51 protein-coding genes (2 of these 51 running past the window's edge) are annotated in these 56711 nt (G+C 68.2%); 25 read left to right on the top strand and 26 right to left on the bottom strand.

The window, feature by feature from the left end:
* A protein-coding gene (locus QRN63_RS22810) for a multifunctional oxoglutarate decarboxylase/oxoglutarate dehydrogenase thiamine pyrophosphate-binding subunit/dihydrolipoyllysine-residue succinyltransferase subunit (RefSeq protein WP_285032822.1) crosses the window boundary here: on the bottom strand, nt 1-2130 show its 5' portion. 1599 nt of this gene lie to the left of the window's left edge; 2130 of the gene's 3729 nt are visible here — the first part of the coding sequence; it begins with the start codon at nt 2128-2130; its stop codon lies off the left edge, out of view.
* Nucleotides 2131-2286: 156 nt separating this feature from the next.
* Complete coding sequence (locus tag QRN63_RS22805; RefSeq protein WP_267315246.1) at nt 2287-3057, bottom strand: hypothetical protein; 771 nt, start codon at nt 3055-3057, stop codon at nt 2287-2289.
* Nucleotides 3058-3253: 196 nt separating this feature from the next.
* Here QRN63_RS22805 and QRN63_RS22800 point away from each other — a divergent pair, with 196 nt between their 5' ends.
* On the top strand, nt 3254-4540 hold the full coding sequence (locus QRN63_RS22800) for a Bcr/CflA family efflux MFS transporter (RefSeq protein ID WP_502888178.1): 1287 nt from the start codon (nt 3254-3256) through the stop codon (nt 4538-4540).
* 185 nt (nt 4541-4725) lie between these two features.
* A complete protein-coding gene (locus QRN63_RS22795) occupies nt 4726-6468 on the top strand; it encodes an MFS transporter (RefSeq protein WP_285033396.1) in 1743 nt (580 codons plus the stop codon).
* Between the two features lie 115 nt (nt 6469-6583).
* On the opposite strand, the gene QRN63_RS22790 is transcribed toward QRN63_RS22795, so the two are convergent.
* From QRN63_RS22790 to QRN63_RS22780, 3 genes are read right to left on the bottom strand one after another with little or no spacing between them, the layout of a single operon-like run.
* A complete protein-coding gene (locus QRN63_RS22790; RefSeq protein WP_285032821.1) occupies nt 6584-7192 on the bottom strand; it encodes a hypothetical protein in 609 nt (202 codons plus the stop codon).
* A gap of 33 nt (nt 7193-7225) precedes the next feature.
* Nucleotides 7226-8578, bottom strand: coding sequence for an FAD-binding oxidoreductase (locus QRN63_RS22785; protein WP_285032820.1), 1353 nt, complete (start codon nt 8576-8578; stop codon nt 7226-7228).
* Nucleotides 8575-12000, bottom strand: a complete 3426-nt coding sequence (locus QRN63_RS22780; RefSeq protein WP_285032819.1) for a TM0106 family RecB-like putative nuclease — start codon at nt 11998-12000, stop codon at nt 8575-8577. Before QRN63_RS22780 ends, QRN63_RS22785 begins: the two co-directional genes overlap by 4 nt.
* 50 nt (nt 12001-12050) lie before the next feature.
* On the opposite strand from QRN63_RS22780, the gene QRN63_RS22775 reads away from it, so the two are divergent.
* Entirely contained in the window at nt 12051-12392 is a 342-nt protein-coding gene (locus QRN63_RS22775) for a DUF2200 domain-containing protein (protein ID WP_502888177.1), read from the top strand.
* Here the strand turns inward: QRN63_RS22775 and QRN63_RS22770 are convergent.
* Complete coding sequence (locus QRN63_RS22770) at nt 12389-12928, bottom strand: LppP/LprE family lipoprotein (RefSeq protein ID WP_267316593.1); 540 nt, start codon at nt 12926-12928, stop codon at nt 12389-12391. The genes QRN63_RS22775 and QRN63_RS22770 overlap by 4 nt on opposite strands.
* 111 nt (nt 12929-13039) lie before the next feature.
* Here QRN63_RS22770 and QRN63_RS22765 point away from each other — a divergent pair, with 111 nt between their 5' ends.
* Nucleotides 13040-14962 carry a DEAD/DEAH box helicase gene (locus QRN63_RS22765; RefSeq protein WP_285032817.1) on the top strand — a complete coding sequence of 641 codons (1923 nt, stop codon included), beginning with the start codon at nt 13040-13042 and terminating at the stop codon, nt 14960-14962.
* Nucleotides 14959-16059, top strand: a complete 1101-nt coding sequence (locus QRN63_RS22760) for an acyltransferase family protein (protein WP_285032816.1) — start codon at nt 14959-14961, stop codon at nt 16057-16059. The genes QRN63_RS22765 and QRN63_RS22760 overlap by 4 nt, the downstream gene beginning before the upstream one ends.
* Here QRN63_RS22760 and QRN63_RS22755 read toward each other — a convergent pair.
* A complete protein-coding gene (locus QRN63_RS22755; protein ID WP_285032815.1) occupies nt 16056-17132 on the bottom strand; it encodes a DUF5685 family protein in 1077 nt (358 codons plus the stop codon). The two genes, QRN63_RS22760 and QRN63_RS22755, sit on opposite strands and share 4 nt — an antisense overlap.
* A 97-nt stretch (nt 17133-17229) precedes the next feature.
* Between QRN63_RS22755 and QRN63_RS22750 the strand changes: the two genes are divergently transcribed.
* Complete coding sequence (locus tag QRN63_RS22750) at nt 17230-17955, top strand: siderophore-interacting protein (protein ID WP_285032814.1); 726 nt, start codon at nt 17230-17232, stop codon at nt 17953-17955.
* Here QRN63_RS22750 and QRN63_RS22745 read toward each other — a convergent pair.
* The 3 genes from QRN63_RS22745 to QRN63_RS22735 are packed head-to-tail and all read right to left on the bottom strand — an operon-like array spanning nt 17952 to nt 21180.
* Complete coding sequence (locus QRN63_RS22745) at nt 17952-18524, bottom strand: TetR/AcrR family transcriptional regulator (protein ID WP_267315237.1); 573 nt, start codon at nt 18522-18524, stop codon at nt 17952-17954. The two genes, QRN63_RS22750 and QRN63_RS22745, sit on opposite strands and share 4 nt — an antisense overlap.
* Nucleotides 18524-19771 (bottom strand): cytochrome P450, encoded by a 1248-nt coding sequence (locus tag QRN63_RS22740; RefSeq protein ID WP_285032813.1) that lies wholly within the window; start codon nt 19769-19771, stop codon nt 18524-18526. The genes QRN63_RS22745 and QRN63_RS22740 overlap by 1 nt, the downstream gene beginning before the upstream one ends.
* Before the next feature lie 44 nt (nt 19772-19815).
* A complete protein-coding gene (locus tag QRN63_RS22735) occupies nt 19816-21180 on the bottom strand; it encodes an FAD-binding oxidoreductase (RefSeq protein ID WP_285032812.1) in 1365 nt (454 codons plus the stop codon).
* A 101-nt stretch (nt 21181-21281) separates the two neighbouring features.
* Here QRN63_RS22735 and QRN63_RS22730 point away from each other — a divergent pair, with 101 nt between their 5' ends.
* Complete coding sequence (locus QRN63_RS22730) at nt 21282-21629, top strand: hypothetical protein (protein ID WP_267315234.1); 348 nt, start codon at nt 21282-21284, stop codon at nt 21627-21629.
* On the opposite strand, the gene QRN63_RS22725 is transcribed toward QRN63_RS22730, so the two are convergent.
* A complete protein-coding gene (locus QRN63_RS22725; RefSeq protein ID WP_267315233.1) occupies nt 21616-22254 on the bottom strand; it encodes a TetR/AcrR family transcriptional regulator in 639 nt (212 codons plus the stop codon). The two genes, QRN63_RS22730 and QRN63_RS22725, sit on opposite strands and share 14 nt — an antisense overlap.
* Nucleotides 22255-22333: 79 nt before the next feature.
* On the opposite strand from QRN63_RS22725, the gene QRN63_RS22720 reads away from it, so the two are divergent.
* The 3 genes from QRN63_RS22720 to QRN63_RS22710 are packed head-to-tail and all read left to right on the top strand — an operon-like array spanning nt 22334 to nt 25197.
* A complete protein-coding gene (locus QRN63_RS22720; RefSeq protein WP_285032811.1) occupies nt 22334-23281 on the top strand; it encodes an oxygenase MpaB family protein in 948 nt (315 codons plus the stop codon).
* 53 nt (nt 23282-23334) lie between these two features.
* The gene (locus QRN63_RS22715) at nt 23335-24141 is read left to right on the top strand and encodes a uracil-DNA glycosylase (protein WP_285033395.1); all 807 of its coding nucleotides are present in this window, start codon (nt 23335-23337) and stop codon (nt 24139-24141) included.
* Between the two features lie 3 nt (nt 24142-24144).
* Nucleotides 24145-25197, top strand: coding sequence for an LLM class flavin-dependent oxidoreductase (locus QRN63_RS22710; protein WP_285032810.1), 1053 nt, complete (start codon nt 24145-24147; stop codon nt 25195-25197).
* Here the strand turns inward: QRN63_RS22710 and QRN63_RS22705 are convergent.
* The 3 genes from QRN63_RS22705 to QRN63_RS22695 form a co-directional block, all read right to left on the bottom strand.
* Nucleotides 25194-25640: a nitroreductase family deazaflavin-dependent oxidoreductase gene (locus QRN63_RS22705; protein ID WP_285032809.1), complete on the bottom strand. Its 447-nt coding sequence runs from the start codon at nt 25638-25640 to the stop codon at nt 25194-25196. The genes QRN63_RS22710 and QRN63_RS22705 overlap by 4 nt on opposite strands.
* Entirely contained in the window at nt 25637-26083 is a 447-nt protein-coding gene (locus QRN63_RS22700; RefSeq protein ID WP_285032808.1) for an HIT family protein, read from the bottom strand. The genes QRN63_RS22705 and QRN63_RS22700 overlap by 4 nt, the downstream gene beginning before the upstream one ends.
* A gap of 107 nt (nt 26084-26190) precedes the next feature.
* The gene (locus QRN63_RS22695) at nt 26191-26658 is read right to left on the bottom strand and encodes a VOC family protein (protein WP_267315227.1); all 468 of its coding nucleotides are present in this window, start codon (nt 26656-26658) and stop codon (nt 26191-26193) included.
* Between the two features lie 26 nt (nt 26659-26684).
* On the opposite strand from QRN63_RS22695, the gene QRN63_RS22690 reads away from it, so the two are divergent.
* The gene (locus tag QRN63_RS22690; protein WP_285032807.1) at nt 26685-27512 is read left to right on the top strand and encodes an AraC family transcriptional regulator; all 828 of its coding nucleotides are present in this window, start codon (nt 26685-26687) and stop codon (nt 27510-27512) included.
* 17 nt (nt 27513-27529) lie between these two features.
* Nucleotides 27530-28906 carry an amidase gene (locus QRN63_RS22685; protein ID WP_285032806.1) on the top strand — a complete coding sequence of 459 codons (1377 nt, stop codon included), beginning with the start codon at nt 27530-27532 and terminating at the stop codon, nt 28904-28906.
* Here QRN63_RS22685 and QRN63_RS22680 read toward each other — a convergent pair.
* Complete coding sequence (locus QRN63_RS22680) at nt 28903-29865, bottom strand: alpha/beta hydrolase (protein ID WP_267315224.1); 963 nt, start codon at nt 29863-29865, stop codon at nt 28903-28905. The two genes, QRN63_RS22685 and QRN63_RS22680, sit on opposite strands and share 4 nt — an antisense overlap.
* Before the next feature lie 76 nt (nt 29866-29941).
* Nucleotides 29942-30430, bottom strand: a complete 489-nt coding sequence (locus QRN63_RS22675; RefSeq protein WP_285032805.1) for a DNA-deoxyinosine glycosylase — start codon at nt 30428-30430, stop codon at nt 29942-29944.
* Nucleotides 30431-30472: 42 nt separating this feature from the next.
* Between QRN63_RS22675 and QRN63_RS22670 the strand changes: the two genes are divergently transcribed.
* Both QRN63_RS22670 and QRN63_RS22665 read left to right on the top strand, forming a co-directional pair.
* Nucleotides 30473-31552: an adenylate/guanylate cyclase domain-containing protein gene (locus QRN63_RS22670; protein ID WP_285032804.1), complete on the top strand. Its 1080-nt coding sequence runs from the start codon at nt 30473-30475 to the stop codon at nt 31550-31552.
* Between the two features lie 67 nt (nt 31553-31619).
* Nucleotides 31620-32420 (top strand): glycoside hydrolase family 16 protein, encoded by an 801-nt coding sequence (locus tag QRN63_RS22665; protein ID WP_267315221.1) that lies wholly within the window; start codon nt 31620-31622, stop codon nt 32418-32420.
* Here the strand turns inward: QRN63_RS22665 and QRN63_RS22660 are convergent, their stop codons facing one another.
* Together QRN63_RS22660 and QRN63_RS22655 are read right to left on the bottom strand one after the other, a co-directional pair.
* The gene (locus QRN63_RS22660; RefSeq protein ID WP_285032803.1) at nt 32421-34562 is read right to left on the bottom strand and encodes a heavy metal translocating P-type ATPase; all 2142 of its coding nucleotides are present in this window, start codon (nt 34560-34562) and stop codon (nt 32421-32423) included. It lies immediately after the preceding gene.
* 31 nt (nt 34563-34593) lie between these two features.
* Complete coding sequence (locus tag QRN63_RS22655) at nt 34594-34797, bottom strand: cation transporter (RefSeq protein WP_061002753.1); 204 nt, start codon at nt 34795-34797, stop codon at nt 34594-34596.
* Between the two features lie 96 nt (nt 34798-34893).
* Between QRN63_RS22655 and QRN63_RS22650 the strand changes: the two genes are divergently transcribed.
* The 5 genes from QRN63_RS22650 (at nt 34894) to QRN63_RS22630 (ending at nt 38297) form a co-directional block, all read left to right on the top strand.
* Entirely contained in the window at nt 34894-35106 is a 213-nt protein-coding gene (locus tag QRN63_RS22650) for a hypothetical protein (protein ID WP_073696157.1), read from the top strand.
* A 79-nt stretch (nt 35107-35185) separates the two neighbouring features.
* Nucleotides 35186-35737, top strand: a complete 552-nt coding sequence (gene abmR / locus QRN63_RS22645) for an ATP-binding transcription factor AbmR (protein ID WP_064858939.1) — start codon at nt 35186-35188, stop codon at nt 35735-35737.
* 65 nt (nt 35738-35802) lie between these two features.
* On the top strand, nt 35803-36276 hold the full coding sequence (locus tag QRN63_RS22640; protein WP_285032802.1) for a hypothetical protein: 474 nt from the start codon (nt 35803-35805) through the stop codon (nt 36274-36276).
* Between the two features lie 3 nt (nt 36277-36279).
* Nucleotides 36280-36798, top strand: coding sequence for a methyltransferase family protein (locus tag QRN63_RS22635; protein WP_285032801.1), 519 nt, complete (start codon nt 36280-36282; stop codon nt 36796-36798).
* A 260-nt stretch (nt 36799-37058) separates the two neighbouring features.
* Complete coding sequence (locus QRN63_RS22630; protein WP_285032800.1) at nt 37059-38297, top strand: HNH endonuclease; 1239 nt, start codon at nt 37059-37061, stop codon at nt 38295-38297.
* A 160-nt stretch (nt 38298-38457) separates the two neighbouring features.
* Here the strand turns inward: QRN63_RS22630 and QRN63_RS22625 are convergent, their stop codons facing one another.
* Together QRN63_RS22625 and QRN63_RS22620 are read right to left on the bottom strand one after the other, a co-directional pair.
* Nucleotides 38458-40413: an ABC transporter ATP-binding protein gene (locus tag QRN63_RS22625; protein ID WP_285033394.1), complete on the bottom strand. Its 1956-nt coding sequence runs from the start codon at nt 40411-40413 to the stop codon at nt 38458-38460.
* A 20-nt stretch (nt 40414-40433) separates the two neighbouring features.
* A complete protein-coding gene (locus QRN63_RS22620) occupies nt 40434-42167 on the bottom strand; it encodes an ABC transporter ATP-binding protein (RefSeq protein WP_285032799.1) in 1734 nt (577 codons plus the stop codon).
* A 147-nt stretch (nt 42168-42314) separates the two neighbouring features.
* Between QRN63_RS22620 and QRN63_RS22615 the strand changes: the two genes are divergently transcribed.
* Complete coding sequence (locus QRN63_RS22615) at nt 42315-42827, top strand: DUF3558 domain-containing protein (protein WP_267316591.1); 513 nt, start codon at nt 42315-42317, stop codon at nt 42825-42827.
* The gene (locus QRN63_RS22610; protein WP_285032798.1) at nt 42824-43363 is read left to right on the top strand and encodes a DUF3558 domain-containing protein; all 540 of its coding nucleotides are present in this window, start codon (nt 42824-42826) and stop codon (nt 43361-43363) included. The genes QRN63_RS22615 and QRN63_RS22610 overlap by 4 nt, the downstream gene beginning before the upstream one ends.
* On the opposite strand, the gene QRN63_RS22605 is transcribed toward QRN63_RS22610, so the two are convergent.
* Complete coding sequence (locus tag QRN63_RS22605) at nt 43360-43863, bottom strand: SixA phosphatase family protein (protein ID WP_285032797.1); 504 nt, start codon at nt 43861-43863, stop codon at nt 43360-43362. The genes QRN63_RS22610 and QRN63_RS22605 overlap by 4 nt on opposite strands.
* 52 nt (nt 43864-43915) lie before the next feature.
* Between QRN63_RS22605 and QRN63_RS22600 the strand changes: the two genes are divergently transcribed.
* From QRN63_RS22600 to QRN63_RS22590, 3 genes are read left to right on the top strand one after another with little or no spacing between them, the layout of a single operon-like run.
* Entirely contained in the window at nt 43916-45055 is a 1140-nt protein-coding gene (locus QRN63_RS22600) for a metallophosphoesterase family protein (protein ID WP_285032796.1), read from the top strand.
* Nucleotides 45052-47676: an AAA family ATPase gene (locus QRN63_RS22595; protein WP_285032795.1), complete on the top strand. Its 2625-nt coding sequence runs from the start codon at nt 45052-45054 to the stop codon at nt 47674-47676. Before QRN63_RS22600 ends, QRN63_RS22595 begins: the two co-directional genes overlap by 4 nt.
* 37 nt (nt 47677-47713) lie before the next feature.
* Nucleotides 47714-49219, top strand: coding sequence for a GMC family oxidoreductase (locus tag QRN63_RS22590; protein WP_285032794.1), 1506 nt, complete (start codon nt 47714-47716; stop codon nt 49217-49219).
* Between the two features lie 2 nt (nt 49220-49221).
* Here QRN63_RS22590 and QRN63_RS22585 read toward each other — a convergent pair whose 3' ends face one another.
* Entirely contained in the window at nt 49222-50424 is a 1203-nt protein-coding gene (locus QRN63_RS22585) for an acyl-CoA dehydrogenase family protein (protein ID WP_267315209.1), read from the bottom strand.
* A 78-nt stretch (nt 50425-50502) separates the two neighbouring features.
* Between QRN63_RS22585 and QRN63_RS22580 the strand changes: the two genes are divergently transcribed.
* Nucleotides 50503-51759 carry an alpha/beta fold hydrolase gene (locus QRN63_RS22580; protein WP_285032793.1) on the top strand — a complete coding sequence of 419 codons (1257 nt, stop codon included), beginning with the start codon at nt 50503-50505 and terminating at the stop codon, nt 51757-51759.
* On the opposite strand, the gene QRN63_RS22575 is transcribed toward QRN63_RS22580, so the two are convergent.
* The 4 genes in view from QRN63_RS22575 to QRN63_RS22560 are tightly spaced (each overlapping or abutting the next) and all read right to left on the bottom strand, a layout consistent with a single transcriptional unit that may run on beyond the window.
* Nucleotides 51746-53422 carry an oligopeptide ABC transporter substrate-binding protein OppA gene (locus QRN63_RS22575; protein ID WP_285032792.1) on the bottom strand — a complete coding sequence of 559 codons (1677 nt, stop codon included), beginning with the start codon at nt 53420-53422 and terminating at the stop codon, nt 51746-51748. The genes QRN63_RS22580 and QRN63_RS22575 overlap by 14 nt on opposite strands.
* The gene (locus tag QRN63_RS22570) at nt 53422-55257 is read right to left on the bottom strand and encodes an oligopeptide ABC transporter ATP-binding protein OppD (RefSeq protein WP_285032791.1); all 1836 of its coding nucleotides are present in this window, start codon (nt 55255-55257) and stop codon (nt 53422-53424) included. Before QRN63_RS22570 ends, QRN63_RS22575 begins: the two co-directional genes overlap by 1 nt.
* The gene (locus QRN63_RS22565) at nt 55254-56165 is read right to left on the bottom strand and encodes an oligopeptide ABC transporter permease OppC (RefSeq protein ID WP_267315205.1); all 912 of its coding nucleotides are present in this window, start codon (nt 56163-56165) and stop codon (nt 55254-55256) included. The genes QRN63_RS22570 and QRN63_RS22565 overlap by 4 nt, the downstream gene beginning before the upstream one ends.
* Nucleotides 56162-56711, bottom strand: the 3' portion of a protein-coding gene (locus tag QRN63_RS22560) for an oligopeptide ABC transporter permease OppB (RefSeq protein ID WP_285032790.1). 425 nt of this gene lie beyond the right edge of the window; only the last 550 of its 975 coding nucleotides appear in the window; its start codon lies beyond the right edge, outside the window — the gene reads right to left on this strand; the stop codon is at nt 56162-56164. Before QRN63_RS22560 ends, QRN63_RS22565 begins: the two co-directional genes overlap by 4 nt.

Raw genomic sequence — 56711 nt, 5'->3', positions numbered from 1 at the left:
GGTGCAGTACTCGCTGGAGCGCGAATCCGTTGGCGCCGTGGTGAACCCGATCTGGTTGTTCACGATGATGTGGATGGTGCCGCCCGTGCGGTAGCCCTTGAGCAGCGCGAGGTTCAGCGTCTCGGCGACCACGCCCTGGCCGGCGAACGCGGCGTCGCCGTGCAGCATCATCGGCATGATCGAGAAGCGGCCGTGCGCGTCGCTGTCGTCGTGTTCGTCGCCGACCAACAGGTCCTGCTTGGCCCGGACCAGGCCCTCGAGCACCGGGTCGACGGCTTCGAGGTGGCTGGGGTTGGCCACCAGCGACACGTCGATCTCGTTGTCGCCGAACATCTGCAGGTAATGGCCGGTGGCGCCGAGGTGGTACTTCACGTCGCCGGAGCCGTGCGCCAGCGCCGGGTTCAGGTTGCCCTCGAACTCGCTGAAGATCTTGGCGTACGGCTTGCCGACGATGTTGGCCAGCACGTTGAGCCGGCCGCGGTGCGGCATGCCGATTACCACTTCGTCGAGTCCGTGCTCGGCGGCCTGGTCGATGGCGGCGTCCATCATCGGAATGACGGCCTCCGCGCCTTCCAGCGAGAAGCGCTTCTGCCCAACGTATTTGGTGTGCAGGAAGGTCTCGAAGGCCTCGGCGGCGTTGAGCTTGGACAGGATGTACTTCTGCTCACCGACGGCCAGCTTGTCGTGCTTGACCTCGACGCGCTCCTGCAGCCACTTCTGCTGCTCGGGTTCGAGGATGTGGGTGTACTCGACACCGACGTGGCGGCAGTAGGCGTCGCGCAGCACCGACAGCACGTCGCGCAGCTTCATGAACTGTTTGCCGGCGAAACCGTCGACCTTGAACTCGCGGTCCAGGTCCCACAGCGTCAGGCCGTGGGTGTTGACGTCGAGGTCGGGGTGGCTGCGGAAGCGGGTCTTGTCCAGGCGCAGCGGATCGATGTCGGCCATCAGGTGACCGCGGTTGCGGTAGGCCGCGATCAGCTCGATGATGCGGGCGTTCTTATGGGCGATCGAGTCGGGGTTGTCGATCCGCCAGCGCACCGGCTCGTAGGGGATGCCCAGCTCGCGGAAGATCTCGTCGAAGAAGGCGTCGTCGAGCAGCAGGTGGTGCACGGTGCGCAGGAAGTCGCCGGACTCGGCGCCCTGGATGATGCGGTGGTCGTAGGTCGACGTCAGCGTGATGAGCTTGCCGACGCCGAGCTCTGCGATGCGCTCTTGGCTCGCGCCCTGGAACTCGGCCGGGTACTCCATGGCGCCGGCGCCGATGATGGCGCCCTGGCCGCGCATCAGGCGCGGCACCGAGTGCACGGTGCCGATGGTGCCCGGGTTGGTCAGCGAGATGGTGACGCCGCTGAAGTCCTCGGCGGTCAGCTTTCCGTCGCGGGCACGCCGGACGATGTCCTCGTAGGCGGCGATGAACTGGCCGAATTGCATTGTCTCGCAACGCTTGATGGCCGCGACGACGAGCTGGCGCGAGCCGTCCTTGTTCTGCAGGTCGATGGCCAGACCGAGGTTGGTGTGCGCCGGCGTGACCGCTGTCGGCTTGCCGTCCACCTCGGCGAAGTACCGGTTCATGTTCGGGAACTGCTTGACCGCCTGGACGATCGCGTAGCCCAGCAGGTGGGTGAAGCTGATCTTGCCGCCGCGGGTCCGCTTCAGATGGTTGTTGATGACGACGCGGTTGTCGATCATCAGCTTCGCGGGGATGGCGCGCACGCTCGTGGCGGTCGGCACGTCCAGCGACGCGTTCATGTTCTTGACGACGGCGGCCGCGGCGCCGCGCAGCGTCTGCGTCTCGGAGTCCTCGGCGGGTGCGGGTCCGGCGGCGGCCTTGGCGGGTGCGGCCTTGGCGGGCGCGGCGACGGACGCAGTCGGAGCGGCAGGGGCTGCGGCGGGAGCGGCAGGGGCCTTGGCGGGTGCGACCGCCGGGGCCGGAGCCGCGGGCACGGCAGCGGGGGCCGGCGTTGCCACGGGTACGGAATCCGTTGTGTCCGTTATGGTTTCGGGGTTGTAGTCACGAAGGAAGTCGTGCCAACTCGGGTCCACCGAGGACGGGTCCTCACGGAATTTGCGATACATCTCTTCGACCAGCCACTCGTTCTGACCGAATGGTGAAGGTGATGTGCTCACGGCCGCTATTCGCCTCGTTTCCTTCTGTCCGACGAGCGCTGGACCTCAGCCCGGCGTACCCGCCATCTGTTGTGTCGGCGGTCGCCCGCCCCCGTGCCGCCTAAGGCTAACCCGTCGGTCGATTCCGCGGACGGCGGAAGCCCACCTATTGGCGCATCAATCTGCGGAGAGTTTGCTATCCCGTGCCTCGGGCAGCACGAGCAGCGTCTGGCGCCACCGCGCCGGCGGCGGCCCGAAGGCCGTGCGGGCGTTCTCGATGATCTTCTTGCTCATCAACCGGTTGCCGACACCGCCGATCACCGCGCCGACGCCGACAGGCAGCAGCTTGCCGAAGGCGATGGCGCCGCGCTTGAGCGTGTACTTCTTCACGAAGAACTTCAGCAGCCGCGAATTCAATTGCGACACAGCCGGTAGCGGAACCGTGGCGGCGCCGTCGGCGAGCCACGCGCCGCTGGTGCGGCCGGTGCCGAGCAGGTCCCCGATGGCGTGCTTGCCCTCATCGCCGACGAGAACGGCGAGCACCAGCGCGCGACGACGCTCCCGCTCGGTGACCGGGATGCCGTGCACCTCGGCCACCGCCAGGGCGAACACCGCGGTCGCTTCGAGGAACACCACGGTCTCGCCGGCGACCGCCGACATCGCCACGAGGGTGCCGATGCCGGGGAAGGCCGCGGCCGATCCGACTGCGGCGCCGCTGGCCATGGTCGCGGCCAGGTAGTGCTTCTCGAGTCTGGTGATGATCTCGGCCGGGGTGGCACCGGGGTTGTGCTCGCGCAACCGGTTCACGTACGCGGCCACGGCCGGCGCCTGCACCCGGGCGCCGCCCTCGAGGATGCGCGAGAGCGCCTTGGCGGCGGCGCCAGGGTTCTCGGCATGGGCGTCATGCTTCACAGGCAACTGCCCCTTCATGCTGGAGCGAGCACTCATCGGCCGGCCTCTCCATCTCTTGCTCAGGAATTCAGGCTAACGCGTGGTCAACGATCGGCGCGGCATCTGAGTGCCCATACCGGCTGAGCTGGTAACGCGGATCACTCCGGCCGCGCCATCTGCGCCATCCGGGCCAGTGGCGCGACCGCCCGGTTTGCCGGGAAGAAAAAACCGGTATGCATTGCTAACCATATTCATGGCAGCATCGCCCCTTGTGGATCTGACAGCGGTAGGCGACGCGGCCGGCACTGGCGTGCCCGCCGGGGCTCCGGACGTCCGTCCGGCGCCGAGCCGCACCCGGATGATCGTGGTGCTCGGCCTGCTGGTCGCGCTCGGCCCGCTGACCATCGACATGTACCTGCCCGCTCTGCCCCGGATAGCTTCTGAGCTGGGGTTGTCGTCATCGGTCGCGCAGCTGACGCTGACGGGCACGCTCGGTGGACTGGCTCTCGGTCAGCTGATCGTCGGCCCGCTGTCGGACGCGCTGGGACGTCGGCGGCCCCTGGTCGCCGGCATCCTCCTGCACATGGCGGCTTCGCTGCTGTGCCTGTTCGCGCCGAACATCGAAGTGCTGGGCATCGCCCGCGCGCTGCAGGGTGTCGGTGCCGCCGCGGCCTCGGTGGTGGCGATCGCGGTGGTGAGTGACCTGTTCGAAGAGTCGGTCGCGGCCGTCGTGATGTCGCGACTGATCCTGGTCCTGGGCGTGGCGCCGGTCTTGGCGCCGTCGCTGGGCGCCGCGGTGCTGCTGCGCGGTTCGTGGCACTGGGTGTTCGCCGCGCTCGCCGTACTGGGCGGCGCGATCCTGGCGGTGGCGGTGCTGGCGCTGCCCGAGACTCTCGCGGTCGCCGACCGTCGTCCGCTGCAACTGCGGGCCATCCTGCGGACGTATGGCGAGGTGCTGAGCGATATCCGCTTCGTGGTGCTGGTCCTCGTCGGTGCCCTCGGCATGTCGGGCCTGTTCGCGTACATCGCCGGTGCTGCCTTCGTGCTGCAGGGGCGGTACGGCCTCGACCAGCAGGCCTTCGCGCTGGTGTTCGCCGCCGGGGCGATCGCGCTCATCGGTGCCACCCAATTCAACGTCGTACTGCTGCGCCGGTTCGAGCCACAGAAGATCGCGCTGGTCGCGCTGGTGGCCGCGTCGGTGTTCGGCCTCGCGTTCGTCGCGCTGGCGGCGCTGCACGTCGGCGGGCTGGCCGGTTTCCTGATTCCGGTGTGGGCGATGCTGGCCGCGATGGGGCTCGTGATTCCGAACACACCCGCCGTCGCACTGGCCCGTCACCCCGATGCCGCCGGTACCGCGGCGGCCGCGCTCGGCGCCGCCCAGTTCGGGCTCGGCGCCGCGGTGGCGCCGCTCGTCGGCGCGCTGGGCAACGGTGAGTTGGCGCTCGCGGGCGTGATGACGACGGGCGTGGTGGTCGCGCTGTTGGCGCTGCTGGCCGTCGGGGACAAGGGTGAGTCGGGACACGAACGTCACCTGCACTAGGTCCGTGGTGACGGCGCCGAACTGCTGAACTTGTTCGGATCCGCGACTGTCCGTAGCGTCGAAGTCGAGACCGGCACATCGCCGGCCACCCGATTCGATACCCACTGCATGCATACGTTGATTTCCGCCGGAGTTCGTCGGTGAGCACTGCGCAGGTCAGTCGACCGTGGAACGCCCTCTGGGCCATGATGTTCGGCTTCTTCATGATCCTGGTGGACTCCACGATCGTCGCCGTCGCCAACGTCGTGATCATGCGGAAGCTCGGCACCGACTACGACGGCGTCATCTGGGTGACCAGCGCCTATCTGTTGGCGTATGCGGTACCGCTGCTCGTCGCGGGCCGGCTCGGTGACCGCTTCGGGCCGCGGAACCTGTACCTGACCGGCCTGGCGGTGTTCACGCTGGCGTCGTTGTGGTGTGGCTTGTCCGGCAGCATCGGGATGCTCATCGCCGCGCGCGTCGTGCAGGGTCTCGGCGCGGCCCTGTTGACGCCGCAGACCCTGTCCACCATCACCCGAATCTTCCCTCCCGACCACCGGGGCGCGGCCATGAGCGTGTGGGGCGCCACGGCCGGGGTGGCGACTTTGGTCGGGCCCCTCGCCGGTGGCGTGCTGGTCGACCACCTCGGCTGGCAGTGGATCTTCTTCGTCAACGTGCCGATCGGCATCGTCGGCCTGGCCCTGGCCTGGGTGCTGGTGCCGCAGCTGCCGACCGAGCGGCACCGGTTCGACGTCCTCGGCGTGGTGCTGTCCGGTGTCGGCATGTTCGGCATCGTGTTCGGCCTGCAGGAGGGGCAGACGCACGACTGGGCCTGGTGGATCTGGCTGGTGATCCTCGCCGGAGTGGGCTTCATGGCCGCCTTCGTGTATTGGCAGTCGGTCAACCCGAACGAGCCATTGATCCCGCTGACGGTGTTCCACGACAACGACTTCTGCCTGTCCAACGTGGCCGTGGCCACCATCGGCTTCTGCGTGACCGCCATGATCTTGCCGGTGATGTTCCACGCCCAGGCCGTTCTCGGGCGGAGTGCGACGGAGTCGGCGCTGCTCACCGCGCCCATGGCGGTGGTGTCCGGGATGCTGGCGCCGCTCGTCGGCAAGCTGATCGATCGCTACCCGCCGCAACCCATCGTCGGGTCCGGATTTTCGGCGCTGGCCATCGGACTGACGTGGTTGTCGTTCGGGCTGGACCCGGACACGCCGCTGTGGCAACTGGTGCTGCCGTTCGTCGCCATGGGCGTCGGCATGGCGTTCATCTGGTCGCCGCTGGCGGCGACCGCCACCCGAAATCTGCCGCCGCGGCTGGCCGGCGCCGGCTCCGGCGTCTACAACGCGACGCGGCAGGTCGGCTCGGTGCTCGGCAGCGCCGGCATGGCCGCCTACATGACGTCCCGGATCAGCGCCGAGCTGCCCGCCGGCGGACGGCCGCCGGCGGGCGAGGGCGCCGCCGTGACGCTGCCGCCGTTCCTGCACGAGCCGTTCGCGACCGCGATGTCGCAGTCGCTGCTGCTACCGGCGTTCGTCGCGTTGTTCGGCGTCGTCGCCGCGCTGTTCCTGCGCGGCCAGGCCACGGCCGCGCCGTTCGTTCGGCCCCGGAGTTCGGTCCCGGAGCCTGCCGAGCCCAACTACTTTCCCGATGACGACGACTACGTCGAGTACACCGTCGACCGCGCCGCCTTCGATGCCGTGGACGATGCCGATCCGTGGGACGGGTACGACGAACCCGACGAGTCCGAACAATCCGAAGAACCTGAAGAACCTGAAGAGCCGCGCACCTCACCTATTCCGATGCGCGTCGACCACTGGCAGGGTCCGCGTCGCCCGGAGGTCGTGGTGGCCGATGCGCCTTTGCCACCGCGCCGGGGCCGGCACTACCGGGAAGACGACGAGGCCGACGAGCCGGGTGTCTACGGCCTGCACTCGATGTAGCGCCGCACGTGGTGGCAGCCGCTCGCGAGCGTAACCACAGGGCGATTTTCGGCCCCGATCCGCGCCCTGGCGTTACTGTCGCGGCCACACAAGGCGGACCACGATCAACCGCGGCTCAGTAGACCCGACTGCCCTGCGCCGACAACACGAATCCGTGGGTCTTCCTGTCCTGGCCCCAGGCCTCGCCGGGATTCTGGATCTCGCAGGTGAGAGCTCCGTCGCCGGCCGTCGCGCACACCTCATCGTTCTCGTCGACGGACCCTTTGGCGCCGGGGACGGCGATCTTCTGGCCAGGGGCGAGCTCCCGGTAACTGGCCGGGTCGACAGGCACCCCGCCGTCCTGCGTTTCCTTCTGCTTCAGGTCCGCCTGGCCGTAGCTCGCCGCGCTGCCGGCCGCGACCTCCACCTGGGTCACGCCCGCCGGCACGCCTGGAAGCTGTCCCCAGCACGTGATGCTCGAGTAGTACTGCCACGAGTTCGGTCCGTCGTACAGCTCGCAGTGCACGTCGCCGGCGGTCTTGAAGCGGTACGACGACCAGCCGTAGTGCTTGGGCCCGGCGTAGTCGCAGAGGTTCACCGCGGCGTAGCCGTCGAACCCGGTGATGAGCGCGGGCGCGCGGCTCGGATCGGGAGCGGCGCACGACGGCGTGGCCTGGCCGGCAGGTGCCGAGGTCATCGCGAGCAGGGGCAACGTGAGGGCAACCACCATGGCGTATCGGCGCACCATATCGACGCTACCGCCCGAAGTGGAACGGGGTCAGCGGAACAGCACCGCGGCATTGAGGTAACCGGTCGGGTCGAACGCCGCCTTCACCGTGCGCATGGCCGCGATGTCGGCGTCGGTGCGCGACATGGTCAGGTAGTCGCGCTTGCGGGTGCCGACGCCGTGTTCGGAGCTGACGTTGCCGCCGCAGTGGGCGATCAGCGCCATCATCGCGGTGTAGAGCGTGCGTTCGGTTTCGCCGGAGACGTTGCAGCGCACCAGGTTCAGATGCAGGTTGCCCTCGCCGACGTGGCCGAACAGGACGGGGATGGCCTCGGGTGCGTGCTCGGCGACCAGGTGGACGGCGCGGTCGGCGAACCCGGTTATGGACGAAAGCGGCAGCGACACATCGAATTTCAGTGGTGGCCCGTACCAGCCCAGGATTTCGCCGATCGATTCGCGCACCTGCCAGAGTCGCTGAGATGCGCTGGTGTCCATGCCCACTGCGGGTTCGCCGACCAGCTCGGCATCCTCCAGTGCGGCGGCGAGCAGCTCGGTCTGATCGGTGTCGCCTGCCATCTCGATGAGCAGCTGCCAGGCTCCGTCCACCGGCGCGGTGACTCCCAGATGTTCGGCGGTCAGATCACTGCCGCGCGAGTCGATGAGCTCGAGTGCGGCGATGCCGCGCGTATCCCGGAACCGGCGGCCGGTAGCGATCAGGGCATCCAGATCGTCGAAGCCGGCCACCGCGGTAACCCGGTGCGGCGCAGCCGGATACAGCCGAAGGTCGAGTCCGGTGATCACCCCGAGCGTGCCTTCCGCGCCCACGAATAGCGCGGTCAGGTCGTAACCGGTGTTGTCGCTCCGTACCTGACTGTGCCGGCGCACCACCGAGCCGTCCGGCATTGCGACGTCGAGGCCCAGAATCTGCTCACGCATATTGCCGTAGCGCACGGTACGCAGTCCGCCTGCGTTGGTCGACGCCATACCGCCGACGGTCGCCGAGTCACGCGACGCCAGATCGACCCCGAACACCAGCCCCGCCGCCGCGGCAGCGTGTTGCACTGCGGCGCACGTGGTTCCGGCGCCGACCCGGATGCGCCGTTCCGCGGTGTCCACGGCGCCGACCGCCGACAGTCGTTCGGTGGACAGCAGGATGTCGTCGTGCTCGGGGACGGTGCCGGCGACCAACGACGTCCGCCCGCCCTGCACCGTGACGTAGGCGCCCGCGTCGCGGCACGCGCGGAGTGCGGCCGCGACTTCCTCGTCACTGCCCGGGCGGACCAGCGCTTGAGCCCGGCCGTGATAGCGGCCGGTGTGGTCGACGACCCGGCCGGCGAGGACGTCGGGATCGGTGGTGACATAGGCCGCCCCGACGATCTCGGCCAGCTGGGCGAGGAGCGTCATTGCGCCCCCGTCACCGACAGGAACGCGCCCAGTTCGATCATCCCGTCCGGGGTCGACGGCAGATAGTCGGTCAAGTACCTCGAGCGCACCACGTAGGCGGCGTACTTCGCGCGGCTGATCGCCACGTTGAGCCGGTTGCGATTCAGCAGAAAACCCATTCCGCGGGGGACCTCGGCGATGGACGACGCCGTCATCGAGACGAAGACCACGGGTGCCTGCCGCCCCTGGAACTTGTCGACGGTGCCGACCTGGACGTCGCCGTAGCCGGCCGCGTCCATTTGGTCGCGCAGGAGTACCACCTGCGCGTTGTATGGCGCCACGATCAGAACATCTTCGGGTCCAAGGGTTTTCGTGCCATCCTCGTCGGTCCACTCCCGACCGACCAGGCCGGCGATGGCGGTGACGATCGCCTCGGCCTCTTCACGACTCTCGGTCGCGTTGCCCTCATGGTCGACGGTCAGCAGGTGCACGCCGGGTTCGACCCCGGCCAGTTGCCGTGCGCCGCTGACACTTTCGGCGGACAGCAGCCGGTTGTCGTATGACAGGGCCGATACCGGCGCGCACACCGCGGGGTGCATCCGGTACGACACGTCCAGGAAGTAGCCGCGTTCGGCGGGCAGGGTGTGCCGGCCCTCGACCAGCCAGCTCAGGGCCGACTCGTCCACGGGCTCGGGATGGGTGCCCTGGCTCACCTGCGGCAGCTGCTGCGGATCGCCGAGCAGCAGCAGATTGCTCGCGGCCGGCGCGACGGCGACGGTGTTGGCCAGGCTGAACTGGCCGGCCTCCTCGATGACGAGCAGATCTAGGCAGCCGCGCGGGACCCGGCCGTCATTGGCGAAATCCCAAGCGGTGCCGCCGATCACACAGCCGCTGCTGTCCTCGATGAATCGCGCGTACTGGTTGTCCGGCACGTCGGCGAACGGCGCGTCCGCGGGGGCACGCTTCTTGCCGACCACCCGGCCGTCGACGCCGGCCTTGACCACGCTGCTGAGGACGTTCTCCACGACGGCGTGCGACTGCGCCACCACGCCGATGCGCCAGTGGTTCTGGTTGACCAGGTCGGCGATGACCTTCGAGGCGGTGTAGGTCTTGCCGGTGCCCGGCGGCCCGTGCACCGCAAGGTACGACGAGTCCAAATCCCGCAGGGCGGCAACGATGTCCCGCGCCGTGTCACCGGTGCGGGGGAGCGGACCCGCGGACCGGGTGCGCGGGGCGGACCGCAGCAGAATGTCGAGCGCGGCATCGGGCGGCAACGACGGCAACCCGGCGGCGACCACGCCGGCCGTCGTCTCGATCGAATTCCGCAGCGGTTTGGTGTTCGGCGGCGGACCCGGCGTCAGGGCGAAAGGCAGCTGCGCGAACTGGTCGCCGTCCTTGCCGGTGCGGTGCATGATCAGCACCTCGGTGCCGTCCTCGTTGCAGTCCAATACCTTCGCGGTACCGGCGGCGCGGACATCGGGATCGTCGGAAAGGCCTGGCGGAGAGGGCGGCTCGTAGAGGGCGAACACCTCGGCGCCGGGCGGGATCGAACCGGCGGCGATCTCACCGCGCAGCAGTACCTGGCGCTGCGGCTTGCGGGCCTTGGGCGGTATGTTCCAGTCGACGGCGACGTGCGGGGTCGCCGTCGACACGAAAACGTCTGTGCAGTCGGCCCATTCGTCGACCGGATTGTTGAGCCGGTCGAAATGCTCCCACCAGAACGGCTTCTCCTCGCGCTGGTGGTACCCACGGGCGGCCGCGATCATGGCGACGGCCTGCTGCTTGTCCGAGCGTGCCGCGGTGCCGTCGCCCGCGTACTTCGCCAGCGCGCGCTGTGTCGCGTCGTCGGCGAGCACCGCCGTCTCGGGTTGCGCGGGCCCGCCGCTCGCCGGTCCGCGTGGCGCGATGCCCTCGGCCCAGGCCACCCCGAGCAGCCACTCGCGCAGCCGCAGCGTGGAGCGGCAGTCGTAGTGGTTGTAGTTCTCGATCTGCTTGAGGACCGTCGCCGCTTCTTCGTGCTGCCCGGCGGCCTCGAGGTCGGTGTAGCGCGCGTATTCGGTGATCGAGTCGGTGGCCTTGGTGACGTCGCCGTCGCGCAACTCGCCGCCCATGTACAGCGGCTCCAGGTACTTGATGCTGTAGCTCTCGGTGCCGACCCGAATGCTCTTGCGTACCAACGGCAGAAGGTCCACCAGCACGCCGTTGCGCAGCAACTCGTCCACCTCGGCCTCACCGACACCGTAGCGCCCGGACAGCCGCAGCAGCGTGCTCTTCTCATAGGCCGCGTAGTGATAGATGTGCATGTTCGGGTAGCGCTTGCGTTGCTTGCGGACCAGTGCCAGGAAATCGATGAGGGCCTGGCGTTCACTGGCGCGGTCGTGCGCCCACAACGGGTGAAACTGCCCGGTCGCGGTCAGGGTGCCCCAGAGGTATTCCAGGCCCCAGTCCCGGCCGTTCTCGGTCCACAGCGGGTCGCCTTCGTAGTCGAAGAACAGGTCGCCGCGGTCGGGTTCGGGCAGCGCGGTGAGCGGCTGTGCGTCGATGACCTCGAACTGTGGCTTGTCGTCGATCGGGGGCGCGACCTGCAGCCGCGCCTGGCCGACGAGGTTCGCCACGATGCGCGACGAGAGCCCCGGCACCGCGCCGGCGTACTCGGCCAGCTCGTGCATGGTGGTGATCCCGGCGTCGAGCAGCCGGGCCCGCTGGCTCACCCGCATGCCGGCCACCAGCAGCAGATCGTCGCGTTCGCGGACCTCGACCTCGCAGTCCTCGCATTGGTGGCAGGCCCGCAACTCAGGCGTCTCCCAGGACACCGGAGCCCCACCGGCCCGGTGCGTGTCGAGCAGTCGCTGCAGCGCTGCCCGCCGCGGCAGGTAGACCGGAAGTAGTTCGGCCACCGGATAACTGGCGATGGTGCCGTCGCCGAGCACCAGGTCCACCTCGGGCGCCACCGGCACGCCGGCCTGTTCCAGTGCGTCGGCGTACGCCGCCAATTGCAGCAGCGCCTCGACTTTCACCGAGCGGGCCAGCTTGGTGTCCCGCAGGCGGTACCGGCCGTCCTCCAGGATCAGGAAGTCCGCGAAACCGAGGAAGCGGCCGTCGAACATCGCGGCTTGATAGATCACCGGCTCCCGACGGTCGACGGCCGCCTTCGTCGCTTCGGCCGCGCCGATCAGCCCGGCCACGGTGTACGGCCGCGGCCGGCCGATCATGGTGACGTTGTCCCCGGACGCCTCCTGCAGCTGCTCCAGATGCCGCTGCTCGTGCGCGTCGCCCAGTTCGGCAGTGCGGGCCAGCAGATCGTCGTCGACGGTGGCCTTCGGCCCCCAGCCCAGCAGCCCGTCGAACCGGCGCAGCAGCGCGTACTCGCAGCGCGCCGCGGCCGCGAGATCCGATGCGCTGTAGATGACCGGCGCAGCGTGATCGGTCGGACTGAGGAACACGTCGTCACCATATGGCAGCCCGCCGACAGACCGGGGTTACCGTGGCTGGAGTGAGCAGGATTTTCACCACGAGCGTCGCGTCGGTCTATCCCCACTACGTCAACAAGGTGGAGAAGAAGGGGCGCACCACCGCCGAACTCGACCAGGTCATCAGCTGGCTCACCGGCTTCGACCAGGCCACTCTGGCCGAGCACCTGAAAGCAGAGACGACGTTCGAGGACTTCTTCGCCGCGGCGAAGCTGAACCCGAACGCCGCGCTCATCACCGGGCTGGTGTGCGGCGTCCGCGTCGAGAACGTCGCGGACCCGCTGATGCGGAAAATCCGCTACCTGGACAAGCTGGTCGACGAGCTGGCCAAGGGCAAGGCCATGGAGAAGGTGCTGCGCACCTAGTGCGTGTTGCCGATCAGCTCGACACCGTTGCCGTTCCAGTGGAACCGCACGATGCTCTTGAGCCCGCTGGCCGGGTTGGTGTAGCTCAGCGCGACGGTGTCGCCGGTGGTCTGGGCGAGGTCGATGCCGTTGAACCCGTACGTGTCGGGCACGCCGGTCGGGATCAATTGGCCCAGGTGAAACATGACGGCGCGGGTGTTCGGCTGCTCGGCGTTGGTGTTCGCTTTCACAATCACCACCGACAGTGGCGCGCACTGGTTGTAGTTCCCGGCCAGCGGCTCGGGGCTCCAGCCCTGCTTGCTCCGTGGGTCGGCCGGCAGCGTCGACACCGCCTTCGCGATATCGGGGGCCGTGAGACTGACGGCGCAGGGATCGGCCGGCGCCGCGCTGGTCTTCGGACCTGCGACGACGGTCGGCGCGGCGGATTTCTTGGCAGCGGCCGGCGCGGTCGGATCGGGAGTTTTGGAGGCGGTCGAGTCGCCCGACCCGCAGGCGGACAGGCTTGCCGCAGCGAGTGCGGCCACCGCGATCGTCATCAGTTTCGGTTCGGCGCAGCGCACCCGGCCACCCTATAAGGCGGACGAGGCCGAGGCCGGTCGGCCATGCTGGGCGTACCTGGCCTGATAACCCTCTAGACTCCTTGCATAATGACGACGTCTTCACCCGAGACCGACCCGGATTCGGGCGGCAGCAACACCACTTCTGAAACCTCCGCTGAGTCCAGCGCCGAGGTCACTTCTGAAACCTCCGCCGACGCCGAGGTCACCTTCGCCGACCTGAACATCCGCCCGGAGGTGCTGCGCGCGCTGACCGACGTCGGATACGAGTCACCCTCGCCCATCCAGGCCGCGACCATTCCCGCGATGCTGAGCGGATCCGACGTCGTCGGTCTCGCCCAGACCGGCACCGGCAAGACCGCCGCGTTCGCGGTTCCGGTGCTGTCCAAGATCGACCCCACCAGCCGTAACACCCAGTGTCTGGTGCTGGCGCCGACTCGCGAGCTCGCCTTGCAGGTGGCCGAGGCGTTCGGCAAGTACGGCGCGCACCTGAACGTCAACGTGCTGGCGATCTACGGCGGGTCGTCCTACACGCCGCAGCTGGCCGGCCTCAAGCGCGGCGCCCAGGTCGTGGTGGGCACCCCGGGCCGGGTCATCGATCACCTGAGCAAGGGCAGCCTGAACCTCTCGCACCTGGACTACCTGGTGCTCGACGAGGCCGACGAGATGCTGCAGATGGGCTTCGCCGAGGACGTCGAGCGCATCCTGGCGGACACCCCGGAGTACAAGCAGGTCGCGCTGTTCTCGGCCACCATGCCGCCGGCCATCAAGAAGATCACCTCGAAGTACCTGCACGACCCGGTCGAGGTGACCATCAAGGCCAAGGCGCAGACCGCCGAGAACATCACGCAGCGCTACATCCAGGTGGCCGGCGCGCGCAAGATGGACGCCATCACCCGGCTGCTCGAGGTCGAGCCGTTCGAGGCGATGATCGTCTTCGTCCGGACCAAGCAGGCCACCGAGGAAGTCGCCGAAAAGCTGAGGGCCCGTGGCTTTTCCGCGGCCGCGATCAACGGTGACATTCCGCAGGCGGTCCGTGAGCGCACGATCAACGGCCTCAAGGACGGCTCGATCGACATCCTGATCGCCACCGACGTGGCGGCCCGCGGCCTGGACGTCGAACGCATCTCGCACGTGCTGAACTACGACATCCCGCACGACCCCGAGTCCTACGTGCACCGCATCGGGCGTACCGGCCGCGCGGGTCGGTCGGGCACCGCGTTGCTGTTCGTCACCCCGCGGGAACGGCATCTGCTCAACTCGATCGAGCGCGTTACGCGTAAGAAGCTCATCGAGTCCCAGCTGCCCTCGGTCGACGACGTCAACGCGCAACGCGTATCGAAGTTCCAAGATTCGATCACTGATGCCCTCAATGCGCCCGGCATCGAGTTGTTCCGCAGGCTGATCGAGGACTACGAACGCGACAACAATGTGCCGATGGCCGACGTCGCGGCGGCGTTGGCGGCGCTGACCCAGGGCGGCGAAGAGTTCCTAATGAAGGAGCCGCCGCCGGAGAAGCGGCGCGAGCGCACGGACCGGGATCGCGATGATCGCGGCGACCGTGGCGACCGCGAGCGCAAGCCCCGGTCGACGCGCGAGGATCTGGCCACCTACCGCATCTCCGTGGGCAAGCGGCACAAGGTGATGCCGGGTGCCATCGTGGGTGCCATCGCCAACGAGGGTGGCCTCAACCGCAGCGACTTCGGGCACATCAGCATCCGCGTCGACCACTCGCTGGTCGAGCTGCCTGCCAAACTGAGCAAGGACACGCTCAAAAAGCTTGAGAGCACCCGCATTTCGGGCCAGTTGATCCACCTGGAGCTGGACAAGGGCGGGCAATCCGGCGGTTACCAGGATCGTGGCGGGCGCCCCGACCGCGGCTCGGACCGGGGTTCGTACTCCGATCGCGGTGGCCGTCAAGATCGTGGGCCGTACAAAGGCCGTGGCCGTGACGACGATCGCCGCGGCGGCCACAGCGAAGGTCGAGGCGAGGGCAAGCGCAAGTACAAGTGACCCGGGTTGATTCACTCACCGGGGTCCGTGCGGTTGCCGCACTGCTCGTTGTCCTGACCCACGCAGCGTTCACGACAGGTAAGTACACCCAGACCTATGTCGGGCTGATGTATTCGCGTGCCGAGATCGGTGTGCCGATCTTCTTCGTGCTGTCGGGTTTCCTGTTGTTCAGCCCGTGGGTCAAGGCGCTGGCTCGGACCGATGCCGAAAAGCCTTACGAGGCACCGTCGGTGCGGCGCTACGCCTGGCACCGGGTGCGACGGATCATGCCCGCCTACGTGGTGACGGTGCTGGCGGCCTACGCGCTGTATCACTTCCGGACTGCCGGCCCCAACCCCGGGCATACCTGGCTGGGGCTGGTCCGGAATCTCACGCTGACCCAGATCTACACCGACAACTACCTGTTCTCCTGGCTGCATCAGGGACTCACCCAGATGTGGAGCCTGGCGGTGGAAGTTGCGTTCTACGTTGCCCTTCCGCTGTTGGCCTATGTGCTGATGGTCGTGCTGTGCCGGCGACAGTGGCGGCCGGCCCGGCTGCTCGGTGCGCTGGGGGTGCTGGCCGCGTCGAGCCTGGCGTGGCTGACGCTCGTGCACACCACCGATTTCCTGCCCGACGGCGCCCGGCTCTGGTTGCCCACCTACCTGATCTGGTTCGTCGGCGGCATGCTGCTCTCGGTGCTGTCCGTGATGGGTGTGCGGGCCTACGGATTCCTGTGCATCCCACTGGCATTGGTCTGCTACCTCATCGCGTCGACGCCCATCGCCGGCGCTCCGACGACTTCGCCCGCGACGCTGCCGCAGAGCCTGTGGAAGGCGGTGCTGTACGCCGCCATCGCCAGCCTGGTCGTCGCACCGCTGGGCCTGGGAAACCGGGGTTGGTACGCGTGGCTGCTGGGGAGCCGGCCGATGGTGTTCCTTGGTGAGATCTCCTACGAGATCTTCCTGGTGCACCTGATCATCATGGAACTCGTCATGGTCGAGGTGATGCAGCAGCACATCTGGACGGGGTCGACGTTCGCGTTGTTCACCTGGACGATGCTGTTCACCATTCCGGTGTCGTGGTTGCTGCACCGGTTCACGCGGGTGCGGAACTAGCAGTCGCAGCAGTCCCCGCAGTCGCAGCAACAGTCGCAATCCCCGCAATCACAACAACAGTCGCACGTACAGCAGCCGTCGAACCAGCGCGCCTTCCGCTCGGCCTTCTTGTCGGGATCCTCTTCGATGGTTTCCTCCCCGGCGCCGCCGTCCAACGGCAATTCGCCGAATGAGGCGAGCGGCGGGACCGCGTCTGGCGGCACGTCCGTCGCCTTGAACCCGGCGCCGCTGAAGGTCCGGGTCACGGCCCGTCGCAATTCGCGCGTCAGCAGCCGGTGCACCAACCGCCCGTCGGTCAATTCCACGTCGGCCAGGGCCAGTTCGATGCCGAGCACCGCGTCGTCGCACAGGGTCCGGACGTCGCCGATCGGTGTTTCGGTGGCGGCCAACGGGTTCCATTTCCCGTGCACGCGGTCGTCGTGCAGATCCTCGACCGCGTCGAGCAGGTGCGCGACCCGCCCGAACAACTGGCCCACCTCGCGCAGCGCCTCGACATTCGCCGGCCGCCCGGCCAGCACCGCGGTGTGTCCGAAGGCCGCGGCCACGGAGGTCTCGGTGGGCTCGGTGACCGCGAGCAACGAACTACCCGGTGCCGCAGCGGCTTCCAGCGCCGCCTGCCGCCCGATCGCGTCCATCAGCACAGCGGTATCGAAGCCCAGTGCGGTACCGACGTCTGTACCTTGGCGCGCCCAGCGGTCGGCGATCCGTCGGGCCGCGGGCCGCACACCGGCCGCGGCGAAGACCCCGTCGCCGTCGTCGACGTGGTCACGCACCCGTGCCGCGGCGAGCACCAGCGAGACCACGGCCGCGAGGCGGACCGATTCGCCGACCGCGACGTCGGCCTTGCGCATGCCGCGTAGTGGGCAGCGGCCGGCCTCGCGGCGTCCGGGTGTCGCCGTGGATTGCGCCTCCACCAACGCGGACACCACGAGCCCGTCGTAGTTGGTGGCGACCCGGCCACCCTGCCCGTAGTCGTCACGAAGCGCGAGGCACAGCCCGCACAGCTGGGCGGTCCAGACGGCCGCGAGTTCCTTGCCGAGCCGATGCCGGCAGGGCCGGAGGATGCCGAACACGGCTCGAAGATAGCTGTGGCCAGCGCAAATCGCAGGCAATCAACCAACACCATCAATTAGGTTATGCTGCCCTAAGAGTCCAATCGGAGGGTGATACATGACCGAGTCGAAGCCGTCGCGTGGAATCCAGGGCGCGCTGGTCAAACTGTGGCGGGGCGGCGACTACGAGCTGACCGTCACCGGCCGCACCCAGATCACCCCGAACTACCTGCGGCTGCACTTCACCACCGGAAACCTGCTGACCGAGCGGCCGGTGCACCCCACCATGTGGGTCCGGGGCTGGTTCCCCGACGGGGACAAGGCGCACCAGCGTGGCTACACGCTGGTCAACCCCGATCCAGTCGCCGGCACCACCGACATCGACTTCGCGCTCCATGACGGGCTGGCCACCCGCTGGGCTCAAAATGCCAAACCCGGTGACACCCTCGAGGTCACGCTGCTCGGCAGCAGCTTCGAGCTGCCCGAGCCCGCGCCGGCCGGCTACCTCCTGGTCGGTGACACCGCATCGCTGCCGGCGATCAACTCGCTGCTGCAGGCCATCGGCGAGGCGTCCGTCCAGGTGTACCTGGAGGCGGGTCACGATGACGACCGCGACCTTGAGGTGGGCACCGGCGCTCCGGGGCTGTCCGTCACCTGGGTCGACCGCAAGAACAACGGTGAGGCGCTCGTCGAGACCGTGCGGGCGTCGGCGTTCGACGCCTCCGACCACTTCGGTTGGGTGGCGTGCGACAACCGGACCACCCGGTCGGTGGTCAAGGTGCTGCGCGAGGATTACCAGATTCCGAAGAAGGCCATCAAGGCCCGGGCGTACTGGGAGGCCTAGTCGGCCGGAACGAGCTGAGGTACGACGAATTCGTCGAGCATCGCGCGTTCGTCGTCTTCGTCGGCGCCGGGGAACATCAGCAGCGACACCAGCATTCGGACGAGCCAGTTGGCCCGGCGGTGCGCGGCCTCGGTCTCCAGCTCGGGCCACGACGCCGACAGGAACGCCGCCACCAGCCCCGTGATGACGTCCGACTGCGCGGCCACCTCACCGCCGATGGGCCGCTGGGTGGCGACGAACCACGATGACAGTGCTGGGCTTTCCCGCACGCTGCGCAGCGCGATCGCCACACCGTCGAGCAGACGGGTGCGCGGATCGGTGACGTCCGCGATCTGCTCGCCGACTTTGGCGAACACCCGGAACGCCTCGCGGTGCACGTAGGCCAGGTGGAGCACGTCGCGGTTCTCGTAGTACCGGTACAGCGTGGCGCGGGAACACCCTGCCGCCCTGGCGATTTCGAGCATGCCGACGGTCGCGGCGTCCTGCTCGGCGAACAGGCGGTCAGCGGCGTCCAGGATGGCCTCCGCCGCGACCTCGGTGCGTCGGCCGGCCAGCCAGTCGTTTGCCATCAGCAAATGGTAAACGGCACCGACAGTGGGCGTCTCACATAGCTGCCGCCGGCCCACTCGATGTGATCCTCGTCGACGGTGAATTCCGGTATCCGCGAGAGCAGTTCGGTCAGGGCGACGCGGGACTGCATTCGCGCGGCCGCCGCGCCCAGGCAGTGGTGCGCGCCGTGACTGAACGTCAGGATGTTGCGTGGTGCTCGTGTCACGTCCAATTCGCCTGCGTCGGGCCCGTATTGGCGTTCGTCGCGGTTACCCGAGCCGTAGAGCAGCAGGGTCTTGCGGCCCTCCGGGATGGTGGTGTCGCCGATGGTCACGTCGCGGGTGGTGGTGCGGGCCAGGCCCTGCACCGGCGAGGTGAGCCGGAGCAGTTCGTCGACGGATTCGGTGATGAGGTCGGGGTTTTCGACGAGCAGCCGGCGCTGGTCGGGGCGCCGGTGCAGCAGTTGCACCGAGCCGCCCAGCATTCCGGTGGTGGTGTCGTTGCCGCCGGTGACCATGGTGAACGTGAACGCGAGGATCGACAGCACGCCGCTGATGTCGCCGTCGGCGCCGATGCCCGCGGCGACCAGGTGCGACACCGTGTCGTCCTCGGGCTCCTTGCGACGGCGCTCGATCAGCGCGGTGAAGTACGCCATCATGTCGCCGAGCGCGCTGCCCAGTGTCTCGAGTGCACCACCGAGGCCGCCTTCGGCGGTGTTGGCGGCGACGATGGCCTCGGTCCAGCCGTCGAACTGGTCGCGATCGGCCTCGGGCACGCCCAGGTAGTGCGCGACGACCATCGACGGCAACGGCTTGAACAGCTCGGCCACGATGTCACCGCCGCCGGCGGCCTTGAGCTTTTCCAGTCGTTGCACGACGAACTCGCGCACCTTGGGCTCGACGGCCTCGACCTGGCGCGGCGTGAAGCCGCGTGACACCAGCTTTCGGAATTCGGTGTGTACGGGCGGGTCCGTCATGACCATCGGCGGGTTGTCCTGCAGGCCAATGAGTTCCAGTTCGCCGTAGTTGACGGTCAGGCCCTGTGCCGAGGAGTAGGTCTGGTGATCGCGCGCCGCGGTCCAGATGTCGGCGTGCCGCGACAGCACGTAGTAGTCGGCAGCCGGATTGTCGGCGGGCACCACGTGGTGGACGGGATCGTGGTCGCGTAGCGACTTGTACATCGGCCAGGGGTCGACCCACCCGGCTGAATCGGCAAGCTGGAACGCCACGGGGGAGCCGGATGTCTCGTGAGACAAAATCGCCGTCATGTCTTATGTGTACGGCGGTGGGCTCGGCGTGTCAATGCCCCAAATCAGATTCCGGCCCCCGGATTCAGGATGTTGTCGGGGTCGAGCGCCGCTTTGATCCGGCGGTTCAGTTCCATGACCTCCGGCCCGAGTTGGCCGGCGAGCCACGGCCGCTTGAGCCGGCCGACGCCGTGTTCGCCGGTGATGGTGCCGCCGAGTGACACGGCCAGATCCATGATCTCGCCGAATGCGATGTTGGCGCGCCGCGTGTTCTCGGCGTCGTTCGGGTCGTGGACGATCAGGGGGTGGGTGTTCCCGTCCCCGGCGTGCGCGATCACCGAGATCAGCAGGTCGTGCTTGCGGGCGATCTCGCCCACGCCGGCGACCAGGTCCGCCAGCGCGGGCAACGGCACGCCGACGTCTTCCAGGAGCAGTGGGCCCTTGGCTTCCACGGCGGGTATGGCGAACCGCCGGGCGGCCACGAAGGCCTCGCCCTCGTCCGGGTCGTCAGTCGAAAACACTTCTGTCGCACCGGCTTCGGTGAACACGCGGGCCATGAACTCGGTGTCCTCGACGCCGGCCGGGCCGCGGTCGTCGGAGGCTGCGACCAGCATGGCCTTGGCGCTGCGGTCCAGCCCCATCTTGAGCTTGTCCTCGACGGCGTTGATCGCGACGTCGTCCATGAACTCGAGCATCGACGGGCGAATCTTGCCGGTGATGGTCACGACGGCATCGGCCGCCGCGCGCACCGAGTCGAAGCTCGCCACCACGGTGCAGCCGCGGTGCTGCGGCGGCAGCAGGCGCAGCGTCGCCTCGGTGACGATGCCGAGGGTGCCCTCGCTGCCGACGAACAGTTTCGTGAGGCTCAGTCCCGCAACGTCTTTCAGTCGCGGTCCGCCGAGTCGCACCGCGGTGCCGTCGGCCAGCACCACCTGCAGACCCAGGATGTAGTCGGTGGTGACGCCGTACTTCACGCAGCACAGGCCGCCGGCGTTGGTCGCGACGTTGCCGCCGATGCTGCAGATTTCGAACGACGACGGGTCGGGCGGGTACCAGAGCCCATGGGCCGCAACGGCTTTCTTCACCTCGGCGTTGAGCAGGCCGGGCTGCACCACCGCGGTACGGGTCGCGGTGTCGACGACGATGTCGCGCATCCGTTCGGTGGTCAGCACGATGCCGCCGTCGACCGCGGTCGCCCCGCCGGACAGACTGGTGCCGGCGCCGCGCGGCACCACCGCGATCTTGTGCGCGCTGGCCCATCGCAGGATCGTCTGCACCTCCGCGGTGCTCCGTGGCCGGACTACCGCGATGGGGGTGCCGGCGTCGGGATCGAGGGCCCGGTCCTGTCGGTAGGACGCGACGATGTCCGGATCGGTGACGACGGCGTCGGCGGGGAGTTCGGCGATGAGGCTGGGCAGCGCGGTATGCACGGGGCAAGTCTAGGAGTCGGGTGGTGACCAGCGAAGACTCGCGCCGTGTGCCGTAGGCATTAATCCCGTGTAACACCCGTGTTACGGGTATCGTCAGCTATGTGTACAGCAAGGCCTTGCTGGCCGAGATGGAAGCGCTGCGCGACAGCCGTCGCGGAGCGCATGTGTCTGCGACCGCGATAGAGCTCCACGTGCGTGCCGTGAGCCATAGCGTGCGCACGCGCCGACCGGCTTTCGTGACCGACGCGGCGCTCGATCTCATCGCCTCAGGCCCCGTGACAACCGTTGCGGCGCTGGAGCTTTGGATGGCCGGCCTGTGGCAGCGGGTGCCCGGGGGCTACTTGATCGACGACCGTGAACTGATCGCCCACTTGTCCGCCGGTCCAGTGCGACGCTGGGCGCGCCGGGTGTGGCTGAACCTCAACAGCGAGTCGGTCATCCCGTTCTGACGGCACCGGCTGTCGCGCGGACTGCCCGCAATGAAGCAAACAACAGGTCGTTCAGCATGTCGATGAGATGCTCCCGGTCGACGGTGATCTCCCCGACGAGGACGGCGGTCAGCGTCTCGGCCACTCCGCCGATGACAAACTGTGCGGCCAACTGCACATCCAGGGGCTCCGGGTCGGTCTCGGAACCGCTCAGCCCGGCGACGATGCCGGCGAATCGCTGAGCCTCGGCGAGGCGGCGCGGTCCGAGGACCGTTGAGGAAACTGCCTCGATCAGGACGATGCGACCCTTGCGCCGGTCGGTCAGCGCGACGTCGGCGAGTGCGCTGAGCGCCGCCCGCGCCCGCGCCCGGGGGCTGCCCTCGGTATCGGCAATCGCGGCGAGTCCACGCTCTTCGACCTCGGCCATGATGCTGTCGAACACCGCCAGGTGCAGGTCCTCGATGGTGGGAAACGACTCGGCGAAGTAGCGCGCCGCGAGCCCGGCCCGCTCCGCGACGCCGCGCAGGGTTGTCGCGGCGATGCCCTTGGTCCCCATGAGGTCCAGGCCGGCGGCGACGAACCGGCGCCGCCGCTCGGCGACGCGGTCGGCACCGCTGCGCCCGCCGTACTGCCTTGCCCCACTCATGTCACCAATCTTGACACACGTGTTGACAGATGGTTCGCTGATCCCATCTATCAACGCTTGATGACAGATTGGATTCGGGATGACGAGCACTGCAGCATCCGTAGACGCCGCAGTCGAGCCGTGGCACCCGGGCCAGCCCCACGCGGAGCTGGCGGCCGACGTCCGGTGGTGGTTGGGCTCGCCGTTGAGCCTCGGGCTGTTCGGGCGCTTGGCGCTCGATCAGGTTGCGTACCGCCCGATCGCCGCGGCGGTTGACTGGTCCGGCCGGTTTCAGGAGAACTTCACCGATCGGGGCATCCGGTCGCTGGCTCATGGGATGTTGATGTTGTTCGGCGACGAGGCCGACCGGCGGTGGGATACCGAGGAACTCAAACGGCTGCATGGCGGCGTACGGGGCACGGGCAACGGCGAATTCGCGGACACCAGATTCAGTGCGCTCGACCCGGAGCTCTGGAACTGGATCGCCATCAGCTCACTGAATCTGTTCTACCGCGGCTACCTCGCGGTCCGCGGCGACGATCTCGACGCCGGGCAACGCGAGGTCGTATATCAGACCCTGCGGTCGATGACGAGCTATCTGGAGCTGCCCAGTGCCCGCGCCAAGCTGCCCGAAACACTGGCCGACATGTTGGCGTACTACGACCGCGTCGCTGAAGAACACTTGGCGGACAACGGATTTCTGCAGTACGCCAACGACAGCTTCGATGACCTGCCGGTTCCCGCTTTGCTGCCGAAGCGGCTGCAGGTTCTCATCTTGCCGCTGTGGAATGCGGTGACGCCGCTTGTGTTGCGGGTGCCGAAGGTGCTCGGGCAGCGTCACGCCCACCCGAAGATGCAGGAGCTGCTCGACATTCGATCGACCCGCTTGACCCGCGTCGAATATGCGCTGTATCTGAAGGCATCGCAGCTGGCCTGGCGGTACTTGCCGCGAGCCGTCGTCCTGGATCCGTTGGCGTACAACCGGTACCGGTACGAAAGGCTGCGGTCGGCTTACCACAGCGTCCAATTGGACAGCTTCGCCGCTTAGCCGCACTGCCTAGGGGCAGAATCTTGGGGGTGCTGCCGCATCCCAGAACCGGAATGTTGTTCCCGTCGCCGGTGCCGGCCGGCTCGGGCTGGCCCGGGGATCCGGCCGACGCCGACACCTCCGTCGCCCGCACCGCGACGCAGGTCCGCACCAGGGCCCGTCGCTGCACCGAGGTGGCCGACCTCGACGCTCAGGTATCGGTGTGCCGCGCATGCCCCCGCCTCGTCACCTGGCGTGAGGAGGTCGCGATACGGATGGTGGCCAAGCGCAAGGCCTACGCCGGTGAGCCGTACTGGGGTCGGCCCGCGCCGGGGCTCGGCGTGGACCGGCCGCGGATCTGGGTGCTGGGTCTGGCGCCCGCCGCGCACGGCGCCAACCGCACCGGCCGGGTGTTCACCGGCGACCGGTCGGGCGACTTCCTCTTCGCCGCCCTGCATCGGGCCGGCCTGGCCAACAGTGGTGAGAGCATCGACGCGGCAGATGGGCTGGCCCTCAACGATATTCGCGTGGTCGCCGCGGTCCGCTGTGCGCCGCCGGACAACGCCCCGACGCCGCAGGAGCGGGACACGTGCGAGCCGTGGCTGAGTGCCGAGTGGCGGCTGACTGGCCAGGACGTCCGGGTCGTCGTCGCGCTCGGCGGCTTCGCCTGGAAGGCCGCGCTGGACCTGACGGGAGCGGGACGGCCGTATCCGAAGTTCGGGCACGGCGCGCTGGCCGCGCTTCCCGACGGGCGACGCCTCCTCGGCTGCTACCACCCCAGTCAGCAGAACACCTTCACCGGCAGGCTCACCCCGGCCATGCTGGACGACGTGTTCAGCACGGCCAAGGGAATCGCATCGCTCCCGGAAGGGTTGGATTAGATCGTGCAGTTGTCTGTCCTCGATCTCGTCCCCGTCCGGAGCGACCAGTCCACCGTCGACGCCTTCGCCGCCACTGTGCGCCTCGCCAAGGCCGCCGACCAGCTGGGCTACACGCGCTACTGGGTGGCCGAGCACCACAACATGCCCGCGGTCGCCGCCACCAGCCCACCTGTCGTCCTGGGCTACCTGGCCGCCCAGACTTCGCAGATGCGGCTGGGCTCGGGCGGCGTGATGCTGCCCAACCATGCACCGCTGGCAGTCGCCGAGCAGTTCGCGCTGCTGGAAGCGGCGGCCCCGGGGCGCATCGACCTCGGTGTCGGCCGGGCGCCGGGCACCGACCCCGTCACCTCGATCGCGCTGCGCGGCCCGGCCGGGCGCACCGATGAGGACATCCAGCGTTTTCCCGAGTACCTCGATGACGTCGTCGCCCTGATGAGCCCCGGCGGCGTCAAGGTATCCCTCGAGGGGCGAAACCTGTTGGACAAGAACTACATCCTGAAGGCCACCCCGTCGGCGGTGCGCCCGCCGAAACTGTGGCTGCTGGGCTCGTCGATGTATTCGGCGCACCTGGCCGCCGCCAAGGGGCTGCCGTATGTGTTCGCCCACCACTTCTCCGGGCAGGGCACCGAGGAGGCCTTGGCCACCTATCGCGAGGAGTTCCGGCCCAGCGAATTCGCGGACGCGCCAACGACCTTCATGACCGTCAATGCCTGCGTGGCGGAGACGCGCGACGAGGCCGAACAGCTGATCCGCCCCAACCTGCAGATGATGGCGTGGCTGCGCACCGGCGAGCCGCTGCGCCCGCTGGACCTGGTCGAAGACTCGGAGCACAACCAGCTCACGCCGACGCAGCAGGCGATCGTCGCCGCTGGAATGGAGCGGGCCGTCGTCGGCGCACCCGCAGAGGCGGCGGCCCAGATTCGGGACCTGGCATCGCATTTCGGCGTCGACGAGGTGATGGTCAGCCCCGTCGCCGCCGCGCGCCGGGGCTGCGATCCAGCCACCGCCCCGGCTCGTGAGACGACGCTACGGCTGCTCGCCGAGCAGCTGCTCTAGCGCGGGGTCAGCGCGACCACCGGAATGGGCCGGGTGGTGCGCTTCTGGTAGCCCGCGTACCGGTTGGCGTTGTTCTTGTTCACGACCTGCCACAGCCGCGCGTAGTCGGGGTCATCCTTGCCGACCACGCGGGCCGTCACCGGGATTCGCTTTGTGCCGACGTTGATTTCGATCTCGGGGTTGGCCTTCAGATTGAAGTACCAGCCGGGCGCCGTCGGCTCGCCGCCCTTGGACGCGACCACCAGGTAGGCGTCGCCGTCCTTCGCGTAGGTCAGCGACGTGGTGCGTGCCAGGCCCGTCTTGGCGCCGACGGTGTGCAGCAGCAGGCTCGGTGGGACGCCGGGGAACTGGTGCCCGATCCGGCCTTCGGTCTTCTGGTAGATCCGGTCGTGCATCTTCAGCAACGGGAGGCCGAGGTATTTCTCCCACAGGGGCATGCTCATGGCTTCAAGTCTGCCTGCGGATCAGACAGGCGCGCCACCGCCTCCAGTAGGATCTTTCCACTGGTTTCCCGGTCGGGATCACGGCGCAACAGCATGCCTTTGGCAAACGCCAGCTTGTCGCCTGTCTTGCGTGGGACGACGTGCAGATGGATGTGGAACACCGTCTGAAATGCGGCTTTGCCATCGTTGATCGCGATGTTGTTGCCGTCGGCGTGCAGGCCGGACTCGCGCGACGCCTGTGCGATGCGCTGACCGAGTTTGGCCATGCCGGCCACCACGTCGGGCGGGGTGTCCACCAGGTTCTCGTAGTGCTGCTTGGGCACCACCAGGGTGTGGCCGCGGGAGAACGGGCGGATGTCCAGGAACGCCACGTAGTCGGCGTCTTCGTAGACGCGCACCGCGGGTGCCTTCCCGGCGACGATGTCGCAGAACACACAGGCCATCAGTTCACGGTAGGCCAACCGGCTGAGACAACATTTGTCGCACTCTCCCCCGCAGGCGGGAGGTGCCCCCACAACAGGCCTTGCCCCTCGCCTGGACGTCGTGCGACTCAGACGTTCGCGGCCGCCCACTCGGACAGGCGCCGCTCGCGTTCGGCGGCGTCGACTTCTTCGACCCGCGTCATCACCGCCCAGCGCTGGCCGAACGGATCGATGATCGACGCGAACCGGTCACCGGTGACGAAAGTCTGTGTCGCCTCCCGGATTGTCGCGCCGGCACGCTCGGCGCGGTCGACCACCGCGTCGACGTCGGGGCAGTACAACACCACCGAATGCGTGACCGGACCGCTGCGTGGCGGCGCCACCAGTTCGTAGTCCGGGTTGGGATCGGACAACTGCAGCCGGCCGGTACCGAAGTCCAGCTCGGCATGTGCCACGGTGCCGTCGCCGGCATCCATCTTCTCGATCAGCCGGGCGCCGAACACCTCGACGTAGAAGTCGATCGCGGCGGCAGCTCCATCGATCACCAGGAACGGGGTGAGGCTGGTGTAGCCCTGGGGAATTGGTTGCACGCTCATGGCACCCAGTTTCGTAGGGTCAGTGTGTGGCGGCTTGGAAAAACCCGACAACAGCTCCGAGGCTTGGTGTGGTCGGCCGTGCCAATACCGGCTCGGTGTTCGACCTGCAGCAGTGGCAGCCGTCCGCCGCGGCAGCCGTCTGGGTCGAGAATTTCTGGTCCGTCACTTGGGATCTACGGGACGCCGACCCGTTCGACAGCACGGTCATCACCTTTCCCGCGGTGCACCTGACGCACGAGTGGGGCACCGACGGCGTTCGGCACGGTCACCGACTGCCGGCGACATTGGTACACGGCGTGGTCGAGCGGGTGTTCACCACCACCCTGTCCGCGTCGGGTGCGGTGGTGGGCGCCAGGTTCCGGCCCGGCGGCTTCGCCGCCCGGTTCGGCCGGGACGCCGGCGCGCTCACGGGCCACGTGGTTCCTGCCGGCGCCGAATTGCTCGGCACCTCAGCGTCTTTCCCCGACGATATCGAGCAGACGGCCGCGGCCCTCGACGCCGCGATCGGCAACCGCACCGACGTGGACACCACCTATCGCGACCTGTTGACGTTGCTCGACCGCGTCAGCGCAGATCCACAGTTGCACCGGGTCGAACAGGTGATGGCGCTGTCGCCCTGGAGCGAGCGGACCACGCAGCGGGTGTTTCGCCGTTACGTCGGAGTGCCGGTGAAATGGGTGCTGTGCCGCTACCGCCTGCAGCACGCAGCACTGCAGATCGAGACGGTGCCCGACCTCGACTTCGCCGACCTGGCAGTGCGATTGGGCTGGTACGACCAGGCACACTTCATCAACGACTTCCGGGCCATGCTGGGCTGTACACCGGGGGAGTACGCCACAAAACACCGCCGATGATGGGTAATCTGCGCCGCATGGACTCTCGTGAGCTGGCGTTCGCCGGTGCGGCCGAACAGGCCAGGATGCTCGCCGCCGGTGCGGTGACCGCACCCGAACTCGTCGAGCTGTACCTGGATCGGATCGGGCGGATCGATCCCGAATTGCGTTGTTATCGAACCGTTCTGGCCGATGATGCCCGCGCTCAGGCGCGGGCCGCGCAGGCCCGGCTGGACGCGGGGGAACGGCTGCCGCTGCTCGGCGTGCCGATCGCCATCAAGGACGACACCGATGTGGCGGGCGAGCTGACCACGTTCGGCAGCAGCGCGCACGGACCGGCGGCCACCGCGGATGCCGAGGTGATCCGCCGGCTGCGCGCCGCCGGCGCGGTGATCCTGGGCAAGACCGCGGTGCCCGAGATGATGATCTGGCCGTTCACCGAGACGCTGACCTACGGCGCGACGCGGAACCCCTGGAATCCGGGCTACGCGCCGGGCGGCAGCAGCGGCGGCAGTGGCACCGCGGTCGCCGCGGGGCTGGCGGCGATGGCACTGGGATCGGACGGCATGGGCTCGATCCGGATTCCCGCCGCGTGGTGCGGGTTGTACGGCATCAAACCGCAGCGTGACCGGGTGCCCATGAGCCCGCACGACGATTCGTGGTGCGGGCTGGTCGCGTACGGGCCACTGGCCCGCACCGTCGAAGACGCGGCCCTGTTCCTCGACGCCACCACCGACGGTGGCTTCGTCGACGCCGCCCGGCGGGCACCCGGACGCTTGCGGATTGCGTTGAGCACCAAGGTGCCACCGTTGGTGACCGCAAGGGTGGGAGCCAAGCAGCGCGCCGCGGTGGCGCAGGCCGGTGAGCTGCTGCGTGAACTCGGCCACGACGTCGTCCATCGAGATCCGGACTACCCCCGGGCGGCGGTGTACGGCCACGCCCTGCCGCGGTACTTTCGCGGCGTCTACGACGACGTGGCCGCGCTGCCGCACCCGGAGCGACTGGACCGGCGGACCCGGGCCTTCGCCAGGATCGGTGGGTTGATCTCGCAGCGGCGGATCGATGCGATCCGGGCCGGCGAACCCGCACTGACCGCGCGGGTGCAGTCGGTGTTCGACGAAGTCGACGTCGTGATCACCCCTGGCACTGCCACCGGACCGTCTCGGGTCGGGCAGTATCAGCGCCGGGGCGCCGTCGCGACCCTGGCGTCGGTCGCGGCGCGGGTGCCGTTTCAAGCGATGTTCAACGTCACCGGTCAACCCGCGGCCGTCGTGCCCTGGGGGCTGGACGACAACGGCATCCCGACGTCGATTCAGTTGGTGGGCAGGCCTTTTGACGAGGCGACACTGCTGTCGCTGAGTGCGCAGATCGAGGGTGCGCGCCCGTGGGCGGGCCGGCGGCCTGCCGTCGGTTAGCGCGCGCCGAGCGCGGCCTGGATGTCCGGCTTCATCTGCTGGAGTTGCTGACCCCAGTAGGCCCAGGTGTGGGTGCCGGTCGGCGGGAAGTTGAACGTGGCGTTGTGCCCGCCGGCGGCGACGTACGCGGCCTGGAACTTGGTGTTGGACGCCAGAGTGAAGTTCTCCAGGAACTGTTGTGGCGCACCGCTGGCGGCACCTGCCAAGTCGTCGGGTGTGCCCGTGCCGCAGTACACCCACAGCCGGGCGCCGGAGGCGACGATCTTGCCGACATTGACCGTCGGGTCGTTGCGGGCCCATGCCGGGTCACTCGGCGGACCCCACATCGCGCCGGGATTGAAGCCACCGGCATCGTTCATCGCCAGCCCGACCAGCGGCGGCCAGAAGGGATCGGACAGGTTGAGGAATCCGGACAGTGAGCCGGCGTACCGGAATACATTCGAGTGGTCGGCGGCATAGATCAGTGCGGTCGAGCCGCTCATCGACAGCCCGACCACGGCGTTGCCCCCGGTCGAGACGTGTTTGTTGGCGGACAGCCAGGCCGGCAGCTCGCGGGTCAGGAACGTCTCCCATTTATAGGTTTGAGTGGTGCCGTTGCCGACCGCAGGCTGGTACCAGTCCGTGTAGAAGCTCGACATACCTCCGACCGGCATGACCACCGAGATGCCCGACTGGTTGTACCACTCGAATGCCGGGGTGTTGATGTCCCAGCCGTTGGTGTCATCCTGGGCGCGCAGGCCGTCCAACAGGTAGAGGGCGTGCGGGCCACCACCCTGGAACTCCACTTTGACGTTTCGGCCCATGGCCGCCGAGGGCACGTCCAGGTATTCGATGGGCAGTCCTGGTCGGGAGAACGCGTCGGCAGGCGTCGCTGCGATCAGACCACCGATCGTCAGCGCCGTCAGCGCCGCACCCAGATACTTCGTGAATCCCGGCAGGTTCTTGGCAATGCGTGACATGGGTAAACCCCCTGGGTCCGGATGCGGATACACACCGCATTCGCCCGACGTACCCCGATCAACCGAAGTGAAACGTTCAGCGGACCACCTGCCACGCCGCGAGTTTGTCGGCGAACGACATGGTCAACGCGCCGCTGCTCGACGGCAGCCGGGCGGCGGGTAGCGCGATGCCGGCTTGCTGAAACAACGTGTACGCCGTCAGCCCATTGACGAAACCCCGCTCGATTGTCGGGTGTTGCGTCAGGAAAGCGGTGAAATCGTTGAGTACCAACGTCTTTCGGTCGATGTTCGCGTCCAGGCTGCCGACGCGCCGGCAGCTGTGCACGACGTCCCACAGCGCCACTCCGCCGGCGGTGACGGCATCGATGCGCTCGGCGTAGGGGAGTTCCGCGTCGAATCCGAGGAGCGTGCCCAGCAGCCGCCAGAACTGGTTGCGGGTGTTGGCGTAGTACTCGCCGGTGTCCAGTGACTTCTCGCTGGGAAACGAGCCCAGGAGCAGCACTCGTGGGTTGGCGCCGACGATTGCTGGCAGCCCCGTGCGGAGCGGCATCTCTGGCTCGGTCATGTGCCCATTCTGCGGGGCTCGCGGTCACGATAGGTTGGCCGGGTGAGCGAACAAGCTGCCGAGCCCGACGACCGCGACGAGCTGACCGCATGGTTGCTGTCCGAGGGGTTCACTGAGGAGCAGATCACCGAGGCGTTCGCGCCGACGCTACTGCCGTCTCGGCGGGCACTGGGTGATGACGGCAGCAGGCTGTCGGCTCGGCAGATCAGCGCGCAGTGGGGCGTGGATCTGGGCCTCCTGCAACGGATTCTGCACGCGGCCGGCCGGCCCCGCACGGAGGACGCGGATGCGGCGCTGTACCTGCCGGTCGACAGCGACCTGATGGGGTACGCCCAGCGGTTTCTCCGTTTCGGGCTCCCCGAGGACCAGGTCGTGGCCGTCGTTCAGGTCATGGCCGAAGGCCTCGCCCGGACGGTCGAGGTGATGCGGTTTGCCGCGTTGTCCGCGATCCTGCAGCCCGGCGTCAGCGAACTCGACGGAGCGAAGGCGACTGCCGCGCTGATCAGCAAGGCGGCGCCCCTGCTGGGTCCGATGATCCAGGACATGCTCCGAACCCAGTTGTTGCACGCTCTGTTGGAGGAGGAGGTCAGCGCCAGCGAGCGGATCGCGGGGCGGCCGCTGCCGGGCTCTGGGCAGGTATCGGTCGCCTTCGCCGACCTGGTCGGCTTCACCAGCCTTGGTGAGGAACTGCCGCCGGAGGATCTGGAGCAGTTGTCGCAGCGGCTGGCCGACCTCGCTCGTGATCTCGCTGTCCCACCGGTGCGGTTCGTCAAGACCATCGGCGACGAGGTCATGCTCGTCAGTGCTGAGCCGGTGCCACTGCTCGACGTGGTGCTGCAACTGGTCGCCGCGGCCGACGAAGACGAGGCCCTGCCGCGGCTCAAAGCCGGCATGGCGACAGGCCCGGCCGTGAGCCGCGCCGGAGACTGGTTCGGCCGCCCCGTCAACCAGGCCAGCCGGGTGACGGGCGTGGCGCGCCCCGGCGCCGTCCTGCTGGCTGAAACCGCACGCGAGGCGGTCGGTGACGCACCGGGTTTCGAGTGGTCTTTCGCCGGTGCACGACGGCTGAAAGGCATCCGTGACGAGGTGAAACTGTTCCGCGCCCGCCGCAGCGAGGATTAGCCGCGGCGCGGGTGCCCGACGCGCACCGGCTTGCACGAAGGCCGGGACGCCGCTTACATGGGTAGGCATGCCAGACATTGATCGTCGCAGCATGCTGTCCATGGCGGGGCTGGGCCTGTTGGCCGCCACGCTTCCCACGGCCGAGTCCCACGCTGACACACCCGGGAAACTGATCTTCGAGGACAACTTCGACGGGCCGGCGGGATCGTCGCCCGACACCTCGAAATGGGAGATCGCGACCGCCCGGGAGTCGATGGAGAACCCCACATACTGGGAGTTGCCCGAACACGTCGGCCAGTACCGCAACGACCGCAAGAACCTGTTCCTCGACGGTAAATCGAACCTGGTGATCCGCGCCGCGAAGGACGGCAACACCTACTTCAGTGGCAAGATTTTCGGCAACTTCAAGGCCGGCATCGGCCACACCTTCGAGGCGCGGATCAAACTCAACTGCCTGACCCCCGGCTGCTGGCCGGCCTGGTACCTGGCCAACAACACCCCGGGCATCGGCGGTGAGGTCGACATCATGGAGTGGTACGGCAACGGGAGCTGGGCCCCCGGTACCACGGTGCACGTCAACCTCAATGGCGGCGAACATGTTTCGCACACCATCACCCCCGACTCCGCGTGGCACAACTGGCGCTGCCAATGGGACGATGCCGGGATCCGGTTCTGGCTGGACTACACCGACGGCGCGCAGCCGTACTTCAACGTCCCGGCAAAGTCGTTGCCCAACTGGCACTTCAACGATCCCGGCTACACGCTGTTCCCCATCCTCGGGCTCGCCGTGGCCGGTTCCGGGGGCGGCGATCCCGGGCCGGGCACCTACCCCGCCGACATGCTGGTCGACTGGGTGAAGATCTGGTAGCTACCGGCTGGGCTTGAAACGGCGGAGTCGCAGGCTGTTGCTCACCACGAACAGTGAGCTGAAAGCCATTGCCGCGCTGGCGATCATCGGGTTCAGCATGCCCATGGCCGCCAGCGGAATCGCCGCGACGTTGTAGGCGAACGCCCAGAACAGGTTGCCCTTGATGGTCTTGAGCGTGGCCCGCGACAGCCGGATCGCGTCGCCGGCCGCCCGCAGGTCGCCACTGACCAGGGTCAGGTCCGAGGCCTCGATCGCCACGTCGGTGCCGGTGCCCATCGCCAGTCCCAGGTCGGCCTGGGCAAGGGCGGCAGCATCATTCACGCCGTCGCCGACCATCGCGACGACCCGGCCCTGATCCTGCAGGCGCTTGATTTCGTCGACCTTGTCGGCGGGCAGCACCTCGGCGATCACCGTCTCGATGCCGACTTCGGCAGCCACGGCGCCGGCCGCGCGGGCGTTGTCCCCGGACAGCAGGACGGGTTTCAGTCCCAGCTTCTTCAGGTCGGCAATGGCTTCGGCGGCAGTGTCTTTCACTTTGTCGGACACCACGATGACGCCGGCGATGGCGCCGTCGACCGCGACCCACACCGGGGTGCGGCCCTCCGCTTCGGCCTTCTGCGCGGCGGTCTGCAATTGCGGGGAGGCGTCCGCGGTGAGCCAGCTGCGTCGTCCCACCGCGACCTCGTGGCCGTCGACCACACCGGTGACACCGCGACCGTCGTGGTTGACGAAGTCGGTGACCGCCGGTAGCGATCCGTCCTCGGCGGCCCGCGTCGCGATGGCCTGGGCGATGGGGTGCTCGGAGGCGTGCTCCAACGCGCCGGCGAGCCGTAATACGTTGGCGGACTCGGCATGTACTGCTGCAACCGTCATCTTGCCGGTCGTCACGGTGCCGGTCTTGTCCAGCACGACGGTGTCGACCTTGCGGGTTGATTCCAGCACCTGCGGGCCCTTGATCAGGATGCCCAACTGCGCGCCGCGACCGGTGCCGACCAGTAGCGCCGTCGGCGTGGCCAGTCCGAGGGCGCAGGGGCAGGCGATGATCAGCACCGAAACGGCCGCTGTGAGTGCGGCACTGACAGTGCTTCCTCCCGCCACTTCGCTCGCCCCGGCGCTGCCGGCAATCAGCCAGCCGACCAGCGTCAGCAGCGCCAGGGCGATGACCACCGGCACGAATACCGCGGACACCCGATCCGCCAGACGCTGCACTTCGGCCTTGCCGCTCTGCGCATCGGCGACGAGGCGCGCCATTTGCGCCAGCTGAGTGTCTGCGCCGACGCGGGTGGCCTCGACCTCAAGGCGCCCACCCGCATTCACCGTCGCGCCGGCCAGCTGGTCGCCTGGGCCGACCTCGACGGGCACCGATTCGCCGGTCAACATCGACGCGTCGACGGCAGATGTGCCGGACACCACCACGCCGTCCGTGGCGATCTTCTCGCCGGGGCGGACCACGAAGACGTCTCCGACTGCCAGTTCCTCGATGGGAACCCGGGTTTCGTGGCCGTCGCGGAGCACCGCGACGTCCTTGGCACCGAGATCGAGCAGCGCACGCAGCGCCGCGCCGGACTGCCGCTTGGCGCGGGTCTCGAAGAACTTTCCGGCGAGGATCAGGGTCGTGACGGTGGCGGCGACCTCCAGGTAGAGATGGTCGCTACCGGTGCTCAGCATCCACGCCGACCACAGGTACGACGTGAGAACGCCCAGCGATACCAGGGTGTCCATGGTCGCCGCGCCGTGCCGCAGGTTGGTCCAGGCGGCGTGGTGCAGTGGCCAGGCGCCCCAGAACACCACGGGCGTGGCGAGTGCGAGCGCCCACAGGGGCCAGTGCGGGAATTGCAGCGCTGGAATCATCGACAGCGCGATGACGGGGATCGTCAGGGCCAGCGACACCAGCAGGCGCGGCAGGTAGGCCGTTTCGGCGGGGGCATCGGCCTTGTTGATGCTTGCGGTGTAGCCGGTGGCCTCGACGGCCGCGACCAGCTCGTCGGTGGTCACGCTGTCGGGATGGGTGATGGCCGCCTGCTCGGTCGCGAAGTTCACGCTGGCGTGAACACCGTCGATCCGGTTGAGCCGCTTCTCAATTCGGGCGGCGCATGACGAACACGTCATACCGCCCACCGACAGCGTGACCGACGTGGTCATGCGCGATCCGCCTCCGGCTTCTCGCTGGTCGTCATGCCGGTTGGACGACGTCGTACCCGGCGTCTTCGATCGCGGCGGCGACGGCGGCCCGGTCGGGCTCGCCGTCCACGCGCACGGTTCCGGCCTTGAGGTCCACCTCGACACCCGTCACGCCGGGCAGCGGCTCGACAGCTGAGGTGATGGACGCGACGCAGTGTCCGCACGACATTCCCTGAACTTCAAGTACCTGACTCATGCCGCGAGTATATACCCATAGGGGGTATAGGTAGTCTGTGATCCGGGTCTCGGTGGAATCTCGTCTTTTAGTCGCGCCGGGTGGCATCCTGGTTCCATGGCGCGCAAAGAAATTGACCCGATCCGGGCGAAGAGTGCCCTCGCGGTAGCGAAGGAACACCCGGGCATGCTGCTGTTCGTGGCGTCGCCGGTAATCGCCGCCATCGTGCTGGTCGGTGTCTTCGTCAGCCCGGGCTGGGCAGTTTTCCTCGCGCTGGTAGCGCTGGGACTGGCCGTCTTCGGCGGCTCCGCGCTGCTGCGTAAGCGCTGACAGACCACTTTCTACGCCTTTCGTTCGCTTGGGGTGAAAGGCTGTTCCGTTGCAACTGTAACGATGTAATCATGTAAGCATGAGGCAACGTCATTCTGGCCAGGACCGCCGCGGCGGCTGGCAACAAGCGCAGCAGCCCGACGCGGGCGACGCCGCCGACTGGTTCGCCGGCCGGCTCCCGGAAGAGTGGTTCGCCGGTGACCCGGACGTCACGGTGGACCGCGAAGAGATCGTGGTCATCGGGCGGCTGCCTGAGCCGGAGAATCCGGAAACGGCCGCCCGTGCCTCCGGGCGGGTGGCGCGCTTCCGGGAAGAGACCCGGTCCGAGCGCATGCGGATCGCCGACGAGGCCGAAGCTCGCTACGGCCGCAAAGTGGCGTGGGGCGTGTCAGTGGGGGAGTCGGAGCGAATCCTGTTCACCCACTTGGCCGTTCCGGTGATGACCCGACTCAAGCAGCCTGAACGTCAGGTTCTCGACACGCTGGTTGACGCCGGGGTGGCACGGTCGCGCTCCGATGCGCTGGCGTGGTCGGTGCGGCTTGTCGGCGAGCATGCCGAAGAGTGGCTCGCGAAACTGCGTGACGCGATGACAGCGGTCGACGATCTTCGTGCGGAGGGTCCACAACTCTGATCAACCATTGACGTTCGCCGCCGCGCGGGTGCAGGCTCAAGGTACTGGCCCGATGGGAGCGCGTCATGAGCGATCGGTTGTTCAATTACATCGGCGAGATGCTGTGCGGCAGCCTGGACGCCGACCTTGCGTCGGCCCGTGTGCTCGGGCCGGGTGACTTCACGAGATTCCTGACCGACGACGTGCGACTGCACGTCATCCAGGGGCGGCTGGCGGCCGAGGAATGGGGCGCGGCGGAACGGCACGGGCCGGTGCAAGTCGTCGCCACCCACATCATCATCACCGAGCACGGGCTGCTGTACGCCGCCGAGGTCGGCGGCCCGAATCCCGGGTACTACCTCGCCGCGCCGCGGACCTTGCTCGAACCCGTCGCCGACCACATTGCCGACAGCCCGCCGCCGTCGGGCACGGCCGCTGCCGTGGACTGCCGACTGGACCACGACCTCGCATCCATCTGGCAGTTCGAGAGTGCACTACGGCATAGCCTCGAGTCCGATCCGGTAATCCGGGTCCAAGTGACGTCTGCCTTCGCGGCCTGAGTCATGCCCACTTCGGCGTCCCTGCGACGTCAAAGCCTGGTCCGCAGTGCCGTTTTCACCGTCATCGTGCCCGGCACCATGGCAGGACTGATCCCGTACTCGCTGACCAGCGGTTGGCGACGCGCCGGCGATCTCCTCGGTATTCCTGGCGCATGGGTCGGCGGTGTAGTGCTGATTGTTCTCGGGCTGCCGGTGCTGCTTGCGGCGATCTACAAATTCGCCAGTGATGGGCTGGGCACGCCGTTGCCGGGAGCGCCGACGCAGACATTGGTCGTTACGGGGCCGCACCGGTACGTTCGCAATCCGATGTACCTCGCAGTGGCGGCCGTCATCGTTGGTCAGGCGTTGGTCCTCGGGCAGCCGGTACTCCTTTGGTATGCCGCGTTTTTCGTATTGGCGACGGCGGCATTTGTGTACTTCTATGAGCAACCCGCCCTGCTGAGGCAATTCGGCGACGAGTACCGGCGCTACTGCGCGTCCGTCCCGGCCTGGCTGCCGCGGGTTACGCCGTACCGGCCGTAGGTCTGTGGGTCGCGGCACGCGGATGTCCTGCGGCACGCGCCAAACACCTGCGGCCTCCTCCGAGCATCCACGCCGCGTCGTCTCGGGTCACCCAAACTCGGCAGGGTCGACTGGACCCTGCCCCCAACCTGCGCGTTCCGGCGCGAACAACTTTGGTCACTTTGTACACGCTGGTCACGGTGGGTAAATAGCGTCACGTGCGTTACAGCGCTCGCAAAATCCGGCCTTGCTGTTCGAACATTTGTTCGATACAATTGGGCATGGGAATCGCATCGGATCTCCACCCCCTTCTCGACCACCTGCGTGACGTGGTCCTTCCCGACGAGATGGCCGGGGACGACGCGCTGGAGGTGGCGCGGTGTCTGTTGAGGATGCGGAATGTGGTCGATCACTTGGCGGCGACGCTGGCCGGGGTGTTGGACCGCTGTGGTGTGGCCGCGGGCCAGGGGCGGACGCTGCGGGAACTGCTGATGTCGCTGGGGTGTGCACCGGCGGTGGCGGAGCGGCTGGTTCGGGTCGGTGGGGCGTTGCCGTTGTTGCCGACGTTGGCGGCGCACGCGTGCGATGGGGCGGTCTCGGGTGAGCATGTCGATGCGATCGTCAAGGGCATCAACCACATTCGAACCCGATCACCCGGTGAGGTGGACGAGGAAGCCCGATTCCGGCAGGTGGCCGATCTGTTGGGGCAGTTCTTCTCCGGAGCTACCCCGGCGACGATCGCGGACCGGGCCCGAAAACTCGGCAACCGCGCCGCCGCCGCCGAAGGCGGGCTGCCGGCCGCGGAGGATCGGTTGGTCAACACCCTCGAGCATCGCGTCACCAGTGACGGGCGACTGCAGGTGCGCGCCGACCTGGATGCCGAAGTCGGCGCCAAGCTGGTCGCCGCGGTGGAAGAGTTGTCGGCGCCGCGACCCGAACCCGACGGCAGCCCCGACACCCGCTCCGCCAGCCGGCGCCGCGCCGATGCGTTGGAGGCGGTGCTCGATATGGCCGCCCGCGGTGGGGATGTCGCGTCGGCGCCGCGGACGCAGTTGTTGGTGACGGTGCCCGCACAGGTTCCGGATTTGGCGGAGTTGGCGTTCATGGGGTCGATCAGCACCATGACCTTGGAGCGGATCTGCTGCGACACGGCTGTGACGACCGTCGTCGTGGACGGCGAGCAGGTGCCGCTGGACATGGGGCGGGAGAAGCGGCTGTTCCCGCCGCACCTCCGGAAAGCGTTGTATCTGCGCGATCAGTGCTGCATCAAATGCGGCGCCCCACCGGGGCGCACCCATGCCCATCACATCGTGCACTGGACCCACGGCGGCGAGACGTCACTGGGTAACGGCTGCCTGCTGTGCCCGGCGTGTCACGCCAACGTCCACCACGACGGCTGGGACGTCGTCATGGGGCTGGACCGACACCCCTGGCTCATCCCACCGGCCACCGTCGACCCACAACGGAACCCGGTACCGGCTTACAACCGCCGCACCATGCGACTCGACCACGCCGCATAACACATAAAGCGTTCTGCACCTTGATAACTCAACAGTGAATGCGCATCGCGGGCCTGCCGCTTCGACGGCGGAGCGGCAGGCCCGCGCACCAGCCGAACGCAACGGACCTGCCAAGGGTGTTATCGCCGGCTCAGCCCCGGACATGCGTGGCGCGCAACCGTCAGGCCTGCGTCATCTTCCAGTAAGCCCCGTGCCGCTGGAGGAGTTCGTCGTGGGATCCGCGCTCGACGATGCGCCCGGCCTGGACCACGAGGATCAGATCGGCATCGCGGATGGTGGAAAGTCGGTGCGCGATAATGAAACTCGTCCGATTGCGACGCAGCTCCGCGGTGGCCTGGGCGATCAGCAGCTCGGTGCGGCTGTCGACGGAACTGGTGGCCTCGTCGAGGATCAGCAGCTGGGGCTGCCGGACCAGCGCTCGGGCTATGGTGATCAGCTGCTTCTCACCGGCGCTGATGTTCACGCCGTTCTCGTTGAGCCGTGTCTGGTACCCGTTCGGCAGCGTGTGCACGAAATGGTCGACGCGTGCGGTGCGGGCCGCATCGATCACCTCGGTCTCGGTGGCGTCGGGACGTCCGTAGGCGATGTTGTCGTAGATGGTGCCGCCGATCAGCCACGTGTCCTGCAGCACCATGCCGATGCGCGACCGCAGCTCGGCGCGGCTCATCGTCGCGATGTCTCGGCCGCCCAACAGGATTCGGCCGGAATCCGGCTCGTAGAACCGCATCAGCAGATTCACGAGCGTGGTTTTTCCGGCCCCGGTCGGCCCGACGATGGCCACGGTGGTGCCCGGTTCGGCGACGAACGACAGGTCCTCGATGACCGGAGTCCCGGGTACGTAGGAGAAGTTGACCCGCTCGAACTCGACGAGGTCCGGCGCGGTTGAGAGACGGTCGGGCTGAGTCGAGAGACGGCCGGGCGCAGCTGTGCCGCGGCTCGGGTCCGGTGAGACACGGTCCGGCACCGCTGGACCAGGGCTCGGCGCCGGCCCGGCCACTGGAGCGGTGTCTTCGTCGGCGTCCAGGAACTCGAAAACCCGCTCCGCGCTGGCCATCCCGGACTGCATGGTGTTGTACATCGACGCGATCTGGGTCAATGGCTGATTGAACTGCCGCACGTACTGGATGAACGCCTGGATGCTGCCCAGGCTGATCTGCCCGGTCGCCACCTGGATGCCGCCGACCACCGCGACGCCGACATAGCTGATGTTGCCGATGAACGTCGTGATCGGGGAGACCAGTCCGGACAGCGACTGGGCCCCGAAACTCGCCTGGTAGACATCGTCGTTCAGCTCGCGGAACTTCTCCTCGGCCAGTGCCCGGTGCCCGAAGGTCTTGACGACGGTGAAACCGCTGTACGTCTCTTCGATGTGGGCGTTGAGCCGGCCCGTATTTCGCCACTGGGCCATGAACTGCTGCCGCGACCGCTTGGTGATGATCCGCGTCGCCAGCAAGGTGAACGGCACCGTCAGCACGGTGATCAACGCCAGCAGCGGCGAAATCCAGATCATCGCCGCCAGCACCGCCACCACCGTCAGCGCCGAGGTCAGCAGCTGGCTGACGGTAATGGTCAATGACGTCTGGACGTTGTCGATGTCGTTGGTGACACGGCTGAGAATCTCGCCGCGGGGCCGGGAGTCGAAGTAGGACAACGGCAGTCGGTGAATCTTGTCCTCGACGTGGGCGCGCAGGGTGAACATGGTGCGCTGGACAATGGCGTTGAGCAGCCGTGCCTCGACCCACACCATCACGGCAGAAACCAGATACAGCAGCAGTGCGAGAGTCAGCACGTGGCCGATCGCAGTGAAGTCGACACCCTGGCCCGGAACCACATTGGCGCCGGCGAGCAGGTCGGCAAAGGTGTTGTCGCCGCGAGCCCGTGCGGCTGCCACCGCCTGCTCGCGGCTGATCCCGGTCGGCAAGCCGCGTCCGAGCACGCCACTGAACAACAGGTCGGTGGCGTGGCCGAGGATGCGGGGCCCGATCACGCCGACGGCGATGCCGGCGATCCCCAACACCATCACCACGACAACTCGGCCACGTTGTGGTGCCAGCTGTTTCACCAGCCGCAGCGCCGTCTCCCGGAAGTTCTCGGACCGCGCACCCGAGGCCAGCATGGCGGCCGACGGCGGCCGGGTCACGCCACGTCTCCCGCCGCTACCGCCTGCGAGTCGGCGAATTCGCGGTACACGGGGCACGACTCGATCAGCTCGGAATGCGTGCCGACGCCCACCACGTGGCCGTTGTCGAGTACGACGATCTGATCGGCGGCAGCGACCGTCGAAAGACGCTGGGCGACAATGATCACCGTGGCATCGGCGGCCACCGCGGACAACGCGGCCCGCACCCGGGCGTCGGTGTGGACGTCCAGCGCTGAGAACGCGTCGTCGAACAGGTACACCGCCGGCCGCCGGACCACCGCGCGGGCGATGGCGAGGCGCTGCCGCTGGCCACCGGAGAAATTGGTGCCGCCCTGGGCGACCGGCATGCCCAGACCCTCGGGGTGGTCCGCGACGAAATCAGCCGACGCGACACCCAGCGCAGCCCACATCTCGTCCTCGGTGGCGTCGGCCTTGCCGAACCGGAGGTTGTCGGCGACTGTGCCGGAGAACACGTGCCCGCGCTGCGGCACCACGCCGATCATCGACCACAACTGTTCGGGGTCGTAGTCCCGCACGTCGACGCCGTCGACCGTCACAGCGCCCGAGGTGACGTCGTACATGCGGCACAGCAGTGCCATCAGCGTCGACTTGCCGGATCCGGTCGATCCGACGATCGCTGTCACGGTGCCGGGGCGCGCCGTCAGTGAAACCCCGTGCAGCACAGGATCAACGGCCCCGGGGTACCCAAAGGTGGCCGCAGCCACTGTGATCTCTCCGCGGCGAGCGTCAGGCACGATGGGCGCATCAGGCGCCACGATCGACGGCTCGGTCGCGAGCACATCGCTGATCCGCTCGGCGCACACCGACGCCCGCGGCAGGATCACCAGCACGATGGTCACCATCAGCACGGCCATCAGGATCTGCATGAAGTACGAGAGGAACGCGATCAGCGAACCGACTTGCATCTGGCCGTGATCGATGCGGATGCCGCCGAACCAGATCACCGCCACGCTGGACAGATTCACCACGAGGGTGGTCGCGGGCAGCATCAGGGCCTGCCACCGGCCGACGGTCAGGGTGGTGTCGGTCAGGGCGTGATTGGCGTCGCCGAACCGGTCACGTTCGGCGTCCTCCCGCGAAAAGGCCCGGACCACCCGAATGCCGGTGAGCTGCTCGCGCAGCACCCGATTGATGTTGTCGATCAACCACTGCATGCGGCGGAACAACGGCAGCAGCCGGGAGATGATCAGGTAGTTGCACACCGCCATCACCGGCACGCTGACCAGCAGCAGCCAGGACAGACCGGCGTTCTGGTGCACGGCCATCGCGATGCCGCCGATGCACATGATCGGCGCGGTGATCAGCATGGTGCAGGTCATCTGCACCAGCACCTGGATCTGCTGGACGTCGTTGGTGGTGCGGGTCATCAGCGTGGGTGCGCCGAACCGCACGGCTTCGGCGTTGGACCAGCCGAGCACCTGGCGGAACACCGCCCACCGCAGGTCACGGCCGAAGCCCATGCCGGCGCGCGAACCGAAGTAGACCGCGCCGATGGCGCACAGCACCTGCAGCGCGCTGACGCCGAGCATGATGGCGCCGAGCCGCCCGATGACGTTGGTGTCGCCGCGTGCGACGCCGTGATCGATGATGCGGGCGTTGAGCGTCGGCAGATACAGCGAGGCCAGCGTGCTGATCAGTTGCAGCGTCGCCACCACCGTCAGCTGCCGCCGATACGGCCTCGTGTACTGCCGCAGCAGTGCCCAGAGCATGCGGTTACTGTGGCACACCCGAGAATGCTTGTAGAAAGACCAGGTCAGTCGGCATGTCGGTGGTTGACCTCAGAACCTGCCGCTACAGTGCATGGCGTGACCCGCAGACAGGTGAAGACCGCCGCCGCGACCGTGCTTGCCGCGGCGATGATTCCGGCCATGTCCGCCTGCTCGGACGACAGCAACGGCGGCGCCGCTCCGGCGAGCGGCTCGTCGGGCCCGGCTGCGTCGGGGCCGGCCAAGCACGGCCCGATGTTCCCGGTGTGCGGCGGCGTCAGCGATCAGACCGTCACGCAGCTGACCCAGGTCACGGGTCTCGTCAACACTGCAAAGAACTCCGTCGGGTGCCAGTGGCTGGTCAACGGCGGCATCCTCGGTCCGCACTTCTCCTTCACCTGGTACCGGGGCAGCCCAATCGGCCGCGAACGCAAGACCGAGGAACGGACGCGAGCCGATGTCAACGACATCAACATCAACGGCCATTCCGGGTTCGTCGCCCTCGGCGAGGACCCGATGATCGGCAAGAGCCTGTGTGAGGTCGGCATCCAGTTCGACGACGACTTCATCGAATGGTCCATCAGCTTCTCCCAGAAGCCGTTCCCCGATCCGTGCGACATCGCGAAGGAACTGGCCCGGCAATCGATTGCGAACGCGAAATGACACGACGGAAACTGGCTGGAGCGGTCGCCGTGATGTCGGCGTTGGCGCTGGTGGGTTGCGCCCGCTCGGTCGATGGCACCGCGATGAAGGAAGGCGCGGGCGGCGGCAGCGAGCACTCGGCGGATTCGTACCCGAACCTGCTCAAAGAGTGCGACGTGCTGACCAACGACGTGCTGGCCAAGACGGTCGGCGCGGACCCGCTGGACATTCAGAGCACCTTCGTGGGTGCGGTGTGCCGGTGGCAGGCCCTGAACCAGTCGGCGGGTCTCATCGACATCACCCGGTTCTGGTACGAGCAGGGCAGCCTCGATGAGGAGACCAAGGTCGCCCAGCACCTGAACTACAAATACGAGACCAAGGCCATCGCCGGGGTGAAGTCGATCATCATGCACCCGAACGACCCCAACGGTTCGTGCGGTGTGGCCAGTGATGCGGCCGGCGTCGTCGGCTGGTGGGTCAACCCGCAGGGGCCGGGCGCCGACACCTGCGGCATGGCCACCAAGCTGATGGAGCTGACGCTCGCCACCAACTCCTAACGGGGTATGTGGAACTCCACCAATTCGGCGCTGCGCAGCGCCAACTGCGACCAGTGCCGGTCGGTGTGCAGAACCGCGATCGCCGACGTCGGGTATTTCAGTGCGATCTGGCCGGCGGCGTCACGGTCGCTCGTGTCGAGCGAGGCCAAACTCAGCGCGAGCGATGACATGACCGGTTCGTGCCCGATCACCAGCAGCGTGTTCGCCGCCTCCGGCGCGCCGTTGATGACCTCGATGGCGATGCCCGCCGTCGCGTCGTAGAGGCGTTCGATGTATTTCACGGGCGCGGTGATGCCGGTGCGTTCGAGCGTCTGCCGGGTCCGGGTGGCGGTCGAGCACAGGACGGCGTCGACGGGCGGGAGATTTTCCCGAATCCAGTCTCCGGCCAGTGCCGCTTCGCGGATGCCGCGCTTGGCGAGCGGCCGGTCGTGGTCGGCGACCCCGTCGGGGTAGTCGGATTTCGCGTGCCGCAGCAGGATCAATGTTCGGGTTGCCGTCACCCGCCCACCGTAGATCCCCGGAGTTGTCGGTGCCGGGTTTTACACTCGCCGCATGCGTTTCGTCCACACCGCCGACTGGCAGCTCGGTATGACCCGGCATTTCCTGGGCGGTGAGGCGCAACCGCGCTACTCGGCCGCACGCCGTGATGCGGTGGCGCGACTCGGCGCGCTGTGCGCCGAGGTCGGTGCAGAGTTCGTCGTCGTGGCGGGCGATGTCTTCGAACACAACCAGCTCGACCCCCGCGAGGTCAGCCTGTCGCTGGAAGCCATGCGGGCCATCAAAATTCCGGTGTTCCTGTTGCCCGGCAACCACGATCCGCTGGACCCGTCGTCGGTGTACACCAGCACGCTGTTCCTCGCCGAATGCCCGTCGAACGTCACGGTGCTCGACGGTGTGCACGAGCTGCGCCCCGGCGTGCAGATCATCGGTGCGCCGTGGCGCTCCAAGGCGCCCACCACGGACCTGACGGGCGATGCGGTGGCCGCTCTGCCGGCCGACGGCGTCACCCGAATCGTGGTGGGCCACGGCGGGGTTGACGTCCTCGATCCCGATCCCACCAAGCCGGCGCTGATCCGGCTCGACACGGTCGAGGCCGCGGTCCGACGGGGTGCGGTCCACTATGTGGCGTTGGGCGACAAGCACTCTCGCACCGAGGTCGGCAGCACTGGCCGGGTGTGGTACTCCGGGGCGCCGGAGGTCACGAATTACGATGACATCGAGGCGGATTCGGGCCACGTCCTGGTGGTCGACGTCGATGACGCGGATCAGTCGGTCACGGTGCAGGCCCGACGGGTGGGTCAATGGCGGTTCGTCACCCTGCGCCGCATCGTCGACACCGACCGCGACATCGCCGACCTGGACCTGAACCTCGACGGCCTGCCGGACAAGGAACGCACGGTGGTCCGGCTGGCGCTGACCGGCTCACTGACCATCTCCGACAAGGCCGTGCTCGACGTGTGCCTGGACCGCTACGCGCGCCTGTTCGCCGCGCTGACCACGTGGGAGCGGCACACCGACCTCGTCGTGGTTCCGGCCGACGGGGAATTCTCGGACCTGGGCATCGGCGGGTTCGCCGCGGCGGCGGTCGACGAACTGGTCGGCACCGCAACCGCTTCGGGCGACGACGCCGACGACGCACGCGCGGCTCTCGCGCTGCTGCTGCGCCTGGTCGATCGGGGTACCGCGGCATGAAGTTGCATCGGCTGGTCCTGACCAATTATCGCGGTATCACCCACCGCGAGATCGATTTTCCCGACCGCGGCGTGGTGGTGGTGGCCGGCGCCAACGAGATCGGCAAGTCGTCCATGATCGAGGCGCTCGATCTGCTGCTGGAGTCCAAGGACCGCTCGACCAAGAAAGAGGTCAAGCAGGTCAAGCCCACCCACGCTGACGTGGGCGCCGAGGTGATGGCCGAAATCTCCACCGGCCCTTACCGGTTCGAGTACTACAAGCGGTTCCACAAGAAGGCCGAGACCCGGCTGACCATCCTCGCGCCGCGGCGCGAGCAGCTCACCGGCGACGAGGCGCACGACCGGGTGCGGGCAATGCTCGAGGAGACTGTCGACACCGAACTCTGGCGGGCCCAACGCATTCTGCAGTCCGCCGCCATGGTGCCGGTCGATCTGGCCGGATGCGACGCGCTGGCGCGGGCACTCGATGTCGCGGCCGGCCAGGCGGGTGCGCTCGAGGGTGCGCTGTCGGGCAACGAGCCGCTGCTGGTCGACAGGATCGACGCCGAATTCCTGAAGTACTTCACGCAGACCGGCCGTCCCACCGGCGTGTGGGCCGAGGCCATCAAGGGCCTGAAGGCCGCGCAGGCCGAGGTCGCGGCGCGTACCGCCGCAGTGGCCGAGGTCGACGAGGCGGTCCGCCGGCACGGCGAGCTGACGACGGAATTGGCCACGGCCACTGAGCAATTGGCGGCCGCGGAGGTGCGGCTGACGGCGGCTCGGGAAGCGGCCACCGCGGTGGCTCGAGTCCGCGACGACCTCGCCCAGGCGCGCATGCAGGCGCAGGCTGCGGCGGCGACATCGTCAGCGGCGCGGAGCGCACTCGACGAGCGGCAGCGGCTGCAGACCCACGTCGAGCAGCGGACCGGCAGCATCGGCGAACTCACGGCCGCCGCGGAGCACGCCGCGCAACAGCAGGTGGCTGCGGCGCAGCTGCAGCAGGCCGCCGACACCGCCGTGGCGGTGGCGCGGTCCGTGGTGGACGCCGGTCGCGTGCGCCTGGATGCGGCGCGGCGAGTGGTGGACCAACTTTCCCAGCGCGCAGAGGCTGCCCGGTTGGCCGGCCAGCTGGAGCGGGTGCAGGCCGCCGCTGACGAACTCGCGCCGGTTGCCGATCAGCTGGGCAAGATCACGCTGACCGCGGCGGGCATGCGCGCCATCGAAACGGCCGCCGCAGCGGTGGACCGTGCTGCCGCGGCCGCTGAACTCGCCTCGGCGCGAATCGAATTGGTGGCCCACGGTGATGTCGAGCTGCGGGTCGGCGACCAGGATGTGACGTTGTCCGCCGGCGCGGAGTGGGCCACGAGCGCGGGCGGCCGGACCGATGTCGAGGTCCCCGGGCTGGTGACGGTGCGGGTGCTGCCCGGTACCCCGGCGGCCGACACCAGTGCCGTGCTGAACGCGGCGCGCAATGCGCTGGCGGCTGCGCTCCGGCCGCACGGCGTCGCCGATGTCGAGGCCGCGCGGGCGCTGGATGCCCGGCGGCGCGAACTCGAGGCCGAACGTGATCGGCTGGCCGTCACCCGGCAGACCCTCCTGGGCGCCGATACGGTCGAGGCTCTCGCGGCCCGGCTGGCCGCGCTGCGGGAACAACTGGGCGACACCGATCCCATCGACGTCGGGGCCGCGCGGGCTGAGCTCGAGGCCGCCGACGCCGAACAGCGCCGGGCGGCAACCGATTACGAGCAGTGCCGCGACACGGCCACTGCCGCGGCGGCCGCGGTGGCGGCGGCGCTGACCGCGGCGACGGTCGCCCGCGAGAAGGTGACGGGGGCGACGACCGCGCTCACCGAGGCCACCGAGCGACTGGCCCGGCAGCGCGAAGTCGAAGATGACGCGGCGTTGACCCAGCGCGTCACGGCGCTGGGGGAGCAGGCTGCCGCTGCCACCGCGCGCGAACAGGAACTCGCCGCTGCGCTGGCTGCTGCCGCTCCCGATGCCGTCGACGCGGAACTGGCGACGGCCACAGCGGATTCGGCCCGGCTCGCGACCCGGCGCCGCGAACTCGACGACCAATTGCGGGACGTGGCAGCGCAATTGAAGGTGTACGGGACGCAAGGTCGGCAGAGCCAGCTCGATGTCGCCGAGATCGCGCTGCGGCATGCCGAGTCCGAGCACGCCGCGGTCGGTCGGCGCGCGCGGGCAGCTGAATTGCTGCGCACGGTGATGGGCCGGCATCGCGAGCAGGCCCGGCAGCGGTACGTGGCACCGTTCCGCGCCGAGGTGGAACGGCTGGGGAGCATCGTGTTCGGCGACAGTTTCGCCGTCGAGGTCGACAGTGATCTGCGGATTTGCAGTCGCACCGTGGCGGGCACCACGGTGCCGTACGAGAGCCTGTCCGGTGGGGCCAAGGAACAGTTGGGGATCGTCGCCCGGCTGGCCGGCGCGGCGTTGGTGGCCAAGGAGGACACCGTCCCGGTGATCATCGACGACGCACTGGGGTTCACCGATGCGGGCCGGTTGACCCGGATGGGCGAGGTGTTCGATGCGGTCGGCGGCGACGGCCAGGTGATCGTGCTGACCTGCAGCCCCGAGCGCTATGCCAGCGTCGGTGACGCGACGCGAATCGAGCTCACGGCATAGCGCCATGGCGGGGTGCGTTTCGTGACAAACTGCGGCGGTGATCGCTGATTTCGTCGTCGTGGGTACCGGCTCGGCCGGTGCGGTGCTGGCTGATCGACTGAGCGCCGACGGCGCCTCCCAGGTGGTGGTGCTGGAGGCCGGGGCCGTCGACAAGAACCAGTTCATCCACATCCCGGCGGCCTTCTCGAAGCTGTTCCGCAGCGAGTTCGATTGGGATTACTCGACAGAACCGCAGCCGGAACTCGCCGACCGCCGCATCTACTGGCCGCGCGGCAAGACCCTCGGTGGTTCGTCGTCGATGAACGCCATGATGTGGGTCCGCGGCCTGCCCGCGGACTACGACGAGTGGGGTGAGCTCGCCGGCGAAGAGTGGTCGTACGCGGCCGTTAAGAAGTACTTCGACCGGATCGAGGCCGGGCCACTGGTGCTCAGCCCGCAGCGCAGCCCCCGCGGTATCACCGCCGCCTGGCTGGAGGCGGCCGAGCAGTCCGGCCACGAGGGATTCGTCGAGACGAGGGTCTGCCAGCGCCGCGGGGCCCGCTGGAGCACCGCCGACGCCTACCTGCGGCCGGCGCTCCGCAGGTCGAACCTGCATCTACGCACCGGTGCCACGGTAACGCGGGTACTGATCGAGGACGGCCGGGCGGTCGGCGTCGAGTACGACGCGGACGGCCGTCGTCAGATCGTCCGGGCGCGCCGCGAGGTGATCCTGTGTGGCGGGGCGATCAACAGCCCGCAGTTGCTGATGCTGTCCGGGATCGGACCGCGTGAGCATCTGGCCGAGCACGGGATCGACGTCGTCCACGATGCGCCGGGCGTCGGCTCGAATCTGCTGGATCACCTGGTGGTGCTCCTCGGGTTCGAGGCCCACTGCGACACTCTGATCAGCGCGGAAAAGCCGCTGCAGCTAGTCAACTACCTGACCCGCCGCCGCGGCATGCTCACCTCGAATGTCGGTGAGGCGTATGGCTTTGTCCGCAGTGCTCCCGATCTCGCGCAGCCCGACGTCGAGCTGATCTTCGCCCCGGCGCCGTTCTACGACGAGGGTATCGGCGAACCGTATCCGCGCGACGCGGTGGCGATGGGGCCGATCCTGGTGAAGCCCAAGAGCACCGGCACCATCCGGCTGGCGTCGGCCGATCCGTCGGCCAAGCCGATCATCGACCCACGCTACCTGTCGGACCCTGAGGGCGCGGACCGCAAGGCGCTGCTGACGGGCTTGCGGATGCTGGCGGACATGACCCGGGCCCCGGCGCTGAAGGGGCTGCTCGGCGACATCGCCCGTCCGGTGGGCGCGCGCGATCTCGACGACCGGACGCTGGAGCTGGCACTGGCCACCACGTCGCACACGCTGTATCACCCGACCACCACGTGCCGGATGGGTAGTGACGAGGCCAGCGTCGTCGACCCGCAGCTCCGCGTCCGTGGTGTCGCGGGGCTGCGGGTCGCCGACGCTTCGGTGATGCCGACCATCATCCGGGGCCACACCCACGCCCCGAGCGTGCTGATCGGTGAGAAGGCCGCCGACCTCATCACCGCCTGACGTCAGAAGTAGGCGTTCGCGGGAATCGCGGTGCCGTGCAGCAGGTTCTGCCCGACCACCCGGGCCTTGTAACCGACCGGGTTGTGCAGCGTGATGGTGCGGATGTTGCGCCAGTGCCGGTCGAGGTTGCGTTGCCGGCTGGCCGCGCTGGCGCCGCCGAGCTCCAGCAGCTTGGTGGCGGCGCGCGGCGCGATGTCGTCGAGGTGCACCTTCACCTTGGCCGCCTGCAGCTGGGCCGCGGCGGTCAGCTCGGCGTCGGGCACCCCGTCCGGACCGGTCGAATCGATGGCCGCCCCGATCGCCGCGGCCGCCTCCAGCACCGCGGCCCGGGCGATGAAGGCGGAGCTGGCCAGTTCGCCGAGCTGGCGCTGCAGCAGCGGATCGTCGGTCGGCGAGGCCGCGGAGGCATGGCTGAAACTGCGTTCGCGGGACCGCAGCAGCGCGATGCCGTCGTCCACGATGTTCTCCAGGATTCCGGCCACCACGGCGTGGATGTACAGCTGCAGCAAGGTGTACTGCACCGAGGGCACGGGCTCGGCGTCGTACGGCGTGTCCGAGAGCACCTCGTCGGGCAGCACCGTCACATCGCGGAAGCGCGTGGTGCCGGTGCCGGTGCGGCGTTGGCCGAAGCCGTCCCAGTCGTCGATGATCTCGACGCCCGCGCGGTCGGCCGGGACGATGACGATCGCCACCGAATCATGATCGGTGGTCGCTGTCACGGTCAGGTAGTCCGAGAACAGGGTTCCGGTGCTGTAGAACTTCTCGCCGGCCAACGTGAATCCGCCGTCGTGGCCCGGCGTCAAGCGGGTGTTGAACACCAGGCTGCCCACCGCGTGGGAGCCCTTCTCGCTGAACGCGTTGCCGAAAATCTTGCCGTCGGCGACCTTCTGCAGCCAGGCCCGGGATCCGGGCTGGTCCAGCGTGCGCAGCCGCTCCTCGACGAACCAGAAATGCGTGCGGAAGATGTGTGCCACCACCGGGTCGGCACGGGCGACGTCGATCACGGCGGAAAACAGTTGCGGCACGGTGAGTCCGGCGCCGCCGAGTTCGGTGGGCAGGCGCAGGGTGCCGAATCCGGCCCGTTTGAGCGCCGCCACCTGGTCGAAGGGATTCACGTCTTCCAGATCGCGGTCTTTGGCGCCCGCTGCGATATCGGCCAGCAGGTCGGTCCACGTGGTTGTGTCGGGGAGGTCGAGGATGGTCATGTCCCAGTTCTACGTACCAGCACAGTCACAGGCACGGCTTACGCTCGCGCCGAACCAAACGCGGCACAATGAGTGTCGATGACCATGAACGCCAAACGCCGCAAGGCGCACGACAAGCTCGCGGCGCAACCGGGGGTTCGGTCGGTGCGGCGCCCGGTCCGGTCAACTGGCGCAGAGGAATTCGATCTCTACTACGTGCGGACCGGGCCGGCGAGCGACCATCCGCTGGTCATCATTCCGGGCGGGCCGGGGGCGGCGTCCATCGGGCACTACCGCAATCTGCGCCGTCGGACGACGGCCGCGGGCCTGGACGTCATCATGGTCGAGCACCGCGGCGTCGGCATGTCGCGGCACGACGACGCCGGCGCCGACCTGCCCACCGAGGCGCTGACCATCGAGGCCGCGGTCGACGACATCGCGGCGGTTGTGGACGACGCGGGCGTCGAGTCGGCGGTGCTGTACGGCACGTCGTACGGCAGCTACCTGGCGGCCGGTGTCGGCGTGCGCCATCCCGACAAGGTGCACGCGATGGTGCTGGACTCGCCACTGCTGTGCGCCGACGACATCGACGCGGTACGCGACGCCACCCGGGCCGCGCTGTGGGAGGGCACCGCCCCGGCGACGGAAGGCCTCGCCAGCCGGGTCCGCGGCCTGGCCGCGGACGGCAAGCTGACGCCCTGGGTCGTGCAACTGGCCACGGGACTGTACGGCCTGGTCGGGCCGGAGGTGCTGGAGCAGCAGCTCGAGCTGCTGCTCACCGGCCGGGGCCTGCTGTGGCACGCCATCGGGCACAGCACCAAGCTGCTGTTCGAGAGCAAGACGCCGTACCGGCATGAACCCGACCTGGTCGAGCACATCGGCTACCAGGAGCTCAACTATGCCCCCGAGCCCGACGGCCTGCCGATCGACCCGGCGCTGGCATACCGCGAATCTGCCACCGGCGACCCGGATTTCATCGCCGAGCCGTTCGACCTCGTGACCGCGATGCCGGGATTCGATTGGCCCACCGTGGTGATCTCCGGGGGCCGGGATCTGATCACGCCGCCGGCAGTCGCGCGGCGGATCGCCGAGTTGATCCCGGGCGCCGTGCTTCTGGAGTTGCCCAGCGCTGGACACAGCGTGCTCGACATGCGTGAGGGTGCGGCGCTAACCATCGCCACCGCGGTGTGCGCCGGCGAATACGCGAAATTGCCGGACCGGGCAACGGAATTGGACAACGCGCCGCCGGATTTCCCGGTGCGGCTGATGGTCAAGGGCATCGCAACGGCGGCGGCCGCCGAGTCGATGGTGCCGGCCGGGCTGCCGCGAGCCATCCGGCAGCTCAGGACTTGGTGAATCCGATGGTCGTGTAGTTCAGGTCACCCAGGCCCGCTGGGCCGTAGTTGGCCAAAGTGCTTCGGACCGCGGCGTTTCCGGGTGATTGGGCGAGCGGCAGGCTGAACGTTTGGGCCCACAACATCCGATCGAGCTGGTTGGCCAGGGCCTGTGCCTTGACGGGATCGAGTTCGTCGAGCGTCTGCTCGATCTTGGCGTCGATCTCGGGCGTGCCGACCTTGCCGAAGTTGCTCTCGCCGTCCGAGGCATAGATCTGGGTCAGACCGCTCAAGGGGAAGGCGTCGCCCTGCCAGGCGAACACGGCGATGTCGAAGTTGCCGGGAATGATGTACTGGCTGAAGAAGTCTGCGCCCGAGGACACCACCAAATCGAGCCGGACGCCGATGTCGCCGAGGGTCTTCTGCGCGACCTGCGCGATCTGCCGGCCGCTGGAGGCGTCGTAGAAGACGAACCGGATGGTCAACGGCCGGCCGTCTTTCTCCCGCACCGAGCGGCCGGCGGGCAGCTTCCAGCCCAGCGCGTCGAGTTCCCGCCGGGCTCCTGCGGGGTCGAAAGGTGTCCCGCCGCTGTTGTTCTGGTAGCCCGCCTGCCCGGCGACGTAGATGTGGTTGTTGAGCGGCACCGGGTTGTCCACCAGGCCGTGCTGGAGGACGGTCACGATGGTCTTCCGGTCGATGCCCGTAGCGATGGCGTGGCGCAGTGCCGGGTCGGCGAGGATCGAGCCGGGCGCGCCGTTGAACGTCAGGTGCGACCAGGTGGGTCCCGGCGCGGTGCGGATGTCGACACCTTTGGTGCGTCGGGCGCGCACCATGTCATCGATCGAACCCAGCCCCGTGGCATCGATGGCGTTGTTCTGCAGCGCCGGGATACGCGCCGCGTCGTCGAGCACGAGGAACGTGATGCTGTCCAGCAGCGGCCGGGCGCCCCACCATTTCGGATTACGGGTCAACGTGATTCGCTGTGCCCCGCGGTCGACGTTCGAGATGACGAACGGCCCCGCCGACGGCCCGGGCTCGGTCAGCTGTCCTTTGTTGAACACCTCGGGATCGGATGTCGAGACCTTGGGCAACAGCATGCCGTTGCCGGCGAACATGCCGCGCCAGTCGGCGTAGGGCCGGGAGAACGTCATCACGGCCTGCCGGTCGTCGACGCCGCGGGTCACCGAGGCCACCCGCTCGCTGCCATTGGGACTGGCGATCTGGAACCGGGGGTCCTTGCCCGCCGTCGCGGTGACCTGAGCGGCGATGTCCTCCCACGTGATCGGGGTGCCGTCGGTCCATACCGCCTTGGGGTTGATCGTGTAGGTGACGACCTGCGGATTGGTGCCCGTCAATTGGATGTCGGTGAAGTAGTCGTGGTTGACGGTCGTGGAGCCGTCCGGACCGACCCGGAACGCCCGCGGCAGCGTCGGCCGCAGGAGCGAGGCGGTGTCCACGGTGTTGCCGTCGATGTTCAGGGTGTTGAAGTTGTCGGGAAACGCGGTGAGCGCCAGCCGCAGATTGCCGCCGACCTTCAGGGTCGACGGATCTCGCGGGTTGAGGTCGTTGGCCGCACCGAGTTTCGGTGCCCCGGCACTGGATCCGCGGTACTCACTGGAGCAGCCGGCCACCAGGGCGATCAGGGCGATGATCGCCACCACCAGTTGACTGCGACGTGTTGCCATCATTCGCCTCCCGGCTGCGGCACGGCATCGAGCAACCGCTGGGTGTACGGGTCCTGCGGCGCACTGAAAACCTGTGCCGCGTCACCCTGTTCGACGACGGCGCCCTTGTACATCACGGCCACGGTGTGGGCGAGATGACGGACCACCGAAAGGTCATGCGAGACAAACAGGTACGACAGGTCGAAGCGCTGTTGCAGGTCCAGCAGCAGGTTGATGATGCCCGCCTGGATCGAGACGTCCAGCGCCGACACCGGTTCGTCGAGCGCCAGAATCTTGGGCTGACGCGCCAGTGCGCGGGCGATGCCGATGCGCTGCTTCTGGCCACCGGAGAACTCGGCGGGGTAGCGGGCGGCGTCCTCGTGCCGGAGCCCGACGATGCCGAGCAGCTCGGTGACGCGGTCGTCGATCCGGTCCTTGTCGAAGCCACCGACCCGCAACGGTTCGGACAGCACGTCGAACACCGGCAGCCGCGGATCCAGCGCCGCCACCGGATCCTGGAAAACCACCTGCAGGTCGCCGCGCAACTCGCGGCGCGTGTCGCGGGTCAGGCCGGCCACGTCGTGGCCGAGCACCGTGATCGAACCCGATTGCGGCGCGGTCAGATTCAGAATCTGGTGCAGCGTGGTGGTCTTGCCGGAACCGGATTCACCGACGATGCCGAGGGTGCGGCCCTGCTGCAACTGCAGGCTGACGCCGTCGACGGCACGCAGCTCGCTGACCTTGCGCCGCAGCATCCCGCCACTGAGCTTGAAGGTCTTGACCAGGTCGCTGACCGCGAGCACCACCGGCCGGTCGGCGCCATCCTCCGTCGTGCCCTCGGCTTCGGTTGCCACCCCGTAGATTTCGGACGCGCTGCGGCCGGTCACCTGATCGGTGTGAATGCACGCGGCCGCGTGCCCGGGTGCGACCTCCAGCAGCGCGGGCTCGGTCGCGCGGCAGTCGTCGTCGGCGAGCGGGCAGCGCGGCGCGAAAGGGCAACCCGGCGGAAGTGCCGCCATCGACGGTGGTGCTCCAGGGATCGGCACCAACCGCGAGCCTTGCGGTGCGTCGAGCCGCGGCACCGAGCCCAGCAGGCCGACGGTGTACGGCATCACCCGGTCGCGGTACAGATTCGCCACCGGCGCGGTCTCGACCGCGCGGCCGGCGTACATCACCATTGCGCGGTCGGCGAATTCGGCGACCACACCCAGATCGTGCGTGATCATCAGCACCCCGGCGCCGGTGACATCGCGCGCGGTGCGCAGCACGTCGAGGATCTGCGCCTGCACCGTGACGTCGAGCGCCGTGGTGGGTTCGTCGCAGATGATGAGGTCGGGGTCGTTGGCGATCGCGGTGGCGATGACGACGCGTTGGCGCTCACCGCCGGAAAGCTCATGCGGGAACGCGCGAGCGCGGGCCGCCGGCTGCTTGATGCCGACCAGCTCCAGCAGTTCGACGGCACGGGCCCGCGCGGCCCGCCGGTTCATCGAACGGTCATGGACGCGAAGGGCTTCGGCGATCTGATCCCCGACGGTGTACACCGGGGTAAGTGCCGACATCGGGTCCTGGAACACCGTGCCGATCACCCGGCCGCGCACCTGGGACAGCGCCTCGTCGTCGAGCCCGACGAGTTGCTTGCCCTGCAGTTTCACCGAGCCCGTCACCTGCGCGTGCTCGGGCAGCAGGCCCACCACCGCCATGGCGGTGGCGGACTTACCGGCGCCGGATTCGCCGACCAGTGCCAGCACCTCGCCGGGGGCGATGTGGAAGTTCATGCCGCGCACCGCCGAGACGTCCTCGTCGGACGTCTGGAAGGTGACGGTGAGGTCGCGGACCTCGAGCAACGGCGCGCTCATCGCTTCACCGCCGCAGACCGCCGCCGGCGCGGCCGGGCCGAGGGATCGAGCGCGTCGCGCAGGCCGTCGCCGATCAGGTTGGCGCACAGCACGATCAGCACCAGGACGCCGGCCGGGAACAGGAACACCCAGGGGAACGTGGTGACCGAGGGCGTGCCGTCGGCGATCAACGTGCCCAGCGACACGTCGGGCGGCTGCACCCCGAAACCCAGGTAGCTCAAACCGGTTTCGGCGAGGATCGCCATGCCGACGTTGAGCGTGGTGTCGATGATCAGGATGGACGCCACGTTCGGCACGATGTGCCGCGCGATGATCCGGGCATGGCTGACACCCATATACCGTGCGGCCGTGACGAACTCGCGTTCGCGCAGGCTCATGGTCAGGCCGCGCACCATGCGTGAACTGATCATCCACGAGAACGCCGCCAGCAGGATCACCAGCCACAGCACCGTGCTCTGGTGCCGGATGCGCGGCGTCACGATCGCGATGAGGATGAAACCGGGGATCACCAGGAGCAGGTCGACGACCCACATCAGCACGCGATCGCGCCAGCCGCCGAAGTAGCCCGCCACCGAGCCGACCGTTGCGGCGATGACCGTCGAGATCACCGCGACACAGACGCCGATCAGCATCGACTTCTGCATGCCCCGCAACGTCTGCGCGAAGACGTCCTGGCCGAGGGCATTGGTGCCGAACAGGTGGCGGCCGTCGGGTGGCTGCAGCAGTGCGTCGAAGTCCATGTCGGTGTACGAGTAGGGCAGCAGCGGGGGCAGGGCGTAGCAGCCGACGAACAGTGCCACCAGCAGCACGAGCGACACCACGGCGGGACGGTTGCGCACGAAGCGCCGCGCCACCAGCGTGCGGCGCGAGGCAAACCGGGCGCGGGGCAGCCCGAACTGGACACTCATGAGACCCGCACCCGGGGGTCGAGGGCGGCGTAGACGACATCCGACAGCAGACCGCCGATCAGGATCGTCGTCCCGGAGAACAAGGTGAACGCGGCGACGATGTTGGCGTCCTGGCCGTTGATGCCCTGCACCATCCATTCGCCCATGCCGTGCCAGCCGAAGATCTTCTCGACGAACACCGCGCCGGTGACCAGACCCGCGACGCCGTAGGCGAACAGCGTGGCCATCGGGATCAGCGCGGTGCGCAGGCCGTGCTTGAAGAGCGCCTGGCGCCGCGTCAGGCCCTTGGCGCGGGCGGTCCGGATGAAGTCCTGGCCGAGCACGTCGAGCATCGCGTTGCGCTGGTAGCGGCTGTATCCGGCGATGGCGCCGAGCGCCAGCGTGGCGGTCGGCAGCACCAGGTGCTGCAACCGGTCGACGAATCCGTGCCAGCCGCCCGCCGCGTAGGGCGACGTCTCGCCGGTGTACTGGAACAGCTGGAAGCCCAGCACCTCGTTGACGCCGAGCGCGCCGAGGATCAGCAGGTTCGCGATGACGAACGTCGGG

The sequence above is a fragment of the Mycolicibacterium sp. lyk4-40-TYG-92 genome, assembly GCF_030209435.1.
In the GTDB taxonomy this organism is placed as follows: domain Bacteria; phylum Actinomycetota; class Actinomycetes; order Mycobacteriales; family Mycobacteriaceae; genus Mycobacterium.
This window is presented reverse-complemented; position numbering and strand designations above follow the sequence as displayed.

Excerpts from the sequence above, each read along its gene's own strand:
- QRN63_RS22745 (WP_267315237.1), bottom strand. The coding sequence starts at position 18,524 with ATGGCAAACGACTGGCTGGCCGGCCGACGCACCGAGGTCGCGGCGGAG.
- QRN63_RS22635 (WP_285032801.1), top strand. The coding sequence starts at position 36,280 with ATGCCCACTTCGGCGTCCCTGCGACGTCAAAGCCTGGTCCGCAGTGCC.
- QRN63_RS22770 (WP_267316593.1), bottom strand. The coding sequence starts at position 12,928 with ATGACGATCGCGGTGGCCGCACTCGCTGCGGCAAGCCTGTCCGCCTGC.
- QRN63_RS22715 (WP_285033395.1), top strand. The coding sequence starts at position 23,335 with ATGTTGTTCCCGTCGCCGGTGCCGGCCGGCTCGGGCTGGCCCGGGGAT.
- QRN63_RS22665 (WP_267315221.1), top strand. The coding sequence starts at position 31,620 with ATGCCAGACATTGATCGTCGCAGCATGCTGTCCATGGCGGGGCTGGGC.
- QRN63_RS22660 (WP_285032803.1), bottom strand. The coding sequence starts at position 34,562 with ATGACCACGTCGGTCACGCTGTCGGTGGGCGGTATGACGTGTTCGTCA.
- QRN63_RS22565 (WP_267315205.1), bottom strand. The coding sequence starts at position 56,165 with ATGAGTGTCCAGTTCGGGCTGCCCCGCGCCCGGTTTGCCTCGCGCCGC.
- abmR (WP_064858939.1), top strand. The coding sequence starts at position 35,186 with ATGAGGCAACGTCATTCTGGCCAGGACCGCCGCGGCGGCTGGCAACAA.
- QRN63_RS22785 (WP_285032820.1), bottom strand. The coding sequence starts at position 8,578 with ATGACGCTCCTCGCCCAGCTGGCCGAGATCGTCGGGGCGGCCTATGTC.
- QRN63_RS22765 (WP_285032817.1), top strand. The coding sequence starts at position 13,040 with ATGACGACGTCTTCACCCGAGACCGACCCGGATTCGGGCGGCAGCAAC.
- QRN63_RS22725 (WP_267315233.1), bottom strand. The coding sequence starts at position 22,254 with ATGAGTGGGGCAAGGCAGTACGGCGGGCGCAGCGGTGCCGACCGCGTC.
- QRN63_RS22685 (WP_285032806.1), top strand. The coding sequence starts at position 27,530 with ATGGACTCTCGTGAGCTGGCGTTCGCCGGTGCGGCCGAACAGGCCAGG.
- QRN63_RS22705 (WP_285032809.1), bottom strand. The coding sequence starts at position 25,640 with ATGAGCATGCCCCTGTGGGAGAAATACCTCGGCCTCCCGTTGCTGAAG.
- QRN63_RS22585 (WP_267315209.1), bottom strand. The coding sequence starts at position 50,424 with ATGACCATCCTCGACCTCCCCGACACAACCACGTGGACCGACCTGCTG.
- QRN63_RS22575 (WP_285032792.1), bottom strand. The coding sequence starts at position 53,422 with ATGGCAACACGTCGCAGTCAACTGGTGGTGGCGATCATCGCCCTGATC.
- QRN63_RS22700 (WP_285032808.1), bottom strand. The coding sequence starts at position 26,083 with ATGGCCTGTGTGTTCTGCGACATCGTCGCCGGGAAGGCACCCGCGGTG.
- QRN63_RS22640 (WP_285032802.1), top strand. The coding sequence starts at position 35,803 with ATGAGCGATCGGTTGTTCAATTACATCGGCGAGATGCTGTGCGGCAGC.
- QRN63_RS22595 (WP_285032795.1), top strand. The coding sequence starts at position 45,052 with ATGAAGTTGCATCGGCTGGTCCTGACCAATTATCGCGGTATCACCCAC.
- QRN63_RS22625 (WP_285033394.1), bottom strand. The coding sequence starts at position 40,413 with ATGCTGGCCTCGGGTGCGCGGTCCGAGAACTTCCGGGAGACGGCGCTG.
- QRN63_RS22720 (WP_285032811.1), top strand. The coding sequence starts at position 22,334 with ATGACGAGCACTGCAGCATCCGTAGACGCCGCAGTCGAGCCGTGGCAC.
- QRN63_RS22630 (WP_285032800.1), top strand. The coding sequence starts at position 37,059 with ATGGGAATCGCATCGGATCTCCACCCCCTTCTCGACCACCTGCGTGAC.
- QRN63_RS22695 (WP_267315227.1), bottom strand. The coding sequence starts at position 26,658 with ATGAGCGTGCAACCAATTCCCCAGGGCTACACCAGCCTCACCCCGTTC.
- QRN63_RS22620 (WP_285032799.1), bottom strand. The coding sequence starts at position 42,167 with ATGCTCTGGGCACTGCTGCGGCAGTACACGAGGCCGTATCGGCGGCAG.
- QRN63_RS22805 (WP_267315246.1), bottom strand. The coding sequence starts at position 3,057 with ATGAGTGCTCGCTCCAGCATGAAGGGGCAGTTGCCTGTGAAGCATGAC.
- QRN63_RS22800 (WP_502888178.1), top strand. The coding sequence starts at position 3,254 with ATGGCAGCATCGCCCCTTGTGGATCTGACAGCGGTAGGCGACGCGGCC.
- QRN63_RS22740 (WP_285032813.1), bottom strand. The coding sequence starts at position 19,771 with ATGACGGCGATTTTGTCTCACGAGACATCCGGCTCCCCCGTGGCGTTC.
- QRN63_RS22600 (WP_285032796.1), top strand. The coding sequence starts at position 43,916 with ATGCGTTTCGTCCACACCGCCGACTGGCAGCTCGGTATGACCCGGCAT.
- QRN63_RS22650 (WP_073696157.1), top strand. The coding sequence starts at position 34,894 with ATGGCGCGCAAAGAAATTGACCCGATCCGGGCGAAGAGTGCCCTCGCG.
- QRN63_RS22570 (WP_285032791.1), bottom strand. The coding sequence starts at position 55,257 with ATGAGCGCGCCGTTGCTCGAGGTCCGCGACCTCACCGTCACCTTCCAG.
- QRN63_RS22655 (WP_061002753.1), bottom strand. The coding sequence starts at position 34,797 with ATGAGTCAGGTACTTGAAGTTCAGGGAATGTCGTGCGGACACTGCGTC.
- QRN63_RS22675 (WP_285032805.1), bottom strand. The coding sequence starts at position 30,430 with ATGACCGAGCCAGAGATGCCGCTCCGCACGGGGCTGCCAGCAATCGTC.
- QRN63_RS22580 (WP_285032793.1), top strand. The coding sequence starts at position 50,503 with ATGACCATGAACGCCAAACGCCGCAAGGCGCACGACAAGCTCGCGGCG.
- QRN63_RS22795 (WP_285033396.1), top strand. The coding sequence starts at position 4,726 with ATGATGTTCGGCTTCTTCATGATCCTGGTGGACTCCACGATCGTCGCC.
- QRN63_RS22610 (WP_285032798.1), top strand. The coding sequence starts at position 42,824 with ATGACACGACGGAAACTGGCTGGAGCGGTCGCCGTGATGTCGGCGTTG.
- QRN63_RS22615 (WP_267316591.1), top strand. The coding sequence starts at position 42,315 with ATGATTCCGGCCATGTCCGCCTGCTCGGACGACAGCAACGGCGGCGCC.
- QRN63_RS22680 (WP_267315224.1), bottom strand. The coding sequence starts at position 29,865 with ATGTCACGCATTGCCAAGAACCTGCCGGGATTCACGAAGTATCTGGGT.
- QRN63_RS22750 (WP_285032814.1), top strand. The coding sequence starts at position 17,230 with ATGACCGAGTCGAAGCCGTCGCGTGGAATCCAGGGCGCGCTGGTCAAA.